This is a genomic window from Flavobacterium sp. (assembly GCF_041392005.1).
GTDB lineage: Bacteria > Bacteroidota > Bacteroidia > Flavobacteriales > Flavobacteriaceae > Flavobacterium.
In genome coordinates this window covers 1-57,671 of record NZ_JAWKMX010000007.1, presented here as the reverse complement: position 1 = coordinate 57,671, position 57,671 = coordinate 1, and the positions used below count along the sequence as shown (strand labels likewise).

Annotated in this window: 59 protein-coding genes, 1 other RNA gene and 1 pseudogene (1 of these 61 running past the window's edge); 27 read left to right on the top strand and 34 right to left on the bottom strand. The window is 31.4% G+C overall.

The window, feature by feature from the left end; translation table 11 throughout:
* From guaA to R2808_RS05435, 9 genes are all read right to left on the bottom strand, one after another.
* Positions 1 to 497 carry the beginning of a glutamine-hydrolyzing GMP synthase gene (gene guaA / locus R2808_RS05475; protein ID WP_371269954.1) on the bottom strand. Its footprint begins 1,036 nt before the window's first position, so 497 of the gene's 1,533 nt are visible here — the first part of the coding sequence; it begins with the start codon at positions 495 to 497; the stop codon falls past the left edge of the window.
* Positions 498 to 589: 92 nt separating this feature from the next.
* Entirely contained in the window at positions 590 to 1,768 is a 1,179-nt protein-coding gene (locus R2808_RS05470; protein ID WP_371269953.1) for an AIR synthase related protein, read from the bottom strand.
* Positions 1,769 to 1,851: 83 nt separating this feature from the next.
* Positions 1,852 to 2,301, bottom strand: a complete 450-nt coding sequence (locus tag R2808_RS05465) for a hypothetical protein (RefSeq protein WP_371269952.1) — start codon at positions 2,299 to 2,301, stop codon at positions 1,852 to 1,854.
* Between the two features lie 34 nt (positions 2,302 to 2,335).
* Entirely contained in the window at positions 2,336 to 2,788 is a 453-nt protein-coding gene (locus R2808_RS05460) for a hypothetical protein (RefSeq protein ID WP_371269951.1), read from the bottom strand.
* A 46-nt stretch (positions 2,789 to 2,834) separates the two neighbouring features.
* On the bottom strand, positions 2,835 to 3,659 hold the full coding sequence (locus R2808_RS05455) for an OmpA family protein (RefSeq protein WP_371269950.1): 825 nt from the start codon (positions 3,657 to 3,659) through the stop codon (positions 2,835 to 2,837).
* A 49-nt stretch (positions 3,660 to 3,708) separates the two neighbouring features.
* A complete protein-coding gene (locus tag R2808_RS05450; RefSeq protein WP_371269949.1) occupies positions 3,709 to 4,359 on the bottom strand; it encodes an OmpA family protein in 651 nt (216 codons plus the stop codon).
* A gap of 235 nt (positions 4,360 to 4,594) precedes the next feature.
* A complete protein-coding gene (locus R2808_RS05445; protein ID WP_371269948.1) occupies positions 4,595 to 6,781 on the bottom strand; it encodes a glutamine synthetase III in 2,187 nt (728 codons plus the stop codon).
* Positions 6,782 to 6,977: 196 nt separating this feature from the next.
* On the bottom strand, positions 6,978 to 7,502 hold the full coding sequence (locus R2808_RS05440) for a hypothetical protein (protein WP_371269947.1): 525 nt from the start codon (positions 7,500 to 7,502) through the stop codon (positions 6,978 to 6,980).
* Between the two features lie 109 nt (positions 7,503 to 7,611).
* Complete coding sequence (locus R2808_RS05435; protein WP_371269946.1) at positions 7,612 to 11,058, bottom strand: methylmalonyl-CoA mutase family protein; 3,447 nt, start codon at positions 11,056 to 11,058, stop codon at positions 7,612 to 7,614.
* 284 nt (positions 11,059 to 11,342) lie between these two features.
* On the opposite strand from R2808_RS05435, the gene R2808_RS05430 reads away from it, so the two are divergent.
* Positions 11,343 to 12,443 carry an OmpA family protein gene (locus R2808_RS05430; protein ID WP_371269945.1) on the top strand — a complete coding sequence of 367 codons (1,101 nt, stop codon included), beginning with the start codon at positions 11,343 to 11,345 and terminating at the stop codon, positions 12,441 to 12,443.
* 65 nt (positions 12,444 to 12,508) lie between these two features.
* On the opposite strand, the gene R2808_RS05425 is transcribed toward R2808_RS05430, so the two are convergent.
* The gene (locus tag R2808_RS05425) at positions 12,509 to 13,615 is read right to left on the bottom strand and encodes a TlpA family protein disulfide reductase (RefSeq protein ID WP_371269944.1); all 1,107 of its coding nucleotides are present in this window, start codon (positions 13,613 to 13,615) and stop codon (positions 12,509 to 12,511) included.
* Between the two features lie 48 nt (positions 13,616 to 13,663).
* On the opposite strand from R2808_RS05425, the gene R2808_RS05420 reads away from it, so the two are divergent.
* The gene (locus R2808_RS05420; RefSeq protein WP_371269943.1) at positions 13,664 to 14,371 is read left to right on the top strand and encodes a DUF4197 domain-containing protein; all 708 of its coding nucleotides are present in this window, start codon (positions 13,664 to 13,666) and stop codon (positions 14,369 to 14,371) included.
* 173 nt (positions 14,372 to 14,544) lie between these two features.
* On the opposite strand, the gene R2808_RS05415 is transcribed toward R2808_RS05420, so the two are convergent.
* The 4 genes from R2808_RS05415 to prfA all read right to left on the bottom strand — a co-directional run bounded on the left by R2808_RS05415 (position 14,545) and on the right by prfA (position 17,889).
* Entirely contained in the window at positions 14,545 to 15,348 is an 804-nt protein-coding gene (locus tag R2808_RS05415) for an ABC transporter substrate-binding protein (protein WP_371269942.1), read from the bottom strand.
* Between the two features lie 8 nt (positions 15,349 to 15,356).
* Positions 15,357 to 15,860: a hypothetical protein gene (locus tag R2808_RS05410; protein ID WP_371269941.1), complete on the bottom strand. Its 504-nt coding sequence runs from the start codon at positions 15,858 to 15,860 to the stop codon at positions 15,357 to 15,359.
* A complete protein-coding gene (gene pyrF / locus R2808_RS05405) occupies positions 15,857 to 16,678 on the bottom strand; it encodes an orotidine-5'-phosphate decarboxylase (RefSeq protein WP_371269940.1) in 822 nt (273 codons plus the stop codon). The genes R2808_RS05410 and pyrF overlap by 4 nt, the downstream gene beginning before the upstream one ends.
* A gap of 137 nt (positions 16,679 to 16,815) precedes the next feature.
* On the bottom strand, positions 16,816 to 17,889 hold the full coding sequence (gene prfA / locus R2808_RS05400) for a peptide chain release factor 1 (protein WP_371269939.1): 1,074 nt from the start codon (positions 17,887 to 17,889) through the stop codon (positions 16,816 to 16,818).
* 188 nt (positions 17,890 to 18,077) lie between these two features.
* Between prfA and R2808_RS05395 the strand changes: the two genes are divergently transcribed.
* Both R2808_RS05395 and R2808_RS05390 read left to right on the top strand, forming a co-directional pair.
* Complete coding sequence (locus tag R2808_RS05395; RefSeq protein WP_371269938.1) at positions 18,078 to 20,246, top strand: TonB-dependent siderophore receptor; 2,169 nt, start codon at positions 18,078 to 18,080, stop codon at positions 20,244 to 20,246.
* A gap of 3 nt (positions 20,247 to 20,249) precedes the next feature.
* Entirely contained in the window at positions 20,250 to 20,795 is a 546-nt protein-coding gene (locus R2808_RS05390; protein WP_371269937.1) for a PepSY-associated TM helix domain-containing protein, read from the top strand.
* Between the two features lie 42 nt (positions 20,796 to 20,837).
* On the opposite strand, the gene R2808_RS05385 is transcribed toward R2808_RS05390, so the two are convergent.
* Positions 20,838 to 21,248, bottom strand: a complete 411-nt coding sequence (locus R2808_RS05385) for a hypothetical protein (protein ID WP_371269936.1) — start codon at positions 21,246 to 21,248, stop codon at positions 20,838 to 20,840.
* Between the two features lie 102 nt (positions 21,249 to 21,350).
* On the opposite strand from R2808_RS05385, the gene R2808_RS05380 reads away from it, so the two are divergent.
* The 4 genes from R2808_RS05380 (at position 21,351) to R2808_RS05365 (ending at position 24,064) form a co-directional block, all read left to right on the top strand.
* Positions 21,351 to 21,911 carry a MarR family winged helix-turn-helix transcriptional regulator gene (locus tag R2808_RS05380; RefSeq protein WP_371269935.1) on the top strand — a complete coding sequence of 187 codons (561 nt, stop codon included), beginning with the start codon at positions 21,351 to 21,353 and terminating at the stop codon, positions 21,909 to 21,911.
* A 152-nt stretch (positions 21,912 to 22,063) separates the two neighbouring features.
* Positions 22,064 to 22,900 carry a ParA family protein gene (locus R2808_RS05375; RefSeq protein ID WP_371269934.1) on the top strand — a complete coding sequence of 279 codons (837 nt, stop codon included), beginning with the start codon at positions 22,064 to 22,066 and terminating at the stop codon, positions 22,898 to 22,900.
* Entirely contained in the window at positions 22,893 to 23,372 is a 480-nt protein-coding gene (locus tag R2808_RS05370) for a hypothetical protein (RefSeq protein WP_371269933.1), read from the top strand. Before R2808_RS05375 ends, R2808_RS05370 begins: the two co-directional genes overlap by 8 nt.
* 2 nt (positions 23,373 to 23,374) lie before the next feature.
* The gene (locus R2808_RS05365) at positions 23,375 to 24,064 is read left to right on the top strand and encodes a hypothetical protein (RefSeq protein WP_371269932.1); all 690 of its coding nucleotides are present in this window, start codon (positions 23,375 to 23,377) and stop codon (positions 24,062 to 24,064) included.
* A 53-nt stretch (positions 24,065 to 24,117) separates the two neighbouring features.
* On the opposite strand, the gene R2808_RS05360 is transcribed toward R2808_RS05365, so the two are convergent.
* From R2808_RS05360 to R2808_RS05350, 3 genes are read right to left on the bottom strand one after another with little or no spacing between them, the layout of a single operon-like run.
* Positions 24,118 to 25,581, bottom strand: coding sequence for an aminoacyl-histidine dipeptidase (locus R2808_RS05360; RefSeq protein ID WP_371269931.1), 1,464 nt, complete (start codon positions 25,579 to 25,581; stop codon positions 24,118 to 24,120).
* Between the two features lie 2 nt (positions 25,582 to 25,583).
* Positions 25,584 to 25,937 (bottom strand): DUF86 domain-containing protein, encoded by a 354-nt coding sequence (locus tag R2808_RS05355; protein WP_371269930.1) that lies wholly within the window; start codon positions 25,935 to 25,937, stop codon positions 25,584 to 25,586.
* Complete coding sequence (locus tag R2808_RS05350) at positions 25,927 to 26,214, bottom strand: nucleotidyltransferase family protein (protein WP_371269929.1); 288 nt, start codon at positions 26,212 to 26,214, stop codon at positions 25,927 to 25,929. The genes R2808_RS05355 and R2808_RS05350 overlap by 11 nt, the downstream gene beginning before the upstream one ends.
* A 73-nt stretch (positions 26,215 to 26,287) precedes the next feature.
* Between R2808_RS05350 and R2808_RS05345 the strand changes: the two genes are divergently transcribed.
* Positions 26,288 to 27,355: a DUF3810 domain-containing protein gene (locus tag R2808_RS05345; protein WP_371269928.1), complete on the top strand. Its 1,068-nt coding sequence runs from the start codon at positions 26,288 to 26,290 to the stop codon at positions 27,353 to 27,355.
* Between the two features lie 58 nt (positions 27,356 to 27,413).
* Here the strand turns inward: R2808_RS05345 and R2808_RS05340 are convergent, their stop codons facing one another.
* From R2808_RS05340 to R2808_RS05315, 6 genes are read right to left on the bottom strand one after another with little or no spacing between them, the layout of a single operon-like run.
* On the bottom strand, positions 27,414 to 28,718 hold the full coding sequence (locus R2808_RS05340; protein ID WP_371269927.1) for an NAD(P)/FAD-dependent oxidoreductase: 1,305 nt from the start codon (positions 28,716 to 28,718) through the stop codon (positions 27,414 to 27,416).
* A gap of 52 nt (positions 28,719 to 28,770) precedes the next feature.
* Positions 28,771 to 29,526 (bottom strand): LytR/AlgR family response regulator transcription factor, encoded by a 756-nt coding sequence (locus R2808_RS05335; RefSeq protein WP_371269926.1) that lies wholly within the window; start codon positions 29,524 to 29,526, stop codon positions 28,771 to 28,773.
* Between the two features lie 15 nt (positions 29,527 to 29,541).
* Positions 29,542 to 29,844: a 2TM domain-containing protein gene (locus tag R2808_RS05330; RefSeq protein ID WP_371269925.1), complete on the bottom strand. Its 303-nt coding sequence runs from the start codon at positions 29,842 to 29,844 to the stop codon at positions 29,542 to 29,544.
* 11 nt (positions 29,845 to 29,855) lie between these two features.
* Positions 29,856 to 30,155 carry a 2TM domain-containing protein gene (locus R2808_RS05325; RefSeq protein ID WP_371269924.1) on the bottom strand — a complete coding sequence of 100 codons (300 nt, stop codon included), beginning with the start codon at positions 30,153 to 30,155 and terminating at the stop codon, positions 29,856 to 29,858.
* Between the two features lie 11 nt (positions 30,156 to 30,166).
* Positions 30,167 to 31,504: a 2TM domain-containing protein gene (locus R2808_RS05320; RefSeq protein WP_371269923.1), complete on the bottom strand. Its 1,338-nt coding sequence runs from the start codon at positions 31,502 to 31,504 to the stop codon at positions 30,167 to 30,169.
* A gap of 6 nt (positions 31,505 to 31,510) precedes the next feature.
* Entirely contained in the window at positions 31,511 to 32,134 is a 624-nt protein-coding gene (locus tag R2808_RS05315; RefSeq protein ID WP_371269922.1) for a tetratricopeptide repeat protein, read from the bottom strand.
* 228 nt (positions 32,135 to 32,362) lie between these two features.
* Here R2808_RS05315 and R2808_RS05310 point away from each other — a divergent pair, with 228 nt between their 5' ends.
* The 5 genes from R2808_RS05310 (at position 32,363) to R2808_RS05290 (ending at position 38,551) form a co-directional block, all read left to right on the top strand.
* Positions 32,363 to 32,884 carry a hypothetical protein gene (locus R2808_RS05310; RefSeq protein ID WP_371269921.1) on the top strand — a complete coding sequence of 174 codons (522 nt, stop codon included), beginning with the start codon at positions 32,363 to 32,365 and terminating at the stop codon, positions 32,882 to 32,884.
* A 116-nt stretch (positions 32,885 to 33,000) separates the two neighbouring features.
* A complete protein-coding gene (locus R2808_RS05305) occupies positions 33,001 to 34,059 on the top strand; it encodes a nucleoid-associated protein (protein ID WP_371269920.1) in 1,059 nt (352 codons plus the stop codon).
* Between the two features lie 233 nt (positions 34,060 to 34,292).
* On the top strand, positions 34,293 to 36,230 hold the full coding sequence (locus R2808_RS05300; protein ID WP_371269919.1) for a DUF262 domain-containing protein: 1,938 nt from the start codon (positions 34,293 to 34,295) through the stop codon (positions 36,228 to 36,230).
* A 492-nt stretch (positions 36,231 to 36,722) separates the two neighbouring features.
* A complete protein-coding gene (locus R2808_RS05295; protein WP_371269918.1) occupies positions 36,723 to 37,352 on the top strand; it encodes a hypothetical protein in 630 nt (209 codons plus the stop codon).
* Between the two features lie 284 nt (positions 37,353 to 37,636).
* Entirely contained in the window at positions 37,637 to 38,551 is a 915-nt protein-coding gene (locus tag R2808_RS05290) for a hypothetical protein (RefSeq protein WP_371269917.1), read from the top strand.
* 59 nt (positions 38,552 to 38,610) lie between these two features.
* Here R2808_RS05290 and R2808_RS05285 read toward each other — a convergent pair whose 3' ends face one another.
* Positions 38,611 to 39,285 (bottom strand): uracil-DNA glycosylase, encoded by a 675-nt coding sequence (locus R2808_RS05285; RefSeq protein ID WP_371269916.1) that lies wholly within the window; start codon positions 39,283 to 39,285, stop codon positions 38,611 to 38,613.
* A gap of 80 nt (positions 39,286 to 39,365) precedes the next feature.
* On the opposite strand from R2808_RS05285, the gene R2808_RS05280 reads away from it, so the two are divergent.
* From R2808_RS05280 to R2808_RS05270, 3 genes are all read left to right on the top strand, one after another.
* A complete protein-coding gene (locus tag R2808_RS05280) occupies positions 39,366 to 41,534 on the top strand; it encodes a DNA mismatch repair protein MutS (protein ID WP_371269915.1) in 2,169 nt (722 codons plus the stop codon).
* Between the two features lie 43 nt (positions 41,535 to 41,577).
* On the top strand, positions 41,578 to 41,994 hold the full coding sequence (locus tag R2808_RS05275; protein WP_371269914.1) for a thiol-disulfide oxidoreductase DCC family protein: 417 nt from the start codon (positions 41,578 to 41,580) through the stop codon (positions 41,992 to 41,994).
* A 64-nt stretch (positions 41,995 to 42,058) separates the two neighbouring features.
* On the top strand, positions 42,059 to 42,187 hold the full coding sequence (locus R2808_RS05270) for a hypothetical protein (RefSeq protein WP_371269913.1): 129 nt from the start codon (positions 42,059 to 42,061) through the stop codon (positions 42,185 to 42,187).
* A gap of 40 nt (positions 42,188 to 42,227) precedes the next feature.
* On the opposite strand, the gene R2808_RS05265 is transcribed toward R2808_RS05270, so the two are convergent.
* Together R2808_RS05265 and aroC are read right to left on the bottom strand one after the other, a co-directional pair.
* Positions 42,228 to 43,490 carry a choice-of-anchor J domain-containing protein gene (locus R2808_RS05265; RefSeq protein WP_371269912.1) on the bottom strand — a complete coding sequence of 421 codons (1,263 nt, stop codon included), beginning with the start codon at positions 43,488 to 43,490 and terminating at the stop codon, positions 42,228 to 42,230.
* Positions 43,491 to 43,546: 56 nt separating this feature from the next.
* Positions 43,547 to 44,599, bottom strand: coding sequence for a chorismate synthase (gene aroC / locus R2808_RS05260; RefSeq protein WP_371269911.1), 1,053 nt, complete (start codon positions 44,597 to 44,599; stop codon positions 43,547 to 43,549).
* A 148-nt stretch (positions 44,600 to 44,747) separates the two neighbouring features.
* Between aroC and R2808_RS05255 the strand changes: the two genes are divergently transcribed.
* Both R2808_RS05255 and R2808_RS05250 read left to right on the top strand, forming a co-directional pair.
* The gene (locus R2808_RS05255; RefSeq protein ID WP_371269910.1) at positions 44,748 to 45,527 is read left to right on the top strand and encodes a hypothetical protein; all 780 of its coding nucleotides are present in this window, start codon (positions 44,748 to 44,750) and stop codon (positions 45,525 to 45,527) included.
* A gap of 53 nt (positions 45,528 to 45,580) precedes the next feature.
* Positions 45,581 to 46,069 (top strand): hypothetical protein, encoded by a 489-nt coding sequence (locus tag R2808_RS05250; RefSeq protein ID WP_371269909.1) that lies wholly within the window; start codon positions 45,581 to 45,583, stop codon positions 46,067 to 46,069.
* Positions 46,070 to 46,100: 31 nt separating this feature from the next.
* On the opposite strand, the gene fsa is transcribed toward R2808_RS05250, so the two are convergent.
* From fsa to ffs, 4 genes are all read right to left on the bottom strand, one after another.
* The gene (fsa, locus tag R2808_RS05245) at positions 46,101 to 46,757 is read right to left on the bottom strand and encodes a fructose-6-phosphate aldolase (protein ID WP_371269908.1); all 657 of its coding nucleotides are present in this window, start codon (positions 46,755 to 46,757) and stop codon (positions 46,101 to 46,103) included.
* A gap of 44 nt (positions 46,758 to 46,801) precedes the next feature.
* Complete coding sequence (locus tag R2808_RS05240) at positions 46,802 to 47,488, bottom strand: hypothetical protein (protein WP_371269907.1); 687 nt, start codon at positions 47,486 to 47,488, stop codon at positions 46,802 to 46,804.
* Position 47,489: 1 nt separating this feature from the next.
* The gene (locus tag R2808_RS05235; protein ID WP_371269906.1) at positions 47,490 to 48,293 is read right to left on the bottom strand and encodes an SDR family oxidoreductase; all 804 of its coding nucleotides are present in this window, start codon (positions 48,291 to 48,293) and stop codon (positions 47,490 to 47,492) included.
* Positions 48,294 to 48,352: 59 nt separating this feature from the next.
* Positions 48,353 to 48,451: signal recognition particle sRNA small type (ffs, locus tag R2808_RS05230), an RNA gene on the bottom strand.
* 88 nt (positions 48,452 to 48,539) lie between these two features.
* Between ffs and R2808_RS05225 the strand changes: the two genes are divergently transcribed.
* Positions 48,540 to 49,613 (top strand): glutaminyl-peptide cyclotransferase, encoded by a 1,074-nt coding sequence (locus tag R2808_RS05225; RefSeq protein ID WP_371269905.1) that lies wholly within the window; start codon positions 48,540 to 48,542, stop codon positions 49,611 to 49,613.
* 1 nt (position 49,614) lies between these two features.
* The gene (locus tag R2808_RS05220) at positions 49,615 to 50,136 is read left to right on the top strand and encodes a hypothetical protein (RefSeq protein WP_371269904.1); all 522 of its coding nucleotides are present in this window, start codon (positions 49,615 to 49,617) and stop codon (positions 50,134 to 50,136) included.
* Position 50,137: 1 nt separating this feature from the next.
* Here R2808_RS05220 and R2808_RS05215 read toward each other — a convergent pair whose 3' ends face one another.
* From R2808_RS05215 to R2808_RS05205, 3 genes are all read right to left on the bottom strand, one after another.
* Positions 50,138 to 51,046 (bottom strand): patatin family protein, encoded by a 909-nt coding sequence (locus R2808_RS05215; RefSeq protein ID WP_371269902.1) that lies wholly within the window; start codon positions 51,044 to 51,046, stop codon positions 50,138 to 50,140.
* The gene (locus R2808_RS05210; RefSeq protein WP_371269901.1) at positions 51,047 to 52,582 is read right to left on the bottom strand and encodes a M1 family aminopeptidase; all 1,536 of its coding nucleotides are present in this window, start codon (positions 52,580 to 52,582) and stop codon (positions 51,047 to 51,049) included.
* Between the two features lie 269 nt (positions 52,583 to 52,851).
* On the bottom strand, positions 52,852 to 52,986 hold the full coding sequence (locus R2808_RS05205; RefSeq protein WP_371269900.1) for a hypothetical protein: 135 nt from the start codon (positions 52,984 to 52,986) through the stop codon (positions 52,852 to 52,854).
* A 708-nt stretch (positions 52,987 to 53,694) separates the two neighbouring features.
* Between R2808_RS05205 and R2808_RS05200 the strand changes: the two genes are divergently transcribed.
* The 6 genes and pseudogenes from R2808_RS05200 to ytpR form a co-directional block, all read left to right on the top strand.
* Entirely contained in the window at positions 53,695 to 54,009 is a 315-nt protein-coding gene (locus R2808_RS05200; protein ID WP_371269899.1) for a hypothetical protein, read from the top strand.
* Positions 54,010 to 54,397: 388 nt separating this feature from the next.
* The gene (locus R2808_RS05195) at positions 54,398 to 54,571 is read left to right on the top strand and encodes a DEAD/DEAH box helicase (RefSeq protein ID WP_371269898.1); all 174 of its coding nucleotides are present in this window, start codon (positions 54,398 to 54,400) and stop codon (positions 54,569 to 54,571) included.
* A gap of 100 nt (positions 54,572 to 54,671) precedes the next feature.
* Positions 54,672 to 54,893 (top strand): endonuclease domain-containing protein, encoded by a 222-nt coding sequence (locus R2808_RS05190; RefSeq protein ID WP_371269980.1) that lies wholly within the window; start codon positions 54,672 to 54,674, stop codon positions 54,891 to 54,893.
* A gap of 73 nt (positions 54,894 to 54,966) precedes the next feature.
* Positions 54,967 to 55,828 (top strand): annotated as a pseudogene (locus tag R2808_RS05185) (helicase-related protein); the annotation flags it as partial.
* Between the two features lie 132 nt (positions 55,829 to 55,960).
* Entirely contained in the window at positions 55,961 to 56,824 is an 864-nt protein-coding gene (locus R2808_RS05180) for a bestrophin family protein (RefSeq protein WP_371269897.1), read from the top strand.
* A 174-nt stretch (positions 56,825 to 56,998) separates the two neighbouring features.
* Positions 56,999 to 57,671 (top strand): YtpR family tRNA-binding protein (ytpR, locus tag R2808_RS05175; RefSeq protein ID WP_371269896.1); only part of this gene is annotated, 673 nt, incomplete at its 3' end.

Here is a 57,671-nt window from a genome sequence, read left to right as displayed (position 1 = left end):
AATTGAATAGCATAAGTTGTTTCGCCATCAATTCGATAGGCTGCATTTTCAACATCTTTGGTGCTTGCCAATCGAATTCCATTTGTTGGTAATGTTTTTATTGTATCGGAATGGCTCATCCAAACCTGACTTCCAGCTGAAATTTTTTCGAAGAAAATATCATCATTTTTAATAAATGACAAATTGGCTCTTCCGTATTCACGTATATTTGATGGAGCAACTTCGCCACCAGAAAAATGGGCTAAATATTGCGCACCATAACATACAGCAAGTAAAGGCAATTTACCTCTAATTTGTGATAAATCGGGATGAGGAGCATCTTGAGCTCTTACTGAAAAAGGACTACCCGATAAGATTACTGCCTTGAAAGTTGATAAATCTGATGGTGGATTGTTGTAGGGATAAATTTCGCAGAAAATATTTAGTTCTCTTACTCTACGGGCAATTAATTGCGTGTATTGCGAACCAAAATCTAAAATTAATACGTTGTGTTGCATTGTTGTTGTTTGTTGTTGTTTTTATTTGTTTCAAGTTTCAAGTTTATAAATTTTTTATTCAAAATAAAATACTTGAATCTAGAAACACTGTTTTAATATTCAAATTTTCCGTATTCTGAAGAAATAGTTAGTTTTTTTGTAGAAGCAGCTTCTACTCTACCTACAATTTGAGCTTCAATATTAAATGATTTCGAAATAGAAATAATATCTTGAGTAATAGCCTCATTAACATACAATTCCATTCGATGTCCACAATTAAAAACCTGATACATTTCTTTCCAATCGGTTTTAGATTGTTGTTGAATTAACTTAAATAACGGTGGAACAGAAAACATATTATTTTTGATAATATGAAGATTATCAACAAAATGTAACACTTTAGTTTGTGCACCACCACTACAATGCACCATACCATGTATATCTTTAGAATTATATTTTTCTAAAACTTTTTTGATAACCGGTGCATAAGTACGAGTAGGCGAAAGCACTAATTTACCAGCATCAATAGGCGAATTTTCTACGGCATCGGTTAAATTAATTTTACCAGAGTAAACCAAATCATTTGGTACAGCTGCATCAAAACTTTCTGGATATTTTTGAGCTAAATAATTTGCAAACACATCATGACGTGCCGATGTTAATCCGTTACTGCCCATGCCACCGTTGTACTCTTTTTCATAAGTTGCTTGACCAAATGAAGCCAAACCAACAATAACATCGCCTGCTTGAATATTAGCATTATCTATCACACGGCTACGTTTCAATCGGGCAGTCACGGTAGAATCAACAATTATTGTACGCACTAAATCGCCCACATCGGCAGTTTCGCCACCTGTAGAATGAATGGTAATTCCAAATTGTTTCAATTCTTCAATAAGCTCTTCAGTACCATTAATTATAGCAGAAATAACTTCGGCAGGAATGAGATTTTTATTTCGTCCAATAGTTGACGACAACAAGATATTATCGGTAGCGCCTACACAAAGTAAGTCGTCAATATTCATAATAAGTGCATCTTGCGCAATGCCTTTCCAAACCGATAAATCACCAGTTTCTTTCCAATATAAATAGGCTAATGAAGATTTTGTACCGGCACCATCTGCGTGCATAATGATGCAATAGGCGTTGTCATTGGTTAAATAATCGGGAATAATTTTACAAAATGCTTTAGGAAAAAGTCCTTTGTCGATATTTTTTATGGCTTGATGCACATCTTCTTTAGAAGCGGAAACACCCCGTAGATTATACCTTTTACTAGTATCTGAACTCATTTTTTTGTGTTGTGTTGTTGTGTGGCGCAAAGATACTTTTAAAATTTAGAATTTAGAAGTCAGAATTCGGAAAAAATATGATTTTAAATTTTTACTTTAAAACTATAACTTTCATTTTCATATTGGTAGTTAGGAAAATCTACATTTTCTACATAATAATTAGTATAACATCTTTTTTCTACTGTTTTTACATCGAAATAAACAACAATTTCTTTTATTTCACCAGATTGTGAGTTTTTTAATAAAATTGTATAAGCTTGTCCATCAGTACTTGTATCATCTACTATAATTTCAAGATGATTTTGTTCTGTAAAAAAATGAAAACTAACTTCTTGGTTACTGTTGTTTTTTAAAATTTCTATTTCTTCTGAAAGAAATCTACCGCTTTCAAAAACATCTTCTTGAGTATTTACGTCTAAAAACTGAACGTAAAACCTAGCATAAGGAGGAATGCCTACATCGGGGCAATCTTCTATATTTTCACAACCAGCAAACTGAAATAACAATAAACAGAATAAAACAATCTTTTTCATGTTAAGGAAATGTTTATACAAATAAAAGGTGTGTTTAATCTACTTTTATTTGGTAAATATCGTTAAGCAATTCGTTTTCGTAATCAAGAACCGCAACGTTTGTTGTTTTATAAAGTGTATAACATTCTTCTTCTTTTTTTTCGGTTGCGTATAAAATTTTAATTTCTTTAGTAGTAGCCAGTTCACTATTGTTTAAAGTAACAAAAATGGTGTCATTTAATATTACTTCATTTTCTAAAACAACGTGCATTACATTTAAAGAATCTAGTATAGAGAAGGAAATATCTTTTTCGAGATAATTTTTTACAGTAGTTTCGCCTGCAAAGTAAATAGAATCGGTAAAAACATTATGGTTAGAACTTGAATCGATAAAGTTTACAAAAATTGAAGGCGACTCGGGTGCATCAACATTTTCAGAGCAATCGTTATTACAACTTACGGCAAATAAAGTAATTATTGCTAATAAATAAATGGTATATTTTTTCATTATTTTTTATTTAATTTTCAATAAAGGTAGCACAAAAATAATAAAATTACTTGCTCAAAATTTCTATTTCTACCCTACGATTTGCTGCCGCTTGTTCTTCATTTGCTTCTGGTATTGGATAAATGGGCTGGGTTGTGCCAAAACCTGTAACACTTACTCTACCTTGCGGAATGCCTTTCCATTGTAAAAAACGACGAATTTGTTTGGCTCTTTCTAACGACAAATTGCGTCTATCTTTATCGACACAACAAATATGACCTTGTATTTGTATTTTTAAATTTGGATTATTTTGCATAACAAACAACAAATCGTAAAGTGAAGCTTGCGAATCTTGTGTGGTTTGAAATGTGTTTTGATAAAAATTGATATTTTTAAGTGTAATTTTAGTACCTACTTGGGCTAATTTTATTTTCTCGTGAAACGGTAAGCTATCGGGAATAATTATAGGTTCTTTTTTTTCAATTTCAATTCCTAAAATTTCATTTTCTTTTGCTAAATCTTTTTCTTGTAAATAAAAAATAGAAGCTCTTCTGTTTTTTGCTTGCTCTTGATCTCGTTTAAAATTTTCGCCAAAACTGATGGTTTTAAAATCATTGCGAATGGCTACTTTTCCATTTATTTGATTATAAATGTAGTGTACACGATTTTTAGATAGCGTATCATTTGAAGCTGAAGTGCCTACTTCATCGGTAAAACCATGAATGGCTAATATTTTTGATGTTGAATTGGCAACAATCCATTCGTTCAATCTCAATTTTTCTTTGGCTAATAATTCATATTTTCCCGATTCAAAATAAAAGGAAATCGTATCTTGAGCATTTGCAAAAAGACACGATAAAAATACGATTAAACTGTAACTAAATTTTTTCATAATATATTACGAAGTAACAACTTTTTTGCCAAAAAGGAAATTTTATTCTTTATTTTTCTAGAATTAAAATTTCAACACGTCGGTTTGCATCGCGTTCTGTATCGTTTTTTTCAGGAATAGCATAAATTGGTTTTGAGCTACCAAAACTTTTATATTGCAAACGATTTTTGTTAATTCCGTTTTCTACCAAATAATTATAAACCGCTAAAGCTCGAACTTTTGCAATATCAAGTTTATCGACTTCTTTCATACAACAAATATGTCCTTGAATTTCGATTTTTACCGTAGGATGTTGCTTCATGGTTTGTAACAATTGCTCTAAAACAGGTTTTGACTCTGGTTTGAAATCTCCTGAATTATTATAAAAATATAGTTTTTCTAATCGTAATATTTCTCCAATTTCAGCGTCTAGAACGTTTTCATTCAATGTTTTTTTTGGTGCTACAACAGCTGTATAATCATCAATAGGATATGTATAATACACATCTACTCTACGGTTTTCGCTTTGTTTTTTGTTTTGCAAAAAACGTTTGCCATAGGAATTTAATTCAGCATTTTTATCAAATTGAATTTTATTGAGTAATATATTCTTAATGGTTTGTATTCGTCTATCCGAAAGCGTATTATTATAAGGATTATTTCCTACCCAATCGCAAAAACTTTCCATTTTTAAAACAACCGCATTAGGATATTCCGTCATCCACAATGTTATTTTTTGTTGCTCGGTTGTATTTAATTCACTTTCATTAAAATCGAAATAAAAACTTATTTTTTGTTGCGAAAAGCAAAATAATGTATTTCTAGAATTAAATCAATAATATTACTTTTCAGCTTTTCTTTAAATCTTTAATTGCATAAAAAAGCCTAACAAAATAAAATCTGTTAGGCTCAATTAATAGCAAGTAATTTATTTGTAGTCTTTTATTCGAATTAAATTAGCGAACAAATAGTAATTCTCTATATTTCACTAAAGTCCACATTTCATCGTCAACTAATAATTCAAGTTTATCGGTATGATAACGAATTTCTTCAAAATATGGTTTCACTTTATTACAATACGCTTCTGCCATTTTTTCAACATTGGTTGAATTATTAGCTTTTTTACGTTCCTCAATCATGGCTTCCACTTTTGAATTGATACCTTCAATATGTTCCGAAATTTCTTTGATTAAAGACATTTGCTCTTTGGCTAATTTTTCAAAATCTTTTCCAAAAATTTCTTTCAATCCTTTTACATTGTCAATTAATGTATTTTGGTATTTAATTGCTGTTGGAATTACGTGATTACGAGCAATATCGCCCAATACACGACTTTCAATTTGAATGCGTTTTACATATTCTTCTACTTCAATCTCATAACGCGCCTCTACTTCTACATGGTTCATAATGCCCAATTCTTCAAACAATTGAATTGCTTTTTTAGAAACTTTTGCTTTTAAGGCTTCAGGTGTAGTTTTATAATTACTTAACCCTCTTTTTTTAGCTTCTTTTTCCCAAGCATCGCTATAACCATCTCCTTCAAATAGAATATTTTTCGTTTGCTTGATGTATTCTCTTAATACATTAAAAATAGCTTCATCTTTCTTCAATCCTTTTCCGATTAAAGCATCAACTTCTACTTTAAAATCCATTAACTGTTTGGCTACAATTGCGTTTAATGTTGTCATTGGATTGGCACAGTTTGCCGTTGAACCTACTGCTCTAAACTCGAATTTATTTCCGGTAAAAGCAAATGGCGATGTACGGTTTCTATCAGTATTATCTAATAAAACATCTGGTAATTTTCCAACTACATTTAGTTTTAAATCGGTTTTTTCTTCTGGCGATAATTTTCCGTTTGAAACACCTTCTAATTCATCTAAAACAGCAGATAATTGTTGCCCAATAAAAATCGAAATAATTGCTGGAGGCGCTTCATTAGCTCCCAAACGATGATCATTACTAGCCGATGCAATTGACGCACGTAACAATTCTTCGTAAGAATAAACAGCTTTTATGGTATTGATAAAAAAGGTTAAAAACTGTAAATTGCTCATTGGCGTTTTTCCAGGACTTAACAAATTTACACCTGTATCAGTCGCCATAGACCAGTTATTGTGTTTTCCTGAACCATTTACACCCTTAAAAGGTTTTTCATGCAACAATACTTTAAAATCATGGCGTTCGGCTACTTTTTGCATCACATCCATCAACAATGAATTATGATCTACGGCTAAATTGGTTTCTTCAAAAATAGGTGCTAATTCAAATTGATTAGGTGCCACTTCATTATGACGTGTTTTTACTGGAATGCCCAACAACATACATTCATTTTCTAAATCGCGCATATAGTTTAGCACACGACTTGGAATTGAACCAAAATAATGATCTTCCAATTGTTGCCCTTTAGCAGAAGTGTGTCCTAAAAGCGTTCTTCCTGTTAAAGAAATATCTGGTCTAGCATTAGCTAAAGCTTTATCTACTAAGAAATATTCTTGTTCCCAACCTAATGTTGGTGTAACTTTTTTTACATTTTTATCGAAATATTTTGCCACTGCAGTTGCTGCTTCATCCACTGAATGTAAAGCACGTAGCAAAGGTGTTTTATAATCTAAAGCTTCACCAGTATACGATACAAATACAGTTGGAATACACAATGTAGTACCATAAATAAATGCTGGCGATGTTGGATCCCAAGCGGTATAACCACGCGCTTCAAAAGTATTGCGAATACCACCATTTGGAAATGAAGAAGCATCGGGTTCTTGTTGTACTAATTGACTACCTCCAAATTTTTCAACAGGATCTGAACCATCAAACGACGTTTCAAAAAAAGCATCGTGTTTTTCAGCAGTTGTTCCTGTTAATGGTTGAAACCAGTGTGTATAATGCGTCACTCCTTTTGATAACGCCCATTCTTTCATACCCATTGCCACATATTCGGCAATGTTTCTATCAATTTTTGTTCCGTGCTGCACAGCATTTTGTACGGCTTTGTAAGCGTCTGGTGTTAAAAACTGACGCATGGTTTTGTCGTTAAAAACGTTTGTTCCAAAAATTTGCGACTTACGATCTAATTTTTCAACTGCTGCTGGTTTGCGATTAGCAGTTTCAGCAAGTGCACGGAAGCGAATAGTTGCCATAAAGTTGTTTTTTTTGTTATACCCTATTAATTTTTACTGCAAATATATAAATTTTAAAACAAAAACAAATTAACCCCTATTTAATTTAGGGTTAAATTTAAAAAATAACAATTTTAAAAACATCAACCCCTATTAAAAATAATAAAAAAAGCCGAAAAATTAAATTTTTCGGCTTTTTAGAGTTTAATATGTAATCTTACTTTGCTATTTTAGTTATTTTTTTGTTGTTCAAATTATAATAATCAATAACAGCTTCATAATCGTTAAAATCTACTGGCGAGTTAGCCATTTTATTTCCAAAATAAGCAGGAATAACTAGAATTCTAAAAACTTGATTATTTGTCCAACTTGGATCTAATGTATTCATATCGAAATTAGCATCCATAAAAATTTGAGCATCGTAAGCGGTAAAATCAAAATTATAATCCAATTCGCCACCGCCAGAAAAATAATAGGTTTGCGGTAATAATCGCCAAATATCAGTTCCATTATCTACTCCATATAAATGATATACTAAAACCATATCGGAAGTATAAATAGAGTGCGGAAAAGTAATTAAATTACTATAACTGTTACCCGGTCCAAAGTTTAATGAATATTCCCAAACTTCACTTATGGTATCTTGGTCATTTGCATCGTCTATAATATTATTTTCTTCAACTGTACAACTATTTAACGAAATCATCCCGATAAGCGCTAAAAATAAAGTAAATTTTCTCATAACTATTCGTTTTTATATTGTGTATGTTTTTCTAATTTCAAAGGTCGTGCCAAACTAAAAAAACAGACCTTAAATAAAGTCTGTTTTTACTATATTATTTTTTATAAAATTACATATTGCGTCTATACTGACCGCCTACTTCAAATAAAGCGGAAGTAATTTGACCAAGTGAACACACTTTGGTAGCTTCCATTAAATGTTCAAAAATGTTTTGATTTTGAATAGCGGCGTTTTGAATACTGTCTATTTGTTTTTTAACTTCATTTTCTTTTGCTTGATGAAGATTTTTAAGCGTATTGATTTGATATTGCTTTTCTTCTTCAGTAGCACGAATTACTTCGGCAGGAATTACCGTAGGCGAACCTTTACTGCTTAAGAAAGTATTAACGCCAATAATCGGAAATTCGCCTGTGTGTTTCAACGTTTCATAATACAAACTTTCTTCTTGAATTTTACTGCGTTGGTACATGGTTTCCATAGCGCCCAACACACCGCCGCGTTCTGTAATTCTATCAAATTCGGCTAAAACAGCTTCTTCAACTAAATCGGTTAATTCTTCAATAATAAACGAACCTTGAATAGGATTTTCGTTTTTAGCCAAACCTAATTCTTTATTAATAATCAACTGAATTGCCATGGCACGACGTACCGATTCTTCTGTTGGCGTCGTAATGGCTTCGTCATAGGCATTGGTATGCAGCGAGTTACAGTTATCATAAATAGCGTACAAAGCTTGCAAAGTGGTACGAATATCATTAAAGTCTATTTCTTGTGCGTGTAACGAACGACCAGAAGTTTGAATATGATATTTCAACATTTGCGCTCTTTCGTTGGCACCGTATTTATTTTTTAAAGCTTTTGCCCAAATTCTACGCGCCACACGACCAATTACGGCATATTCTGGATCGATTCCATTTGAGAAAAAGAAAGATAAATTTGGCCCAAAAGCATTAATATCCATTCCACGACTCAAATAATATTCTACATAAGTGAATCCGTTTGCCAATGTAAAGGCTAATTGCGAAATGGGATTGGCTCCAGCCTCAGCAATATGATAGCCCGAAATGGAAACCGAATAAAAATTACGCACATTTTTTTGAATAAAATAGTCTTGCACATCGCCCATCAATCGCAAGGCAAATTCGGTAGAAAAGATACACGTATTTTGTGCTTGATCTTCTTTTAATATATCGGCTTGAACGGTTCCACGAACTTGCGAAAGTGTTTCTGCTTTAATTTTTGCATATACATCAGCAGGTAAAACTTGGTCGCCTGTTAAACCTAATAAAAGCAATCCTAAACCATTATTTCCTTCTGGCAAATCGCCGTTATACGCAGGTCTTGTTAGGCCTTTTGCATCGTAAAGTTCTATCTTCTTTTTCTCAACTTCAGCTTCCAAACCATTTTCAATAATGTATTTTTCACAATTTTGATCAATGGCTGCATTCATAAAAAAGCCTAACAACATAGGCGCTGGTCCATTTATTGTCATAGAAACCGATGTAGCCGAATGACTTAAATCGAATCCAGAATATAATTTTTTAGCATCGTCTAAACAACAAATTGAAACACCCGCATTTCCAATTTTTCCGTAAATATCTGGGCGCAAATCGGGATCATTACCATATAATGTAACCGAATCAAACGCTGTAGAAAGTCGTTTTGCAGGCATTCCTAATGATACGTAATGAAAACGACGATTGGTACGTTCTGGTCCGCCTTCGCCAGCAAACATACGCGTTGGATCTTCGCCCTCGCGCTTAAATGGATACAATCCTGAAGTAAAAGGAAATTCCCCTGGAACGTTTTCTTGTAAACTCCAACGTAAAATATCGCCCCAAGCTTGATACTTTGGCAAGGCAACTTTAGGAATTTGTGTATGCGAAAGCGATTCAGTATGTGTTTTTATTTCAATAATTTTATCTCGAACTTTAAAAGAATAAATTGGGTTTTTATAACGATTTACTTTTTCGTCCCAATTTTGAATTATTTCCCAATTGTACGGATCGAGGTTCATTTTAACGCGGTCGAATTCTTTAAATAATAAGTTTAAAAATTCTTTATTGTCATTTTGAACTAGTTTTAGAATCGCTTCTTGGTCTAAACCTGATTTTATGATATGCGATTTCTCACTTTCGTTCGAAATGACAGCAACTGAACAAATGGTTTTAAAAATACCATACAATTTTTGGGCTACTTCAACTTGATTTGTTGCTGTAGTATCGTAACTTCTATTATTTTCCGCAATTTCAGATAAATAGCGGGTTCTGTTTGGTGGAATTACAAATACTTTTTCACTCATTTCTTTGGTAATTTCAAATGTTGAGTGTAATTCAGTATTCGTTTTTTCAACCAATTTATCCATTATCGCTTTGTATAATGAATTCATTCCCGGATCGTTAAACTGCGAAGCAATTGTTCCAAAAACAGGCATATCCTCTGGATTTTTATCCCATAAATTATGATTGCGTTGGTATTGTTTTTTTACATCTCTTATAGCATCAAGCGCACCACGTTTGTCGAATTTATTAAGTGCAACCAAATCGGCAAAATCGAGCATGTCAATTTTTTCTAATTGCGTAGCCGCGCCAAATTCGGGTGTCATTACATATAATGAAACGTTGGAATGATCAAGAATTTCGGTATCACTTTGTCCAATTCCAGAAGTTTCAAGAATAATTAAATCGTATTGTGCCGCTTTAAGCACTTCAATTGCTTCTTGTACATATTTTGATAACGCCAAATTAGATTGTCGTGTAGCCAACGAACGCATATATACACGCGAATTGTTAATTGCATTCATTCGAATTCTATCGCCCAACAATGCACCACCCGTTTTGCGTTTTGAAGGATCAACAGAAATTAATCCAATAGTTTTAGTTGGGAAATCGATTAAAAAGCGACGCACAATTTCATCAACTAACGACGATTTTCCAGCACCACCAGTACCTGTTATTCCTAAAACAGGAATTTTTGATGTTTGATTTAAATTATGAATTTTATCTAATGTGTCTTTTGCAACATCTGGGAAATTTTCGGCAGCCGAAATAATTCGAGCAATTGCCATAGGATTTTTGTTTTCAAGTTCCGAAAGTTCATTTGACAAAACATTTCCAGTTGGGAAATCGGCTTTTTGAACCAAATCGTTTATCATTCCTTGTAATCCTAATTCACGCCCATCGTCTGGAGAATAGATTCGGGTAATACCATAATTGTGTAATTCTTCTATTTCAGAAGGTAAAATGACACCGCCACCGCCACCAAATATTTTAATATGTTCGGCACCTTTTTCTTTCAATAAATCATACATATATTTAAAATATTCATTATGACCACCTTGATAAGATGTCATTGCAATAGCATTAGCATCTTCTTGTATAGCAGTATTTACAACTTCTTCTACACTTCTATCATGACCTAAGTGAATTACTTCGCAGCCTGTTGCTTGAATAATTCTACGCATAATATTTATAGCTGCATCGTGCCCATCAAAGAGTGAAGCAGCAGTTACAATTCGTACTTTATTTTTAGGAATATAAGGTGTTTGTTCTTTCATATTAAAAATTCACTTATAATTTTGAGCGCAATTTACGAATTTAATATATTTTATTGTATTGAAAACAGAAACACCTTCTATTACAAAAATAAAACAGAATAATTTACATTAATGATTGATTGTCAGTTTGTTATAATTATTCTTAACAAGAAAATACAAATATTTCAATGCTTTTATAAATTACAAAAACATCATTTTAGAAAAATTTCTACAAATTATTCCCTAATAATTTGTTAAAAAGCAGTATGTTTGCAATATAGAAACTTATAAATTTTACATAAAAAATGAAAAGAATTTTATCTGTTTTAATGGTGCTTCCTTTTGCTACCTTGGTAAAAGGTCAAGAGTTGCCTGCAAACGCCGATCCGGGAAAATGCTACATTAAATGTATTACTCCGGATGAATTTAGAGAAGTAACTGAAACTATGGTGGTTTCTCCGAGTTACAAAAAAATTAAAACTACCCCTGCAACTTTTAAAACAGTTGAAGAAAAAGTTTTAGTAAAAGAAGCTTCAAAAAAATATGTTTATGTTCCGGCTGTTTATGAAACGATAGATGTTTCTTACGAAGGAAAAGCTGCTGCTACTACTTTAGAACCTGTTGCGGCAACTTTTAACAACGATTCTAAAACTATTGAAACCTATCCTAAAGTAGGAAGATGGGAATATAAAGTATTAGACGATTGTCCTTCTGCTAACAAAGAAGGATGTATGACAGCTTGTTTTGTAGAATATCCTGCTCAAAACACAACTGTTGCTTTTAAAACATTAGCTACTGATGCAACTACAAGACAAGTACCTGTACCTGGTAGTAGTAAAACGTACAAAAAGCAAGTAGTTAAAACACCTGCAAGAATGGACGAGATTGAAATTCCTGCTGAATATGCTACTATAAAAAGACAAGTGGTTGACCAACCGGCACAAGTAATTGAAGAAATTGTACCTGAAGTAACTGAAACTGTTACAAGAACAGAATTGGTTAAAAAAGGTGGTATGACTGTTTGGGAAGAAGTTGATTGTAAAATTGCTTCTGGTGCTAATATTTTACCAATTTTGTATGAGTTGAATAGTGCCCGTATTACACCTGAATCAAAAAGAATTATCGATGAGCATTTGTTGAAATTCATGAAAGAAAAACCAAATTTAAGCATCGAAATTATGTCGCACACTGACTCTCGTGGTGATGATGCTTACAATATGAGTTTATCGCAACAAAGAGCGCAATCGGTTGTAAACTATTTAGTAGCAAACGGAATTTCAAGAAACCGTTTAGTAGCTAAAGGTTATGGTGAAACTCGCTTAAAAAATAGATGTGCTAACGGTGTTGATTGTAGCGAAGCTGAGCACCAAGTAAACAGAAGAACTGAATTTAGAATTATTCAATAATTAGAATTCTAATAAAATTAAAAAGAGTAGCTTACCGCTACTCTTTTTTTTTATATCGTATTTTTCTAATAATTCGTTACTGTATATTTTGGTACTAAAGTTGTATTTGTTTTAATTTTTATTCCAAAATTATCTTGAAGCCCTGTTGTAAACAAATCTTCAAACTTATAAATTAAATCCCAATCGTATTTATTGGTATCATTTCCTTTGTAAATATAAAGTTCTCCTTTTACATCTGACAATAAATCGGCTAATTGTGAAATGGTTATATTATCGGCTTGAATACTTTCTTCGCCAATAATAAAATTAGAAGCCATTTTATTTTCTTCAGACCAGTTAAACGTGTCAGCTTGCCAAAGTTTAGAAGAATCTTCTATTATAATTTCATTACTATTCGCATTTTCTTCGCTACTTTTTAATTGCAATTTAAAATCGGAACAAAGTTCATTTATAACCCGCTTTTTATTGTTTTCTAAAAATTGATTATTTGCTTTAAAATCAACTATAAAATCTTCTACATTAGAAGTAATATTTAATTTTGAAGTTCCTAATAATTTTGCCAATAAATTTTTAAAACTACCTCTAAACTTTGTTGTAGTTTCATCTTGATTGTAAAAATCTTCAAAAGTCTCATTTTTAGCTAATGAGATTTCGTATTTATCTACTACATCTTCCATTTTTATAACACTAGTTTTTACCACTTCTTTAAAGCTTTTAGTTATTATTCTAGCATTTTTATTGGCAAAATAGTCTAAACTTCTTTGCGTTAAATTGCTTGGATGACCTTGCCACAAAACATCGCCATTAAGATTTAATAAAACAGCATATGGTCGTTTTGAAACATTATATTTTTTAAAAATTTGACCACCTATATCGTTTGCTACCATTAAATTAAAAGGTTTTCTTACAAGAAATTTAGTTACTTTTTCAACTTGCTCATCGGTTATAGAAAGTACAAAAACTTTATTTGTATTCTTTTTTTGTAACACTTGTAATTGTTCTGTTGCTGGAATACACGGTGCACACCAAGTTGCCCAAAAATCTAACAGTATTAATTTTTGTTTATCAAATTTTACAATTTTATTTTCTTGTATAATTTGGCTTACTTCTATAACTTGACCAAAAGAATAAAAGTTACAAAAAATAAAAAATAGGACTAAATATCGTTTCATAAAATGTATATTCGCAATTACTATTCCAAATTTAAAATTAAAATGAGTATGAAAAAAACAATTTGTTTAGTTTTAACAGTCTTTATGCTACAAAGTTGTGCCGAAATGCAACAAGTACTAGAACAATTACCGCAACAAACAGGTGGACTTAGCCAGTTAGAAATAGGAAATGGTTTAAAAGAAGCTTTAGATAAAGGCATTTCGCAACAGGTTTCTAAGTTAACCGCAACCGATGGTTTTTATAAAAATAATTTAGTAAAAATTTTACTTCCAGATGAATTACAAAAAGTAGATAAAACATTGCGAAGTGTAGGATTATCTAGCTTAGCCGATGAAGGTTTGAAGGTTTTAAACCGAGCTGCAGAAGATGCCGTAAAAGAAGCTACCCCTATTTTTGTTGATGCTGTGAAACAAATGAGTTTTAACGACGCTAAAAACATACTTTTGGGTAGCGATAATGCTGCAACTCAATATTTACAAAACACAACTTCTACGGCTTTATATGCAAAATTCAATCCTGTAATTCAAAAATCGTTTGCAAAAGTAGGTGCCGATAAAATTTGGAATCAAATTATTACAAAATACAATTCGTTGCCACTTACAACCGATGTAAACCCTAATTTAACTGATTACACAACAAACAAAGCAATGGACGGTGTTTTTAAAATGATTGCCGTTGAAGAAAAAGATATTCGAAATAATATTTCGGCACGAACTACTACGCTGTTACAGAAGGTTTTTGCCTTACAAGATTAACAAATCAATATTTTTTTAAAATATTAAGAATCAATAACATATAAATAACAAATAATTAACATAACCTTCCAAAAAAACATCGGATATTTGTACCACATAATAAAAGTGATAAAATTATCATATTTGGTTAGGGTTAGTTTAGAAAAATCTCGTTTATATAGCGAGATTTTTTTTTATTTCATTTTTTCTCGAACAAATTTAAAGTACTCAAAAGCCTTTAATAACCTGCTACCGTACCACGAAAACATTTCTCCATCAACAAAAATAAAAGGAATTGTTTCTGTGTAGTTGCTCATTTCTAAAACGTGTTCTTCTTTAAACGGAAAAGGTTCTGACGATAGTAAAATATAGTCGGGGTTATACTTTATCTTTATTTTTTCTAATTCAATTTCTGGATATCGAGAACTTTCGTCTTCGTAAACATTTTTAAATTTTGCAAGTTTTAAAAGTGAATTAATAAAAGTATGCTTACCTGCTACCATATAAGGGTTTGCCCAAATAAAGTAAGCAACTTTATGGTGCTGTTTCTCTTTTATAAAGCGTTCAAAATTATGGTATGCAAAATTAATCTTATCTATCCATTTTTGGGCTTCTACTCTTTTGTTAAAAATGTTGCCAAAATCGAGAATCATTTTAGCATTGTCTTCAATTGTATAAATATTGGTAACCCAAACAGGGCAAATTTTTTGTAATTCTTCGACTATTTCTTTTGTATTTTCCTCTTTATTACAAATAATAATATCGGGCTGAAGTGTTTTTATTTTGTCAAATTTTATGTTTTTAGTTCCGCCTACAATAGTTTTAGTCGATTTTAAATGAAAAGGGTGTACACAAAACTTGGTAATACCTACTATGCTATCTTCTAAACCTAAATCGTACAACAATTCGGTTTGCGAAGGAACTAAAGAAACTATTCGTTTTGGAACAGCATCAAAAGTGTGATTGTTGCCTACTTGATCAATGAAAACTTGTTTCATGGTTTAGGTTATTTTTTATTTATATATTCAGCTATTTTAGTACTATTAAAAAGCAATATAAAACCCATTGAAACAGAAATTAAACGAACATAAAACCAATAATATTGAGGCTTTTCATCTAAAATAAAATCGCCATAAGCATTGTATTTAAAAATATTGATTAGTTCAACAAATATGTAAGCTAAATTATCTATTATTAAAGTTCCTGAAATAAAAATAATTAACAATTTAATAATTTGGGTAAAGGAAATTGTGTTTATTTCAATTTTATCGGAATCATAACCTTTATCTAATTTAAAAAAGTCGATGATTTTATCGATATTATTTATTAGAGTATAAATTAAAGCAACCATTACAGTTATTCCTATAAGTGCAATTCCTATAATTTGTAAAATTTGATCTGATGCTAAATGAAGATTAAAAAATTGTGTAGGCAGAACCAAAATAGTTGTAATTAAAGCATTAAAAGCAATTAATTTAATTACTAATCTAAAAAAATCTCGTTTTGTCATAGTTTTTTATCTAAAATTTCACACATTTCAGTTTGCAGTTTTAATGCTTCTTCTTTTGCCTTTTCGGAAAAATCTTTTCCATTTGAAGCATAAATGATGCCGCGAGAAGAATTTATTAATAATCCAACGTTTTCGGCTAAACCATATTTGCAAACTTCAGCTAAACTTCCACCTTGTGCGCCAACACCTGGAACAAGTAAAAAACTATTAGGAATAATTTTGCGAATTTCAGCAAAATATTCTGCTTTTGTAGCACCTACTACATACATTAGGTTTTCAGAATTTTTCCAAGTTTTTGATGTTTCTAAAACTTGCTTGTACAATTCTTTATCATCAACTTTCTTGGTTTGAAAATCGAAAGCACCTTCATTTGAAGTTAAAGCTAATAGAATTGTATGTTTGTTTTCAAAAGCTAAAAATGGTTCTACCGAATCTTTACCCATATAAGGCGCAACGGTAACACTATCGAATTGTAAATCGCTAAAAAATGCTTTGGCGTACATAGATGACGTGTTGCCTATATCGCCACGTTTTGCATCGGCAATAGTAAAAATTTCGGGATAATTATCGTTAATATATTGAATTGTTTTGTGTAGCGATTGCCAACCTTTTATGCCATAGGCTTCGTAAAAAGCAGTATTGGGTTTATACGACACACATAAATTGTGAGTAGCATCGATAATTGCTTTATTAAATTCGAAAATAGGATCTTCTTTTTCTAATAAATGCTGTGGAATTTTGTTTAAATCGACATCTAAACCTATACAGAGAAACGATTTTTTTTGGTGAATTTGATTAACGAGTTGTTGTGTTGTCATTGTTGTTATAAAGTTGAAATGTTGTAAAGTTAAACCTTATTTTATAAAAAAAACTAACAAGTTCTTAAAAAAAAATGTCGAACTTTTAATGCTCGACATTTATCTATTATCTGTTTTCTATATTCTATTTTCTTAAATTAATATACTTCGGTTTCTTTTAATTTTTCAGTATTAGCTACTAATTGTAATTCGTCAATTACTTTTTGAAGGTTTCCGTTCATTACGCCATCTAAATCGTATAAAGTTAAACCAATTCTATGATCGGTAACACGCCCTTGCGGATAATTATAGGTTCTAATTTTTGCCGAACGATCGCCGCTGCTAACTTGCGAATTACGTTTTTTAGCATCTTCTTCTTGTTTCTTGGCTAATTCCATTTCGTATAAACGCGAACGCAGAACTTGTAAGGCTTTATCCTTATTTTTATGTTGCGATTTTTCATCTTGACATTGCGCTACTAATCCTGTAGGAATATGCGTCATACGAACGGCTGACTTAGTTGTATTTACCGACTGACCACCCGGACCCGATGAACAGAATAAATCGATACGAACATCGTTCATATCTATTTGTACATCAAATTCTTCGGCTTCGGGCAAAACCATTACTGTTGCTGCCGATGTATGCACACGTCCTTGTGTTTCAGTTTGAGGAACACGTTGTACGCGATGCACGCCTGCTTCAAATTTTAATGTGCCGTAAACGTCTTCGCCTGTTACTTCAAAAATAACCTCTTTATAGCCACCCGATGTTCCTTCGTTCAAATCGACAACTGATGTGCGCCAACCTTTACTTTCGCAATATTTGGTGTACATTCTAAATAAATCGCCTGCAAAAATAGACGCTTCATCGCCACCTGTACCTGCACGAATTTCTACCATTACGTTTTTCGCATCTTCTGGATCTTTAGGAATTAACATAAATTTAATTTCCTCTTCGAGCTGTGGCAAACGTTCTTGCGCTTCATCTAACTGCATTTTTGCCATTTCCACCATTTCGGCATCAGAACCATCGGCAATAATTTCTTTAGCTTCGGCAATATTACCTGTTACATTTATATATTCTTCGCGTTTCTCTACTAAAGCTTTTAAGTCTTTATATTCTTTATTCAATTGCACATAACGCTTTTGATCGGCAATAATATCAGGCTGAATAATTAAATCTGATATTTCGTCGAAGCGTTGTTTTACATACTGTAATCTTTCTAACATTTGTCTGTTTTATTTTTCGAATTGCAAATTTACAGAAAATTTTGCTTCATTTCACACAACATTACATCCAATAATAACATTGCAAATCAAGATAATAAAAATTTTATTTAAAATTAATCTAAATAAATTTTGCTGATTCGATTTAGGATTTTATTTTTGCATCGTTATTTTAATTAAATCTAAATAAAATGAAGTTATACGTAACCACAATTGTCTTTTTAGTTCTATTTCAACTTAGTTTTTGCCAAGAAAGTTATAAGCAAGAAGAACATTTAAATACTAATTTTACAACAATAAACGACAACGATACGGTAAAAAAATACCAATTAGACGAACTCGTTTTAGAAGTAAAAAATAAAAAATTATTAAGTGCAAAAGCAACCATTAAAGAAATGGATTTGCCACAAGCAAGTGCTGTTATTACAGAAGAAAATTTAAAAAAGCAACAAGTAAATAATTTAACCGAAATACTTAAAAACGCAAATGGCGTTTACATTATGGGAACTACTGGCGGTTATCAGGAAGAAATTGCTTCGCGCGGATTTAACTTGGGTAGTAACAATACGTTTAAAAACGGTATTCGTTACTTTAACGGTATGCTTATAGAAACTTCTGGTTTAGAAAAAGTAGAGTTTTTAAAAGGTAGTACTGCTATGTTATATGGCAATGTGGCGCCTGGTGGTATTATGAATTTAATTACTAAAAAACCAAAATACACCTTTGGTGGCGAAGTTGGTTTTGCACAGAGTAGTTTTGCAACCTACAAACCTACTTTTGATGTGTACAACAGCATTGGAAAAAACCAAAAAGCAGCTTTTAGAATTAACGGAAGTTATACAAATGGCGAAAGTTTTAGAAATTATGTTACTGCCGAACGCTATTATTTTAATCCTTCATTTGAAATAAAACTATCCGAAAACACTGAATTATTAGTAGAAACAGATTATATAAACGATACCCGAACACCCGATTTTGGTGCTGGTGTAATTAATTATGAAGTAATCGATTTACCTCGTAACCGTTTTCTTGGCGTAACATGGGGTTATTACGATAGTGAGCAGTTTTCGAATACAATAACACTAACGCATAAAATTAATACCAATTGGAGAGTTAATTTTAGTAATGGTATTCGGTATTATAAAACCGATTTGTTTTCGAATACACGACCTAATACTGGTGGCTTAATAAACGAAGATGGCACTTGGAACAGAAGAATTCAAAAAGCCGAAAGCAAAGACAATTATTTTACACAACAAGCTAATTTAAATGGAATTTTTGCCACAGGAAATGTTAGCCATAACTTTTTAGTAGGTGCCGATGTAGAAAATTTTAAAAATAGTGCTACCCGTTATAACAATGTAAATTATGACACTATAAATATTTTTGAAGAATATGAGCCTTTAAAGGAAGCCGAAATACCAACTATGACAAAAACAAGTGTAACCACTGCGCCCGTAAGTCGTTTTGGAATTTATGTTCAAGATTTAGTAACATTAACCGAAAAATGGAAAGTTTTAGCAGGTATTCGCTATAGTTATCAAGACACCGAAAGTAATGTGTTTACCTATAGCACTTCTACCACCGAAACTTCTAACCAATATGATGACGCCTTTTCGCCCCGAATTGGATTAATTTATCAACCTACCGAAAATCATACTTTATTTACTACTTACTCTAATTCATTTGAAACAAATTCAGGGTTAGATTTAAATGGAAAGGCATTAGAACCTTCTATTATCGATCAATATGAAATTGGTATTAAAAATAAATTTTTCAACCAAAAACTAGGTTTAAACGTTATTGCCTATCAAATTACAAATCATAAAAATTACCAACAATCATTGGCTAATGGAAACACCTATTCGTATATAAAAGTTTTAGCTGGAACAGTGCAAAGCAAAGGTGTAGAAATTGATATTAATTATGAAGCATTTGATGGTTTTTCAATAATAGCTGGATATAGTTTTAACGAAACTAAATTTCTAGATAGCGATTATTATGTAGAAGGAAGTTTATTGCGCTACAACCCAAAAAATACTGCTAATTTAAGTTTCAACTACGAGTTTTTAGAGGGTTCTTTAAAAGGATTAAACTTCGGGTTAATTAATACTTATTTTGGTACACGCTACGCTGGTCGTTCTACACGAGTTCAAATTACAAACGATGAACGCCAACTCATTTATTTAAGCGATTATTTACAAACAGATGCAACCTTAAGCTATGCGTACAAAAACTTTACTTTACGAACCAAGTTGAGTAATTTGTTTAACGAATTGAACTACAATGCTCACGATGACAATAGTTTAAACCCAATTGCGCCTCGTAATTATTCGGTTGCATTAACCTATAATTTCTAATAAATGAAAGCTCAAAAAATCAGAAATTTACATCGCGATTTAGGCTATTTTTATTTAGGATTGATTATAACGTTTGCTTTTTCAGGAATATTAATGAATCATCGCGAGCATTGGCATCCCGAAAAATTTACCATCGAAGCCAAAGAAATTACAGTAAATTTACCGAAACCCAATGAAATTACAGATGAATTTGCTGAAAATTTAGCCAAAGAATTACAAATTAAAGATAATGTAAAACGTCACATGATTCGCAAAGGAAAATTCAAAATGATGTTTGAAAACACTGAAGTTGAAGTTGATGTAAAAACGGGTAAAGGCGAAATAATAACGTTTGTAAAAACTCCTGTAATTAGTCAAGCCATGAAATTGCACAAAAACACTTCAAATTGGTGGATTTATTTTTCTGATATTTTTGGTATCTCATTAATCATAATAGCCATTACAGGTGCCATGATGGTAAAACATGGAAAACACACCTTTAAGCGCTACGGTTGGAAATTAACGCTAATCGGAATGCTTTTCCCTATCATTTTCTTGTTAGTTTTTTAAAGTTAAAAATCCCAACTTCTAGAAGTTGGGATTTTTGTTTGCTTATTGTTTTGGAGCAAATCGCTGCGATTTTGGTTCTAAATCATACATCACGAATGTATCGATAATAGCATCCATTTCTTCTTGATCGCCATGATCATTTTTACCTTCATCGGTTTTTAAATAGTTGTACAACGTTTCTTTAGAATCGAAAGCAACCCAAACCACAACCGAATTTCTTTCTCTATCTACACTAACTTGTCGGGCGATTAGTCCCTCTATTTTTTCGTCCATCAGTTCGCTTGGCTTACTTGCAATTCTAATTAAATCGTCTAATTTTCCCTCTTTTGCTGTAGAAATAGACATAAAAGTGTACTGCGGTTCTTGAAATGTTGTTTCCATTTTGTTTTCTTCTTTTTTGGTTGTACATGAAACTAAAACAGTGATTACTGCTAAAACTAAAAATTTATTCATTTTAATTGTATTTTATATTTATTACTATGTTTACATTGCAAATGTATTAATTTATTTCAATAAAACAATTATTTTATTATTTTTGTTCAAAAACACAATTAAATGAACTATTCGTTACTTACATCTTTAATACAGTATGTTGAAGAATTTGAAGAAAAGAATAACTCTGGCGAACTAAATGATTTTGTTATTTGGTTAAACAATCAGCTTTTTAGTAATACTACAAATACAAACGAAGCAATCAATCAGCATGAAGAATTAGCGATTTCTTTTAAATTAATGCACTTAAACAAAGAGCTAAAAAAACAAACCAAACCCATTTTGGCTAACTCTTTACTTTCCTCTATAGATGAGTATAGTTTTTTATTGCATCTTAATTTTCAATCTACGTTTAGAAAAATGGAAATTATTGAACTGCATAATCTTGAAGCTCCAACAGGAATTGAAATTATAAAGCGTTTGATTAAAAATAAATTGGTAAGCGAATTTATAGATGATGAAGACAAAAGGGCAAAACGCATAAAGATTACGGAGTTAGGCGAAAAAGTTATTGCCGAAATAAAACCACAAATCGATAAAGTTTTCTTAGATTTTAGTCAACCACTTAGTTTAAATGAAAAAATACAAATAAGCGGAATTTTTGATAAGCTTATAAAGAAGTAAATAATGAAGTCTTCACTATAAAACTAAACGCTGGCTACAAAAAGCCATTACGATACAATATGATTATAAAAATATTGTAAAACGAAAAGGTATCTTGGTGAAGTTGTATGTTTTTTTTCTATTTTTACATAGAAAGTTATAAATAGTTACGTATGCATACAATATGTTTAATCAACATGAAAGGTGGAGTTGGTAAAACAACACTCACTGTTAATTTAGCTGATTTTCTATCTAGAAGAGAAAAAAACAAAGTACTTTTAATTGATATTGATCCACAATTTAATACAACGCAATGTTTTTTTACAGGTGAAGAATATGTCGAATATTTATCAAAAGAACATGATACAATATTGAAAATTTTTGATGATAATGTTAAAAGAAAAATTAGTACTGTCAGTGGACCATCTTGTGTTGAAACAGAACTAAAAGACATTACACCACATAAAATTTCTGATTATCTTCATATACTCCCTGGAAATTTAGAATTATTTAAACTTGAAATGGCTTCAGGTTCTGGTAAAGAAAATAAGCTTAAACAATATATAGAAGAAATTTCAAAAATAGAAAAATACGACTATGTTTTAATTGATACTCCTCCAACACCTTCAGTTTGGATGACTAGTGCTTTAATTGCCTGTAATTATTATTTAATTCCAGTAAAACCTGACCCAATTTCATTTGTAGGTATTGATTTGTTAGAAAATATAGTAGAACAAAAGAAAGATGCTTACAATTTAAACATCAAATGTATTGGTTTAATTTTCACTATGGTTGAAAGAAGCGATTCCATTATTTATCAAAATGCTCTACAAAATGTACTTCAAGACAAAAAATGGAAAAAATTATTATATAATAAATACTTACCTAAAAGGACAGAAATTGCTAAATTGCAACTTGAAAAAAGATTTATATTAGATAGTGATGATACTATAACAAAATCTGCTTTATCAAGTATAATAAAAGAATTAAAAGATAGATTAAATGGATAAAAATAAATTAATTCAAACGGCAAATTTTATTGAGGAACTATCTTGGCTTCTTGAAAGTGGAAAAAATATTTCCTTAAAAGAGATTTCTATACTTATTCGTAATTTATCAAACGAAAGAAATATTGTTTTTCATAACAAACTTGACTTTGCAATTAATAATGAAGGTAAAACATATTTAGTAGGGGTACTCCCAAAAATTCTGCAAGATACAGAACTTTTTAAGAGTAATTCTGAAATGTTAGATTTTGCAGAAGAAGTACTTTTATTAAAACCAAGTAGAGCTGCAAAAAGATCAAGAATTGAATATATAGGTTGGATAGTTTGTGAAGTTTCAAATACTAATAATGAGAATTTGGACACACTTTATAAATATTTAAAAGAAATTTTCTCTGATGATGTTAGAATTGCTAAAATCAAAAAAGCTAAAAAAGAAGTTGGTTTTACTTGGAATAAAATAATTAGAAATTTGTAAAAATGTCAAGAGTTATAAAAAAGGATTTTGATGAAATTTTAAAATACATAGAAAATTTTAATTTAAAATCGCTTTTAAAGGAAGATGGTTTTACAATTTTTATTTCTATTTATCATAAGAAATATTATAGCTATTTCGCTTTAATTACAGAATTAGAAAATTCAATTCCTAAAAATGAGTATTTGTATCTTAAAGAATCAAATTCAGATTTAATTACTTGTTTGTTTCATTTAACAACTGGAAATTATAAATCAAGTAAGTTAATATTAAGAAGTTCTATTGAATGTTTTTTAAAAGGTTTTTCTTTAAGCTTTTTACCAAATATAGATAAAGAAAAGAGTGTATATGAACTGTTTGATAAAATTAAAACTATAGATTTTTTCAAAAATGAACCAAATAAATCTGAATTTAGAAATTTACATAATATTTATAAAATTTTATGCAAAGATGTCCATACTGCTGAAGAAGTAAATATGGCAAACATCAATTCTTTGGATTTCTTTCCTAAATATTCTAAAGTAAAAGTTAATGAAATAATTAAAATAGTATTAAAATTAATTCCTTCTTATTGTTTTTTAATTTCGAAAAAATATAATTCTAATTTTCATAAAATCCATCATAGTTTTAAAGATCTAATTTTAAAAACAATTGAAAAAGATTTGAGACCAGAAATTATGAATACAAATGATTAAAACTCCCAAGCTTCGCTTGGGAGTTTTACTATCAACTAATTTCGAATCTCTAATTACTTAGCTGGTATATTCGCTAAAATTTCCAACACAAATTTCCAATATTTTTGTGCAGAAGAAATGCTTGCTCTTTCATCTGGGCTGTGTGCGCCTTTAATCGTTGGTCCAAACGAAATCATATCCATTCCTGGGTAGTTTTGGCCTAATATACCACATTCTAACCCAGCATGGCAAGCTACAACATTGGCTTTGCTTCCGTTTTGTTTTTCGTAAATTGCGGTTAACACATCTAAAATTTCAGAGTTAGGATTGGGCGTCCAACCCGGATAACTTCCTGAAAAAGTTACTTTGCAACCCATCAATTCAAATGCAGAACGTAAGGCATTAGCCAAATCAAATTTTGAACTTTCTACTGAAGAACGGGTTAAACATTCAATTTTTACTTGTCCGTTACCAACCGTTACTTTGGCAATATTGTTGGAAGTTTCTACCAAATTATCAAAATCGGCACTCATGCGATACACACCATTATGTGCGGTGTATAAAGCTCGAACCAAATAAAACTGCGCCATTGAAGGCAACACTTTTGCAGGAACTGTATCTAATTTTTCAATTACAATTTGTAAGTTTGGTTCTGTCGTTTTGAATTCGGCCTTAATCTCATTGATAATTTCTTGCATATCGAACTCAAACGCTTCGTCATACATTTCGGCAATAATTACTTCGGCAACACTCTCACGAGGAATAGCATTGCGCAAACTTCCGCCATTTATAGTAGTAATTTGTAAACCAAAATCTTCGTAACCGCTATACAACAAACGATTCATTATTTTGTTGGCATTACCCAAACCTTCATGTATTTGCATACCCGAGTGACCACCATTCAAGCCTTTTACGGTAATTTTATACCCAACCGAACCTTCAGGTGCGTCTTCTTCGTCATATTCGGCAACTGCCGTTACATCTACACCACCAGCACATCCTATGTCGATTTCATCGTCTTCTTCAGTATCTAAATTTAAAAGTATTTTTCCTTCCAACAATCCGCCTTTTAAACCCATGGCGCCTGTCATTCCAGTTTCTTCATCAATGGTAAATAAAGCTTCAATGGCAGGATGCGGAATATCAGTACTTTCCAAAATTGCCATTATAGTTGCTACACCAATTCCGTTATCGGCACCCAAAGTTGTTCCTTTTGCACGTACCCAGTCGCCATCAACATACATTTCAATGCCTTGCGTGTTAAAATCGAAATTGGTATCGTTATTTTTTTGGTGCACCATATCCAAATGCGATTGCATCACAATGGTTTTACGGTTTTCCATTCCTGCTGTAGCTGGTTTTTTGATGATAACATTGCCAACTTCATCTTTGATGGTTTCTAAACCTAATTTTTTTCCAAAATCCATCATAAATGCAATTACTCTTTCTTCTTTTTTAGATGGACGTGGTACTGCATTTAAATCGGCAAATTTATTCCAAAGCGCTTTTGGCTCTAAGTTTCTTACTTCTTGACTCATTATTATTTTATTTCTAAATCTTCAATTATTAATTGTATTTGATTTTTAAAATCGGGTAATTCATACCGAATAATATTCCATACAATATGTAAATCAACTCCAAAGTATTCATGAATTAAGAAATTTCGTAATCCAATAATTTGCGCCCACTCAATCGTATTGTATTTTTCTATAATTTCTTTTGAAAGATGATTTGAAGCTTCGCCAATAACTTCTAACAAACGAATTGAAGCATTTTGAAGCATAGAATCTTCAGTAAAATCATCAAAATTTTTAGATAAATTATAGGTTTCTATTTCAGAAATAGCATCAAAAATGTGTTGCAATCTAATTTTGTCTTTAAAATTATTTTGCATAAATCTCTATTTTTTCGCTTTCAATATGAGGTTTAATGTATTTAGAAACTGCATTTGAAGAAACCAAATCCACTTTCTTACCTAACAGTTTTTCTAAATCTAATTTCATCTGAACAAATTGAAAACCTATTCGTTGCGAATAATCTAACTCAACCAAAACATCAATATCGCTATTTTCATTTGCTGTATTTGTTACATACGAACCAAATAAATAGGCTTTTAAAACAGGTTTTGTTTTAAAATAATCTATAATTTTAGCTATTTGAGATTTTTTCAATTTCATACTACAAATATAAGAAGACTTTTTATATTTATAGAATCAAACGCTACCGGAGTTTAAATCAAAGTTAATGAATAAAATAAAATCAAAATACCTGCTTTCTTCATTTCTTATTATTCAAATTGTTGTTGTAAAAATACTTGGACAATTTCCATCATTTATTGAAAAAAATTACAGCCATGGTTTATATAAAAAAATAGCTTGGTGCAACCGAACGGTTTTTGGTAACATTCCGTTTTCGTTTGGCGACGTTATTTACAGCCTTTTGATTATTTTATTGATTCGTTGGATTTGGAAAACTAGAAAAGGATTTTTCAAGAATTGGAAAAGTAACGGATTAACTATTTTAAGTTGGTTTTCGGTTTTTTATTTTTTGTTTCATATTTTATGGGGAATGAATTATTATCGTGTTCCATTACATGAAAAACTAAACATTGAAAAAGAATATACCGAAGAAGAATTACTAGTTTTTACTGAGAAAATGATTGCTAAAACCAATGCTTTGCAATTACAAATTACTGGAAATGATTCTACAGCTGTGAAAGTGCCGTATTCGGATGAAGAAGTATTTGCCATGGCACAAAACGGTTATGCTAAACTTCCCAAATCGTTACAAGAGTTTCACTACGCGAATGAAAGTATTAAGCCTTCACTACTTCGTTATCTTTTAAGTTATATGGGATTTGGTGGCTATATAAATCCGTTTACGAATGAAGCGCAAGTCAATACCTTAAAACCAAATTTCACTTTACCGATGACCACTTGCCACGAAATGGGTCATCAAGTAGGCATTGGTAGCGAAAGTGAATGTAATTTTATTGGATTTATAGCTGCTTCGAATCATGATGATTTGTATTTTCAATATTCAGCCTACAGTTTTATAACCAACTATTGTTTAGGTAATTTAGAACGCATTGAAGAAGGAAAAGGGAAAGCATTTTTATCAAAATTGAATGTAGGTGTTATTAAAAATTTTAAAGAAAATGAAGCATTTTGGAATAGTTACCATACGCCTATTGATACTTTTTTTGAGTTTTTTTACGACAACTTTTTAAAAGCCAACCAACAAGAAGGAATTATTAGTTATAGTCGTTTTGTGGGATTAGCGATTGGGTTTGAGAAAATTAGTAAAAAGTAAAAAGTAATTAGTAAAGAGCTTTTCACTTTTCACTTTTCACTTTTCACTTTTCACTAAACTAAACTTCATCAGAAACAAAACTTTCAATTTGTTTTTTCTTATACGGACGAATAATTAATCGGGCTTCTCTATCGAAACGAACATAATTATATACCCAATTTAAGAAAACAACCGCTTTGTTTTTAAACCCAATAAGTGAAAACAAATGTACAAACATCCAAACAAACCAAGCAAAAACACCACTAAACTGAAATTTTGGTAAATCAACAACAGCTTTATTTCTTCCAATGGTTGCCATAGAACCTTTATCTTTATAAACAAAAGGTTTCATTTCTTTTTTATTTATTAATCGAATAATATTATCTGCTAAATGACGCCCTTGTTGCATTGCCGGTTGCGCCATCATAGGATGACCTTGTAGATAATCTTCTGAAGTCATTACTGCAATATCACCAATAGCAAAAATAGTGTCATAACCAATAACTTGATTATAAGCGTTTACTTTAATTCTGTCGGCACGTTCTACCAATGAATTTGCATCTAACCCGTTGATTAATGCGCCTTGCACGCCTGCAGTCCATACAACGGTAGCAGCTTCAAAACTTAAATCGGAATTTGTGGTAACTATTTTACCATCGTAACTGGTTACACGAACATTTTTCCATACCTCAACTCCTAAATCAATTAAGAATTTTTCTGCTTTTTCAGAAGCATTTTCACTCATTGTATTCAATATTCGATCACTACTTTGAATGAGATTGATTTCCATTTTACGAATATCCAAATCGGGATAATCTTTTGGTAAAATGGCTTTTTTCATTTCGGCTAATGCGCCAGCGAGTTCAACACCTGTTGGTCCTCCGCCAACTAAAACGAAATTCATTAAACTATGACGTTCGTTAATATCGTTCGTCAATAAAGCTTGTTCAAAATTTTCTAAAATTAAACTACGAATATTTAAAGATTGCGGAATGGTTTTCATTGCCATCGCATTGCGTTCCATTTCTTTATTGCCAAAAAAATTGGTTTTTGAGCCCGTTGCTATAACTAAATAATCATATTTTAGTTCGCCAATATCGGCAATAACTTTTTTATTTTTTGTATCTACTTCAGTTACATCGGCTAAACGAAAATAAAAATCTTCAAAATTTTGCACCACTTTACGAATGGGATACGCAATAGAATCGGGTTCTAAACCGCCAGTTGCCACTTGATACATCAACGGTTGAAAATTGTGATAATTGTGTTTATCAAGTAAAACAACTTGAAGGTTTTTATTTTTAAGTTTTTTGGCTAACGAAATTCCGGCAAATCCACCACCAATAATCACTAAACGAGGAAAACTACATTGCGGTATATTCATTTACTTTTTAAAATTTGAATAGCAAAATTACGAAATGAAAACAACAAAATACTTAACTAATCCAATTTTTAAAATCGTTTACGCGTTCACGGGCAACAATTAAATCATCTTTTGTATAGGACTGTAAATGTAATTTTAAACGAGAATTGGTATGTACTTGAATTTCTGAAATTGCCTTAAAAGCTACGATTACTTGACGATTAATTCTAAAAAAATCGGTTGGATTAAGCTCAACTACTACTTCATCGAGTGTTTCATCTATTAAATAATCGCGATTGTCGTATGTATGAATATAAGTGCCTTTATTTTCACTGTAAAAACAAGCAATTTGATCGATTGAAATTATCTTTATTTGATTGCCAATTTTAAATGAATATCGGGTTTTATATGTTTTTTCAATCGGGTTGGTTAACATTTGTTTTATAGCGTCGAAATTTATACCCGAAATTGAGTTTTTTTGAAATTGATTTTGAAATTTTGAAATTGCCGATTCCAATTCTTCGTCATCAATTGGTTTTAACAAATAATCCACACTATTTAGTTTAAAAGCTTTTAGTGCATATTCATCATAAGCCGTTGTAAAAATAATTGCACTTTGCAAGTTTATATTATCAAATATTTCAAACGATAAGCCATCAGAAAGTTGAATATCGAGAAAAAGTAAATCGGGATGTGGATTATTTTTTAGCCAATGAATTGATTCTTCAACAGAATGTAATAATTGATTGACTTGAAATCCTAATTTTTCAATTTTTCGTTGCAACATTCGCGCAGCTGGTTTTTCGTCTTCTATAATTAAAATCGTCATTATTTAACTAAATTATTATTGAAATTTACGTTTTTCTTCATCCATAAATTCTTTAATTTTTCGTTCTTCCCAATTTTTACCTAAAATAAAATTAGGTAAAAAAACCGATAAGCCATGCGCTAAAAGTCCGATTCCCCAAAAAAATGGAGTTGATAGTGTACGCCATTGAAATAGCGATTCGCCTGCTGGAATTTCACGAGCATTTACTATAAATACCATAATGTTTACCAATACAAATATGGTTGCATGAGTATAAAAACCTTTAATTCGTTTTACGCGTTTTTTTGCTTCTAAATATTTTATTTCGTCTACGTTCATTGTGTTGTGATTTATTCCCATTTTGATTTATTTTCTTTATTCATTAATTCATCAATTTTATTTTCTTCCCATTTTTTACCAAAAAAAGGTAACAAGTCAAATACACCCATAGCATGAAAAAACACGCCTATTCCCCAGCCAATTGTACACCAAAAAAACCATAAATGTTGTGGTGTAAAGTATAAATTAATGCCCAGTAAAAAACAATTTACTGCAATATAAATGGCAAAGTGAACATAAAATCCTTTTATTTCTTTTACTCGTTTTCTTGCAGCTTCGTAGCGTTCGTATTCTGATTTGTAATTTTCCATTGTTTTGTTTTTTATTGATATTTTCTTTCGTTGTTATCTTTATTCAAAATTTCATTTATTTTGCGTTCTTCCCAGTTTTTCGTTAATCCGAAAACTTGTATGGCTTGCATAACAATACCAAAACCCCAACCAAAAAGTGGAAACCAAAACCATTGGAAATTTGAAGTTTTATAATTTACTAGTATTAAAAAAGGAATTACAACAATGTAAGTAATTAAGTTGTTATAAAATTCGCGTATTTCTTTTACTCTATTTTTAGCCTTTGTGTAAGCTAATTCTTCATTATATGTTGCTGTATTCATATTATTTTCAATTTGTTTGGTTAATATAGGAAGTGTTACTTTAAAGATTGCATCTGATTCTAAAATCCGAATTTTTCTATCGGTTAAAATTGCATAGCGACTAACAATATTTTGCAAGCCTACACCTTTTCTTTCGTTAAAAACTTCCTTTTTTTGTAAATTATTTTCGATTATTAATTCGTTGTTTTCTACATAAATTTTAATATGAAGTGGTTTTTGCTGACTTACGCTATTATGCTTAATACAATTTTCTAAAAGTAATTGCAACGATAACGGAACAACTTTACCATCAGCAATTTCAGTGTTTTCAATATTTGGTAATTCAAAAGAAATACTGTTTTCGAATCGCATTAGTATTAAATTCATGTAAATTCGAGCAAAGTTGAGTTCTTCTTCAATGGTTACCAATTCTTTATCGCGTTGCTCTAAAACATAACGATAAACTTTTGACAACGAAGTGGTAAATTTTTGTGCATTATCTGGGTTTTCTTCAATTAATGCACGCAACACATTTAAACTATTAAATAAAAAATGAGGATCGAGTTGATTTTTTAAACTTTCAAATTGTGCCGAAGCATTTCCTGCAATAATTTTCTCTTTTTTTACTCTATTTTCTTGGTAATTTTTATAAAAATAAATTAAATGAATAACCAACGAAACAATTAGTGTGATTACCAATGATATAACATAATTTCCAATTTTTTCTTGTTTAAAAAAATCAGCTATTGAAACATTTTCTACTATAACTTCTTCAAAAACTCGTAAAATAAAAATAGATATAGTACTAATAAAAAAGGAAGCAACAAACCCTAGTAACAAACGTTTTACCGAAACACCACTCGATTTAAAATTTTTATAAACCCAAATAAACACAAAAGCATTGGCAAAATACAATACCACACTATACAACAACGTAAATATAAAATTCCATTGTAACGTAGTTACACTAGGCAAAACTTGATTATAACTGAAGTTGATTAATTGAATACTAAAAAAAATCACAACTCCAATTATTGTTGCCTTTGCTAATTCTTTTGTATAATTCATTTGATTTTAATTACAAGTAAGTAAATCGTTTTCTAATTTTTCTGTTCCCCAGTTTGGGTGCAAATCGCTTTCTGGTTTAAAGGTACTAAAAAGTTCTTTTGCCTTTAAAAACTGATTGCAAAACGGTTTTACATCGCCACCCATATAACGTGTCATTCCTACTTCAAATTCGGTTTTACAAAGCAATACACGCGGGTTTTCGGGCGCTAACAACAAAGCTCTTTTATACAGTTTTTGTACAAATTCTGAATACGTTCTACCATTTTGCATAGGATTATAAATAATATAACCCGTATTTATTAAAGCTTGCACCACTAAAACTTCGGCATTATTAGGTTCAAGTAAATTTACCTTATCTTGAGCCGTTTGTGCTTTGTCTAAATAAACTTTTAATGTTTCGGGTTGTTCTTTATATGAAAAAGCGGTAACAACATTAGCATAAGCAACGTAATAGTTCGCTAACCAATTGTCGGCATATTTTTCAGCCACTTCATCAAATAATGGCAATGCTTTTTCTTTATCATTTGAATTCCAAGTTAAAAGTGCATCTTTTAATTGCGTTTCAACTGTGTTTTGTGCCGATAATTGTCCTAGTATCATCAGTACTAAAAAGGTAATAATTCGTGTCATAATAAATAGTTTTAATTGTTTTACACCACAAAGATGCTATGGATTTATTTCATTTAAAAAAAGAAACTACCGAACTGTCGATTTTACTACCTGAACTGTAAATTAGTATCAAATATCATATTTTTAACACCTAACCGCAATAAAAATCTTTTTATCAACAATCGAAAATTTTATACCTACTGTTTTTTAATTAATGTTTACTTTTGTCTTTCCAAAAAAATACTGATTATGATTTATAAATTTCGGGTTATTTTAGATGCCGATGACGATATTTTTAGAGATATTGCCATAGAAAAAGAAACTACTTTAGAAGATTTACACAACGCTATTGTAAACGCTTTTGGGTTCGATGGTAGCGAAATGGCTTCTTTTTACACTTGCGACGATGAGTGGAATCAGGAAGATGAAATTCCATTGTTCGATACCGGCGACGTGCCAGGCGAAATGCGCATAATGACCGATTTTGTTTTAGAAGATATTTTGTACGAAGAGCAAACTAAAATTATTTATGTGTACGACTTTTTTAATATGTGGACATTTTTAGTAGAGCTTGGCGCTATCGAAGAAAAAGAAGAAGGACAAAGCTATCCGGCTTTATTATTTTCGCACGGACAATTGCCTAGCGAAGCACCCGAAAAAGAATTTGAATCTGAAAATTTTGATGCCGATTTTAATGATGGTGACGATTTCGATATGTTTGATGGCGATGACAGCTTCGAAGACTTTGGCTTCGATGAAAATTGGAACTAATTTAAGAAGCAAGATACAAGAACCAAGAGCCAAAACAAAAAAATAAAAGATTCATTTATAAAGAGTAACTGAAGAAATCTTTTTTCTTTCTTCTTTTATCTATTATCTAAATAAACATGATAAACTTATACAACACCCATATAGAAAACCTATCGCTACACAGTGTAGGAAATAAAAGTAAAGCCGAACCATTGTTTTTATCGGAAAAACCTTATAATTTAACCGATGAAATAATGCCGCTTTTAAAAGAATTTTTCTTTAAACCCTTTCGCGATAAAGAAGAAAATTACTACCAATTTGCTCACGAAGTAGATTTAGAATACAACGAAATGTACAACTTGGCAAACGAAGCTTTTAACAATCCAAGTGAAATTCATAACGTTTCAAAAAAAATTACACAGCATTTATACGAGCAGTCTAATCATCCGCATATAAAAAGTGGCGAAGTATATGTTACCTATTTAAGCCACGTAGGTATCGATAACCAAACGGTTGACGCCATTGGCATATTTAAAAGCGAAATTAAAACCGATTTCCTTCAATTTGAAGAAAACAACCAAAACCTAGAACTACTATTACAACAAGGCATCAACTTAAATAAACTTGATAAAGGTTGCATCATTTTTAACTATAAAAAAGAAGAAGGCTACAAAATACTTTCGGTTGATAGTAACCGCTACGATGCACGTTATTGGTTAGAAAACTTTTTGTCGGTTGATGTGTTTCAAGATGAAAATTTTATGACTAAAAAATACCTTCAATTTTGTAAAGATTTTGCCAAAGATGTGGTTTTACCAGCCGAAGACAAACAGCAAGAAGTACTGTTTATGAATCGTGCCATAAACCATTTTGCTAAAAACGACGATTTTGAAGAAACCAATTTTTTAAATGAAGTAATGGAAAACCCCGAGTTTATTCCAGAATTTAAAAACTATAAAGTAGATAAAGGCGCAAAATACAGTATTGAAGACGTTTCGTCTTTCCCTATTTCGAACCCAGCAGTAACCGATGCGCGTAAAAAAATTAAAAACATCATTAATTTAGACACCAACATACAAATTAAACTCGATTTTGTAAACACCGAAAGTGCCGAAAAATTTGTAGAAAAAGGTTGGGACGAAGAAAAACAAATGTATTACTACTTGGTCTATTTTAATAAGGAACAAAAAAGCTAATACAAAACACAATTATACCTAAAAATCCTTCTTGCAAATAGAGGGATTTTTTTGTTTACCTGTTAATAACTTCTTTTTCAACTAAAAAACAAATTTAGTAGCTTTGATAAAAGAAACCTTTTACAGTGAATTCTTTAAAATAATTCTCTATGCTGAATAAAGGTTAGGATATAAGTAAGTTATCGCTCAGTGTAAAAAAACCGACAGACAAGAACAAAATTAAAAGAATATAAATGAACGCAACAGACCCGTCTTTAGCTAACATCCTTCAAACACAAGGGAATTTAGAACATTATCACGTACCGAAATATCAAAGAGAGTACACTTGGGGAAAAACTGAATGGGAACAACTTTTAGAAGACATAGAAGAGAATGACGCGGGCTACTTTATGGGTAGCATTATTTGTATTGACGACAATCACGAGTTAGGTCCAGGAGAGTCTAGAGTATATGAAGTTGTTGACGGTCAACAAAGATTGACAACCTTATCACTATTGTTAATGGCTATTTATCGAGCCTATCTTGAATGGGAAGAAGAATTAACCGAAGAAGATGACGAAGAAGAAATTGAAGATTACAAACTCACGTTAAGCAACATAAGGAAACAATTAATTCATAAAAAGAATAGTATAAACAAAGCTGAAACAGGATACTTCAAAGAGAAAGACAAATTCTGTTTTTTGAGAGTTCAACCTTCAACGCAAAGAGCAAATTATAATGACTATCTGCATATATTGGCTGAATTGGGCTTAATCAAAGGTAATTTTAACTCTAAATTTTGCGGCATACGTAGAATCTATAAAGCTTTTAATTTCTTTTATGACCATTTGCCCGAAACCTTAGAAGGACTGAACGAATTACTGCATAAAATTAACAGTTTAAAGTTTATACATATCGCTGTTTCTTCATCTTCAGATGCATTCACATTGTTTGAATCTTTAAACAATCGTGGCGTTCCACTTTCAGTAATGGATATAATCAAAAATAAAATGCTTGCCAATTTGGAAAAGCAACATAAAATGAATATTGATGATGCTTATGACGAATGGCAAAGTTTACTTGAATTTTTACCTGAATACCAAGAACAAGAAAGATTTTTAAGACATTATTACAATGCATTTAAAGTGTATCCAGACATAAAAATTGAAAAATATACTAGAGCCACAAAAAGTAATCTTATAAAGATATTTGAACTGTTCATTAAAAAGAACGCTAAACAACTTTTTGATGATTTAATTGAAAAAGCCGAAACATACAATTACTTCATTCAACCTGAAAATTATGATGAAGACAACCAAACAAAATCTTTAATTGACCTAAAAAGGATTGGGTCAGCCCCATCATATTTACTACTGTTGTATTTATTCAGTTTGGAAAACAAAGCTTTTAATGACAAAGAAAAAAGTTTAGACGATGTGCTTTCCTTTCTTGTAAAGTACTACATCCGAAGAAATATAACAGACTTTCCAAATACACGAGACCTTGATGCTATCAATATCGAAGTGATTGAAAATTGCCAAAAACAACTAGATGACAATAAAAAGCTAAGTGGCAAAACGATTATTGACTTCTTAATCAAAGGAAAGGGAAAACCTGCCTCTATAGAAAAATTAAAAGAAGGTTTGGAAGACAACTTATTTTATTATAATTCAGGTATGGCTAGATATGTATTAGCAAAACTTGATGAAGTAACTCATTCAAGAGAATACAAGCCTGACTTATGGGCGAGAAACGAAAAAGGGCTTTTAGTTTGGACTGTTGAGCACATTTTTCCACAAGGCAACAACATTCCCAAACATTGGATTGATATGATAGCAGATGGTGATAAAAACAAAGCACAAGAAATTCAAGAAAATTGGGTTCATTGTTTAGGCAATTTGACACTTAGTGGTTATAATTCTCAATTATCAAATGCCAGTTTTGACACTAAACAAGACCTACATCAAAACAAAAAATTCCTAGGTTATAAAATCAATATCGGGTATAAAAATGGTTTATCTCTGAATAATATTGAATTTGTGTACAAAGGCAAAACAACGAACTTAAGTAAGATAAAAGAGTGGACAGAAGAATCTATTGAATCAAGAAATTATGTAATGGTTGACTCTCTTTTAAGACTTTTTGCATTTGAAGAAAGAGAACTTAATGAAATCAAATCAAACGATGAATAGAACACCGAAGCGATAACAGCACCTACCCAAAAGTGGCGGTTCAGTGGTTAAATCAAGCTTTGTGAATCTATCAAAGTTTGTGCTTGGTTGACAGTAAAGTGCTTCGAAATCGCCACCTTTGGGTAGCTGTAAAACGTTAGAACACATTCAGCTAAAGCTGACCAAAGTTGCTACGTGCTTCGCACTCCCGCCCCTTTGGAAATGTGTTCTAACGAACTGCTAAACCAAATTACTTTTTTACATACCTGTAAACGACAGCTTTAGCTGCCCATCGAGGGAAAACGTGTACTAACATAAGCTAAAAGTAATTTGGCTCTGCTTTTTTTGTTCCCAATAAGCGAAATTTGTACAAATTACGTAAACTACGTTTACTATTTGACAACCAATTGACAAATTGAAAGCGGAAGCTGTTTATTTGTCAATTGTTTTAACAAATTTCTTATATTTACTCAAAAAAAGCAGAACTACGTTTAGCAGTTCGTTGTAAAACATATGAAAAAAATCTTACAAATAACAATAATCGGAATTTTAATTTACTCTTGTTCAGCTACAAAAACTGGAAAAGACACGACAAGATACTTCGATGAAAATAATGTGGAAATTAGTAAATCAAAGTTCGACAGAATCCGTTCAACAAATAAATTATTAGATATTCAGGGAGATTCTACAAATCATAAAAAATTGACTTTAAGAGAAAAACGTGGAAAAATAACAAACAGAGCCTTATTAGAAGCTTTACTTGAGAAAGAAATAAATCAAGAATTAGATTCTACTAAACCAATAGTTATAATTTACTATCCAGGAAAAGACCCTTGTAATTCAAGTGGTTCAGCTACAAAGGAATCAAGAAGAAATTGGTTCGGACAATTAGAAGATGGAATCAATCAAATAGCACAAACTAAACCAATTTATATTTATAAAGATAATGATGGCTTAAAAAAATACGATGGAATTTTGACTTGGCATAAAGACCCCGAAGGAACCATTGAAAGGCTATTTTTTGAATATCATTATCCTTGTAGCAGTTTTGTTGTGATTTCAAAAGAAGGAAACTATATTAGTTATTTTGGAGAATTTGGAAAAGAATATGTTTGGGAAGCAACTCAACTTATGAATAAATAAATACGTTTTACAACAATGGCTATAAGTAATTGCTTGTTCTCGCCTACTTCTGAAAATCCTCAGGGATTTTCAGTTTGGTGTGTACTTGCAAAATCAAGTGCTAACCCACGCAAATACTCATAGCCGAGACCGTTAGAACACATTCAGCTAAAGCTGACCAAAGTTGCTACGTGCTTCGCACTCCCGCACCTTTGGAAATGTGTTCTAACGAACTGCTAAACCAAATTATTTTTCTAACCAAAATACTTTATTTATATTTGCTTTAATTACCCAAAAAAACGGCTATGAAAAATACTAAAACTTTTCTATTAATTACAATAATGTGCTTTTTAAACATCAATATTTTATTAAGCCAAGGTTGTAGCGATGCGGGCTTTTGTACGGTAAATAGTTTTAAACCCAATACCGAAAATAGTACCGGTGTTTTAAACAATCAATTTAAAATTGGTGCTTTTTATGGTAGTGCCGATAGAAACATAAGCGTTTATGGCAATTATTTAGAGTATAACCGACAATTAAATGAAAAATGGGCTTTTGATGCTAAACTAACAACACTTGCTCAAAATGGAAACGGAATAACAACATTTGGTCTTTCCGATATTTTTTTAAACGCTACTTACAAAGCTACTGAAAAAGTAAATTTTACATTAGGCACAAAACTACCTTTAGCTAACGCAAATAAAAAAGAAAACAATCTTCCACTTCCTATGGATTATCAATCTAGTTTAGGAACTTTCGATTTAATAATTGGCGTTGGATACACTATAAAAAACATTCAACTTGTAGCGGCAATACAACAACCTTTAACACAAAATGAAAATGAATTTTTTGCTTCAAGTTACCCTATAAATTCTAAATTAAGAAACTTTCAATCTACCAATAAATTTGAAAGGAGTGGCGACTTTTTATTACGAGTATCCTACCCTATTACTATAGCAGCAAAATTTAAAATAACGCCAAGCGTTTTACCCATTTATCACTTAACTAATGATAAATATACAAATGAATTGAACAACAAAATAGAAATTAAAGGTTCACAAGGGCTTACCTTAAACGGAAATGCGTATTTAGACTACGAACTCAATACTAAAAATAGTATTCAATTAAACATCGGAATGCCATTTATTACTAGAGATGCCAGACCAGATGGTTTAACAAGAAGTTTTATTGCCAATTTACAATACAATATAAAGTTTTGATGCGTTATTTTGAAACGAAATTGTTAACACAAGTTTAAAATCTGTACTATTTTCTAAATTTACCAGTCAATTTTCTTTTTACCTACACTTTCCAAAAAAGCATTTGTTCTGGTAAAATGATGGTTATTAAACCACTTTTTATGAACACCAGCAAAAGACGGATGTCCAGAGGTTAGCACATAATGTTTTGTAGTATCAATCAAGTTTGCTTTTTTTTGCGCAAAACTGCCCCATAATAAAAACACTACATTTTCTTTTTCGTTAGAAATGGTTTCTATTACCGCATCGGTAAAATGTTGCCAATGTAAATGTTTATGGCTATTTGGCAAATCTTTTCTCACAGTTAATGTAGCGTTTAATAACAAAATACCTTGTTTTGCCCAGCGTTCTAAATTTCCAGATGTTTGTTCAGATTGGTCTAAAATGCGTTCAAAATCAAGATTAATTTCTTTATAAATATTCTGTAAAGAAGGTGGAATTTTCACAGCATCATTTACCGAAAATGCTAAACCATTTGCTTCGCCTTCGCCATGATACGGATCTTGACCTAAAATAACCACTTTTACAGCATCAAAAGAACATAAATTAAACGCATTAAAAATTAATTCTTTTGGCGGAAAACAAGTATGTAGTGCATATTCTTCTTCTAGCCTTTGTTGCAAGTCGTAAAAATACGGTTTTTCAAACTCTGGTTGTAAGTGTTTTTGCCAAGACAAATTAATTTTTGCGAACATACTTTAAAATTTTCTCAAAAATACTATTTTTAAAAGTAAAACCTTTCAAACTTCGTAACTTTGCACTTTAAACTTTGAAAATGATTTCAATTACTAAAAAAACAGTACAAGATTTAGAATTCGACACTATTTTACAAACTATTTCTGCCTATTGCAATACCGAAATGGGTAAAGAAAAAGTATTGGCTATTTTACCCTTTAAAAACAAAAACGAATTATTAGCTAATTTACAGCAAACGTCAGAATACCAAGCTTCTTTTACCAATAATAATGCTATTCCAAATCACGGATTTGAAACTATTTTTAGTGAATTACAATTTTTAGGAATCGAAAATAGTTTTTTAGAAGCTAATAGTTTTAAAAAAATTGGACATATTACAGAAACCACGACTGTTTTAGTAAAATACTTTAAAAAATTTAGCGATTATTATCCTGAATTGCATAAAAAAGCAACCGAAATTGCACTAGAAAAAAGTATTACACTTGCAATAGAAACTGTTTTTGATAAATACGGCGAAATTAAAAACAATGCTTCGCCAGATTTGGTTCATATCCGTAAAAGTATACAAATCGTTCGCGGAAAAATCAATCAGAGTTTTGGTCTTGCACTTTCACAATACAATTCGGCTGGATATTTAGACGATATTAAAGAAACGATTGTAGAAAATCGAAGAGTTTTAGCAGTTTTAGCGATGTATCGAAAAAAAGTAAAAGGTTCGGTTATGGGCAGTTCTAAAACCGGAAGCATTGTGTATATCGAACCCGAAACAACGCTTCGTTTTTCTCGTGAATTAGCCGATTTATTACAAGACGAACGCGAAGAAATTGTACGTATTTTAAAACAATTAACGAATGAAATTCGTCCGTTTAAGGAACTTTTAGCCGAATATCAACTATTTCTTAGCGATATTGATGTTATTGCTGCAAAAGCGAAATATGCCGTTAAAATAAACGGAATTTTACCCAATATAACTACCGAAAAGCGCTTGTTTTTTCGCGATGCCTTTCACCCTATTTTATGGTTAACTAACAAAGCCAAGAAAGAAGTAATTTATCCGCAAACTATTGAACTTACTCAAGACAACCGTATAATTGTAATTTCTGGACCCAATGCTGGTGGAAAAAGTATTACGTTAAAAACCATAGGTTTATTACAGTTGATGCTGCAAAGTGGTATTTTAATTCCAGTTCACGAACGAAGCGAAACCTTTTTATTCGATAGAATTTTAACCGATATTGGCGACAATCAATCTATTGAAAATCATTTAAGTACGTATAGTTATCGCTTAAAAAATATGAATTATTTCTTAAAGAAATGCAATGCTAAAACGCTGTTTTTAATTGATGAATTTGGTACAGGTTCTGACCCCGAATTGGGTGGCGCATTAGCCGAAACATTTTTGGAAGAATTTTATCATCGTGAAGCTTTTGGTATTATTACTACGCATTATACCAATTTAAAAATATTGGCGAATGAATTACCATTTGCAACCAATGCCAATATGCTTTTCGATGAGAAATCGTTAGAACCGATGTATAAACTGCATTTAGGACAAGCTGGAAGTTCGTTTACCTTCGAAGTAGCGCAAAAAAATGGTATTCCGTTTGGATTAATTAATCGAGCTAAAAAGAAAATTGAAAAAGGTAAAGTTCGTTTCGATAAAACCATTGCAACACTACAAAAAGAACGTTCTAAGCTCGAAAAAACATCGCAAACTTTAAAAGAAGAAGAAAGCAAAGCGCGAGAAGAAAGTATGAAAATGGAGCAGATTAATGCTAAAATTCAAGAAAAATTAGAACGCTATCAAGAATTGTACGATGCTAACCAACGGCTGATTTATATGGGACAAAAAATTGATGATATTTCGGAAAGTTATTTCAATACTAAAGATAAAAAGAAACTAATTGGTGAATTTTTAAAAATGGTTGAAATCGAAAATTCGAAACGTAAAAAAATAACCAAAAAAGAAAAGCAAGAAAAAGAAAAAGTAGAACGCCAAGTAAAAGCCGAAGTAAAAGTTAAAGTAGAAGAAATTCGCGAACAAAAGAAAGAAGCGAGAATAAAGAAAAAAGAAATTGAGGACACAAAACCTAAAGTTGTTCTGAAAGTTGGCGACAGAGTGCGTATGATTGATGGAAAAGCTATAGGAACTATTGATAAAATTGAAAAAACAAAAGCAACCGTAAATTATGGCATTTTTACTTCTAAAGTAAGTTTAGATCAATTGGAGTATATTCAACCTATCTAATTTGAAAATGGAATTCGTAATTTAAAATTCGTAATTGTTAATTATGATTAATTTACCAGAAAATAAAAAAATTATACTGTTTGATGGTGTTTGCAATTTGTGCGATGCTTCGGTGCAGTTTATTATAAAAAATGACAAGAACGACGTGTTTCGATTTGTAGCAATACAATCAGAATTAGGCCAACAAATTATAAATTATCTCAAAATTGATATCTCAAAAACCGATTCTATTATTTTATATGAACCCAAAGTTGCTTATTATTTTAAAGCCGAAGCTGCTTTACGCATTGCCAAAGAGCTTAAAAGTTGGCATACTGTTTTGTATTATTTTAATTTTATTCCGAATTGGTTAAAAAATAGTATTTACGATTTTATTGCCAAAAATCGGTACAAATGGTATGGCAAAAAAGAAGCTTGTATGATTCCTACACCAGAATTAAAAGCAAAATTTTTACAGTAACGTGATAAATATCAGAAAAAATCAAAATAGTTTATTCTAATTTTGAAAAATAAAACATAAAATTATGACAAGTTTAGCTTTTACAAATGGAACCTTTATTATAACTGTAGTTTTTGCTTTGGTTTGTTTAGGTTTAGTTGGTGCTATTTTCTTTTTAATGAATACCGACAAAAAGAAAAAAGAAAACGACTAAACTTTGTTTAGTCGTTTACATAGTATGCTATAAAAAGATATTAATTTTTTATGAATTTAAAACTTTTAAAATTATTTGTAGCATCTAAAACATTTACAACATAAACACCATCATTTAAATTTGATAAATTAATTGCTTTACTATTTTCCGAAGTTGCTGTTGTAGTAATAACTTTTTGTCCAACTAAATTATAGATTTCTATAGATTTTAAATTTTCTTTTTCAGAAGAAATCGTTAAATTTTTAGTTGCTTTATCGTAACTATAATTAAAATTGTTTAAACTAAAATTAGTAGCACTTAATGTTGCTGTTACGGCAACATCATCAATATTTAATTGAAATTCATCTGAAGAATTATAGTGTCTAAAAGCCACGTAAATAGTTTGTCCGTAGAACGATGAAATGTCTAAACTTCTTGATACAAACACTTGCCCTGCACCTCCATTTTGTCCAATTATTTCTGTAAAATTAGTTGACGATGCTAAAAAATCGGTATCTTGATTTCCTGTAGCTACATAAACCGTATAATTTTCATCAGCATAACCAGGGTCAATTCCTCTTGCTAACCACTCTAAAGTTATATCATAATTAGCATCAAATGCTGATAAATCTATTGGGTATGAAATAATCCAGTTATCAGGATTTAAAATTCCAGTATCATTATCATAAGATGCGGAAACTAAACAAGGGTTTCCATCTGGGTTATTGTCTTGATCTAAATCATAGTCTGCAATGTACCAATTATTACCATCGCCATCGCTATCGATAAAATCCCAACATACATAAATTTGATTAGCGTCTGAAAATTCTTCAACAAAAGGAGCTGTAACAGTTCCTGGGCAAGTAACTACAGTTTCTGTTAATTCAAAATCAAAGCCACTATCATTCCACTGGTCTGTCCATTCAAAATAATATGTAGAACCCGAAGCTACAATAAAAGTAACTTCTGATAAATAGTTTCCTCCAGCTACATCTACATCATCATTACTAGCCACACAAACTAAAGCGCCGCACGAACCCGAGTAAACGTTAATAAAAGTATCATCGCTGTTTGTTGTTCCATCATTTTGAGGAAGATTAGCAGAAACAGTAACTATTCCATCATTAGCGGCATAATACTCGAACCAAGTTGCAACAGTAGATGCATCTGCTGTTCCACAAACGTCTTGTAACGATCCTACTATAGTTCCTGCGGTATTAATACCTGCCACTGCAGAAACTGCCGTATTACAATCGTTTTGAGCTTTCATATCTATAAAAGAAAACAAAGCAATTGTTACAATTAAAAGTAATTTTTTCTTCATACTATAAAATTTTAAAATTAAATTGTTATAAAATTATTAATTATTTATTACTTTAACTATTTATTTAACAAAAAATAATCGGCTATAACCAAAGCAGCCATAGCTTCTACAATAGGAACAGCTCTTGGCACAACACAGGCATCGTGCCTACCTTTTCCTTGTATGGTTGTAATTGTTTCATTTTTTGTAAGAAAATCTTGTTTTTGCAACAAAGTAGCCACAGGTTTAAAGGCAACTCTAAAATAAATATCCATTCCGTTGCTTATTCCGCCTTGTATGCCACCCGAAAAATTAGTTTTTGTAGTGCCGTCTTCGTTATATAAATCGTTATGCGCACTACCTTTCATTTTGGCACCACAAAAGCCACTACCATATTCAAAACCTTTTACCGCATTTATAGAAAGCATAGCTTTGCCTAATGCTGCATGTAATTTATCGAAAACAGGTTCACCCAAACCAATTGGCACATTTTGAATAACGCATGTTATAGTTCCGCCAACGGTATCGCCCTGTTTTTTTATTGTTTTAATATAATTTTCCATTTTCATAGCAATAGCTTCATCTGGACAACGCACTAAATTAGTTTCAATTTTTGAAAAATCGAGTTCTTGATACGGTTTATCAATAAAAATATTGCCAACAGACGAAACAAATGCTGTAATTTTTACAGTTGGAATAATTTGCTTGGCAATAGCACCTGCTACTACTCTACTTGCTGTTTCTCTGGCAGAACTTCTTCCGCCGCCACGATAATCTCTAATTCCATATTTTTGTTCGTACACATAATCGGCATGGCTGGGTCTAAAAACATCTTTTATATGCGAATAGTCTTGCGATTTTTGATTCGTATTCGGAATTAGAAAACCTATAGGCGTTCCTGTTGTTTTTCCATCAAAAATACCCGATAAAAACTGAACTTCATCTTCTTCTTTTCGTTGTGTGGTTATAGCAGATTGTCCTGGTTTTCTACGTTGCATTTCATTGCGAATAGCATCAAAATTGATTTCTATACCCGCAGGGCATCCATCTAAAATTCCGCCTATAGCTTCGCCGTGCGATTCGCCAAAAGTGGTTAATTTTATTATTTTTCCAAAAGTATTACCCGACATAATATTAAATTTGAACAAATTTAACGGTTTTTAATGAAGTATTTATAGTAAATTCATTTTAAGCAACTACTTACTCGTAGCTATTTATATTTAAAAAAATTGGTTTGTAACATAAAAACAAGTAAATTGCCTATTAAAAATAAGTTTTATGAAAAATTTTAAATGGTTGTGCTCTCTTTTTGTTGTTAGTTTTATAGCAATTTCTTGCTCTTCTGATAACGATAATTCTTCTAACAATAATAATACTTCGTTTACTGTTCCTTTAAGCATTGGAAGTTATTGGACATATAACATTGAAAGTCAAAATGGTGCTGCAAGAGATTCGTTATACATTTCTAACGATACCCTTATAGGAGGAAATACTTACAAAAAATTTAAAACTAAAAATCTTCCTGTAGGTTTTTATGCTTCTAGTTTAAACAACAACGGCGTTAGAAAAGATGGAAATAAATTACTTTTAACAGGTTCGCTAGCTATAGGTACAGCACAAGGTTTACCTACAGACATTGCTATAGACCTTGTCGATTTTGTTATTTTTGATGGTAATGCTTCTAACGCTAGCACTTTAGATACTTTTAACGGTACTTTTTCACAACAATATAATGGCTTAACCCTAACTTTTAATTACACTTTAAAAACTACTTCGGGCGAAAATTTTGCTAATTATACATCTAATGGAGAAACCTATGCAGATGTAAAATCGACTGTAGTAACATTAAATTTAACTGTTTCAACAATTTTAGGAACTATTATAAACAACCAAGAAGTGTTGCGTTCTACACAATATTTAGCCAATAACATAGGAGTAATTGCTACACAAACCACTTTTAGTTATTCGATAGATCCAACTATTGCAGATGGGCTTGGCATTCCAGCTACTACAACACAAAATCAAGAAGAATTTTTAGACACTTATAATGTTGATTAAGAATTCATAAAATAAAATTCACACAAAATTTAAACCAACAAAAACAATTATTTATGAAAAAAAACATTTTTATTTTAGCTTGTGCTCTTGGATTTATTTTTAGCGGTTATGCGCAAGATATTTCTAAAAACGCTTTAGGACTGCGTTTAGGAGACAACGATGGTTTTGGAGGAGAAATCTCGTACCAAAGAGGATTACAATCAAACAACAGACTCGAATTTGACTTGGGTTGGCGTAACAGTAAACACGTAGATGCTTTTAAACTTGTAGGTTTATACCAATGGGTTTGGAATATTGAAGGTGGTTTTAATTGGTACGCTGGTGCTGGTGCGGGTTTAGGCTCTTGGAGTTACGACGAAAAAGGATATAGCGATAGCGGTATGTACTTTTTGTTTGCTGGCGATTTAGGAATTGAATATAATTTTGACTTTCCTTTGCAACTATCATTAGATTTTAGACCCGAAATATATTTAAATTCTGATGATTGGCGCGATGATAATTTTGGTCCAGATATTGCGTTAGGAATACGCTACAAATGGTAATAAAAAAAGGAAGCTTAAAAGCTTCCTTTTTTTATTTATTGCCTTTAGCATAATCGGCTAAAAATTGTTCTAAACCAATATCGGTTAGTGGATGTTTTAACAATCCTAAAATAGATGATAGTGGACCTGTCATAACATCGGCGCCAATTTTAGCACAATTTACCACATGCATAGTATGGCGAACCGAAGCTGCTAAAATTTGAGTTTCGAAAGCATAATTATCATAAATTAATCGAATTTCATCAATTAAATTTAAACCATCAGTAGAAATGTCATCTAATCGTCCTAAAAATGGTGACACGTAGGTTGCTCCTGCTTTTGCTGCTAAAAGTGCTTGCCCTGCCGAAAAAACTAAAGTAACATTGGTTTTTATACCTTTATCTGAAAAGTATTTACAAGCTTTAATTCCGTCTTTTGTCATAGGAATTTTTACAACAATTTGCTCGTGTAAATCGGCTAATTCTTCGCCTTCTTTAATCATTCCCTCGTAGTCGGTAGCAATAACTTCGGCAGAAACATCGCCATCTACAATAGTACAAATGTCGACATAGTGTTTTAAAATATTGTTTTTTCCAGTTATGCCTTCTTTAGCCATTAACGATGGATTTGTAGTAACGCCATCTAACACGCCAAGTGCTTGGGCTTCTCTAATTTGTTCTAAATTTGCAGTATCAATAAAAAACTTCATACTTATTTATTTTGTGTTGTTAAATTTGAATTGCAAAAATACCATTAAAGTTTTATTCTTAATAATAATCCTAAATCTATTTTTGATAAACTCTCTGACTCATCATCTAAATCTACTTTTTCATAATAATTACCAGGTCCATCTACTGTAACTTTATTTAAAGTTCCGACTTGTAAACCTAGTTTGGGTCCAATATAAAAACCATTACCTAAAGATATTAAATAACTTATACTTGTATTTAAACCAACACTTCCTCCTGTAATAATATATTGATCCAAATAATCAGCTTTATCTTTATAATGAATATACCCTAAACCAGCTTCAACACTAAGAGCATCATTATTTATGTGTTTTGAATACATATACATCAACCCATAAAATGATATTCTAATTTTATCTTCAACACCTCCTTGTCCACTTGAGCCATTTGGTGCGTCTATGTATACTCCATTTATTCCACTATTTTTTAAAAACGAATTATATTTAAACCCTATATAATGATTAGATTCTTTTTTAAACTGAACATAAATAGAAGCATCTAAACCTACTCCTTTCTTTAAATTCTTTATATAATTATCCATTAAGTAATTACCTGTATCTTCTGTTTTTCCTAGTCTATAAGAGAAACCTCCCGATAAATCAATTAACATATTATTCTTTTTTGTTTCTATTTTTTCCTGTGAAAATGTTGCTATATTTGATAGCAAAAACAATAATAAAAGCTTTTTCATATTATAATTTATAATGATTCATTAGTAATTTTTCGTACACGTTATCGGGTAAAATTCGTTTTAAAATAATAGAAAATTTTTGCATAAAAGCACCTACTTTATAATGAATTTTAGGTTTTGAAGTTTTTATAATTTTATAAATAGCTTGTGCCATTTCATTTGGGTTGCTACCACTATCTACATGCTGATTCATTGTTTCCAATGTTTTTCCGTAAGTATTTTCATAAGCAGAATTTTTTACTAACGGTGCATGATAACGCCCCGCAGCAATATTAGTAGCGAAATCTCCCGGAGCTACATTTGTAACGGAAATTCCAAATTGTTTTACTTCCATTCTTATGGCTTCGGTAATAAGCTCTAATGCACCTTTTGATGCCGAATAGACACTGCGAAAAGGCAAACCCATATAACCTGCTATTGATGTAATGTTAATAATTAAACCCGATTTTTGCTTGCGCATTGAAGGTAAAACGGTTTTCATTACTTCAATTGGACCAAATAAATTGGTTTCAAAATTATTTTTTATTTCTTCTAGTGGAATTTCTTCTAGTGGACCCGTTATTCCTACTCCAGCGTTATTTATTAAAACATCTATTTTACCAGCTTTTTGTAAAACTTCAGTAATTGCGTTCTTTATACTATCCGAATTTCGCACATCTAATGCCACCAAATTAATTTTCGATTCGGTATAATTTTCAGGATTTCGACTTGTACCATAAACTACAAATCCTTTTTGAAGCAAAAATTCTCCAATAGATTTTCCTATTCCCGAAGAAGCACCTGTAATAAAAACAACTTGAGACATACCATTAATTTTTACGAAGGTAACAAAAAGACATAAAAAAAGCCCAAAAAGGGCATAAAAAATGGCAAGCTACCTACATCGCACCGCTACAACCGCTTACCCTTGCTGCGTTCCCACCCTGGGGGATTCTGCAGGAGCTGGTCGTGTAGGACTTGCCGCTGCAAATATACAAACATTTTGTATTTTTGCAAGGCAATTGTTCCTTTAAAAAAACATTGTATATTGTACTCGTAAAATTTAAAACATATGTTAAAACATAAAATATTAGCAATCATATCGTTAGGTATTAGCATTAATGCTTGCAATAATGATAAAAAAAATATTTCTGATAATTTTTCTATTGATACCTCATCAATTAAACAAGTTTATACAACTCCCGAAACACTACAATTGCAACTAAAAAACGAAAAAAACAATACTATTGATTCGGTTGTGTATCGTATAAATGATAAAAGAATTGGAACGGCTCTACAAAACAATGTTGTTTCTTTTACTATGAATGGCTTAAAATTAGGCTATCAGAAACTAACAGCTACTGTGTATTCGGAAGGTAATAACGGCGAAGTAGAAACTCATTTTACTATGGCTTCTACAATAGAACCAAAATTGAGAAAATACAAAATAGTAAACACCTATCCGCACGATATAAAAGCCTACACACAAGGTTTTGAATTTTATCGCGATACGCTTTTTGAAGGAACTGGAAACGGCGCTGGTGCAGGAACAGGAACACGCGATATATCGAGTTTGCGAAAGACCAATTACAAAACAGGAGAAATTTACAAAAAAACAACATTAGCATCCGAATATTTTGGCGAAGGAATTACTATTTTAAACAATAAATTATACCAATTAACTTGGCAAAATAATGAAGGTTATGTTTATAATGCCGATACTTTTGAAAAACTAAAAACCTTTAAATATTTTAAAAATATGGAAGGTTGGGGCTTAACCAATGATGGTAAAAATTTATATATGAGTGATGGTACCGAAAAAATTTATATTCTTGATCCAGAAACATTAAGAGAAGTTGATTATATAAATGTTTACACACAACACGCTAAAATTGAAGCATTAAACGAATTAGAATGGATTGATGGTAAAATTTGGGCAAATGTTTACGGTAGAGATGCTATTGCCATTATTAATACAAAAGGCGAAGTAGAAAGTATTATCGATTTTAGCGATTTGCGCAAACACGTAACCCAGCACCCCGATATTGATGTGTTAAACGGAATTGCCTATAACCCAAAAACAAAAACCGTTTTTCTTACAGGGAAAAATTGGGATAAAACCTTTGAAATTATTTTAGAAGATTAATATGAATAGTACACAAATATTTGAAATAGCTGCTTATACGCTTCCAGCCATTATAACAGGCGGTGTTGCCTATATAGTAATTAATCGTTTTTTTATTAATGAAGATAAAAGACGTCGTTACGAATTAATTAAAGAAAATCAAAAACAAGCACTACCTATTCGCTTACAAGCCTACGAAAGAATTGTTTTGTTTTTAGAACGCATAAATCCGGTGCAGCTACTATTGCGAGTGCAACCAAATGGACTCGATCCGCAGAGCTATGCTACGCTTTTAGCACACACTATACAAACCGAATACGAACACAATATTACCCAGCAAATTTATATATCTAATGAAGGCTGGGAAGCTGTTTTAAAGGCGCGAAATAGCATTATTACCTTAATTCGAAACAAATCGATTACCGAAGGTATTACTACTGCCGAAGAAATGCGTAAAGCAATTTTAGAAGAGGTTTCAACCGAAGAAGTCGCGTCGGATATTGCTATTGCTTTTTTAAAACAAGAATTAAAACAGGTTTTTTAAATTATTCTTCGGGAAGAATTTCTTGGCTATCAACATCTTTTGTTTTAGCATATTCGTAACCACTTTGCCACCATTTTTTCATTTGTTCTTTTTTAAAAATAAGCGAATTAGTAGTTAAAAGCGTGGGCGTATAATAAAAATTGATGGTTGCATTTTTTAACGTTGCCTCATATTTACCTATTTTAATATTCTGATATTCAATTCGATCCATCATAAAAGCAAATAAATTAGTTAATGCCGAAAAAGCACCTCTTGCAGGTAAACGGTTGTACAAATTATTTTCGGTTTCTAAAATAATGGCATCTACATGTGTTGCACCACGCTTTATGGCTTCTTCTATAGGAACTTGAGCTGCAAAACCGCCATCGGCATAGTCGCAGCCGTTTTTACGCACTAACGACATAAACGGGATATAATTACACGAAATCCAAATCCAATCGCAAAAATCGTCGTATTCAAAATCGTTAATCGACTTATATTCAACTGTATTAAGCGATAAATTTGAAACAGTTACCACTATATCTTTTGGACTTTCTTTTAATTTTTCAAATTCTTCTTTTGAAAAAAAATCGCGAATCAATTTTCGTAAATTATGACTTTCGCCAAAAGTATTTTTTCCTCTAATAAAATTTTTAACAATATTAAAATGATGAAAACCAATAATTTCTTCGCCAAAACGCTTTTTTATTTTAAAGGGGCAATTGCTAAAAATACTTTTTGGAGTAACCGAAGTATAAGCTTCTTTTATTTTAGCTACTTTATTTAACGCCAAATGCGAAACCAATAAACTACCTGTTGAAGTACCTAGAAACAAATCGTATTGTTTGTGTAAATCTTCAATAAGATATTGTGCTACGCCGCCTGCAAAAGCACCTTTGCTTCCGCCACCCGATATTATTAATGCTCTCATTTATTTCGTTTCATCTAAAAAAGTTTGCAATCGGTTTTGTAATTTTTCCGATAATTGTGGTTGTAAACGTAAATACGCTTTTCTCGTTTCATCATCAGAAAGTAACATTCTAATTTTTTCTTTGCCAAATTTTACAAACTGCCAACGATGGTGCAACGTTGCTTCTAAAACGCTAATTAACAATTGTTCTGATGGTAAACCTAGTGAAAATAACGTTTCCATTGCTGCTTGCCTAACACCCGATTCATATGGTAATTGTGTCATTTTTTCTAGCTCATCAATAGCATTTTTCTTTTCTAAAGCTGTAATTTGTTTGGTAACCAATTTAAGTGTTAAGTTAGCAATTTTTAAGTTATAATTCAAGCCTTTCCAATTATTACTTAGTTGCACATACGTGAGCTGGCTGCTTTTAAAATTATTCCACAATTTAAATAAAGCAATTTCTTGTGTTATGTATGATTTATCGCTAAGCAAACTTTCAAATTGCGTTTTAAAATCTTCTGGAATTTCATGTATTGTTTGTGCTACAGCTTGCCGAACTTCAAGATTATTTGTAGCCAAAGCTAATTCTATTAACTCTTTCTTTTCTTCAAAAGGAACAACTTCACATTGGTACAAAATTTCCTTTTTTACAGGAAAATAAACGTTAGACTGCATAATAGCTTCAAAACGTTGTTTTTTGCTTTCATAAGGAATTTCGGCATTACTAATTACTTCGTAAAGTAGCGGCAAGAAAGAAGCTTTTGATAAATATTTTTGTACGCTTTGAAAATCAAACGCTGGAGTTTCTAACCAATTCTTTTTGTAAGATTTAATATCAAAATCTTTTGAAACACATTTTATTTCGGCTAAAAATTCATCAGTATCAACATTTTTATACTGGTATTTTTTTAAATAATTTTTTACTGCTTTTTTAAAGTTTGAAGCACCAATTTCTTCTCGCAAAATATGTAAAGCCCAAGCTCCTTTTTTGTAAAAGGTTAACGAACTTGCTTTTTCACTTAAAATAGGTTCCGTATCGTATGCTTGAGCTTCGTTAAGTTGATTAGCCATTTGCCATAACTGATGGTAAAAATAATCGTCTCCAAAAACGGATTGTTCTGCTAATAAAGCATAATAAGTTGCAAAACCTTCTTGTAACCAATGGTGTTTACTTTCTTTTGCGGTAACCAAATCGCCAAACCATTGATGTGCCAATTCGTGTGCATTTACATTTTCATAGTTTTTATCATTGTATCCAACTGCATCAACTACAAAATCTTGAGAAAAAATTGTAGCTGTTGTATTTTCCATTCCTGCATACAAAAAATCGCGAACCGGCACTTGGCGATACACTTCCCAAGGATATTCTATTCCGATTTCTTGTTCTAAAAACTCAAATATTTGTTTTGAATGTCGATAGGTTGGTTCAAATTTTAAGCTGTCTTTTCGGTCTAAATAGTACTCTAATATGGTTCCAGATGTAGTGGTTTCTGTTTTCTTTACAAAATCACCAATAGCCAACATAACTAAATAAGAAGACATTGGTTTTTGCATTTTGAATGACCAAACATCAGAAAATGCTGACAACGGAGGAAAACTTCAATATTATCTAATTTACCATTAGAAATAATTGAATTTAATCCAAAAACATCATAATCAAACTCAATATTGGGATTAAAATAACTTTCTCATTTACATCATCAAACTGGGTAACCAATGGCTGGTATTTTTTCCTTGCCCCTGTGTCCAAATTTGAAATTTTTCATCACCAACAAAAATACATAGTCTGCTTTGGTTTAGCAGAATATGTAAAAGATAAATGGTTATTTTTTCTTAAATCCTTTATAAATTTTCAAATGCTTTCCATCATTTACAAAGGGAACTTTTTTATTATTTATTAAAACATTTGAAATCTCCATTGCAACCGCATCAATAGTAATTGTATCTATATCTTTCAATACAAAAAATTCATAATTAAGTTTTCCAGAAATTGATTTTTCTTCAAAATTTGATTAGAATATAGGCATAACATCTAATAAAATCAACACTTTTAAGTATTGTTGGGAAAAAAGCTAAAAAAACTAAAAAACAGAAAGAAATATCGTAACATTGAAATGATTTTTTGAATTTTACACGAATATAATCATTTTCAAATTAGCATAAATTTTCGTAAATTTTTTTAAATTAAAAACTATCTTCGCTTTACAAATTTAGTAATTAGCGATTAGCTTTTTTATTACTTGGTTTTTGAAATTGTAATTGACTTTTGAACTTGTAATTGCCATTAAAATTGAACCTACTCGAAACACCCATAGAATATCTCAAAGGCGTTGGTCCACAACGAGGCGAGTTTGTTAGCGCAAAGAATTGAATATTCACAAATATGGTGATTTATTGAATTTATACCGAACCGATATATCGATAGGAACGCGTTATTACAAAAATAAATCAATTAATAAATAGTAATTCGAAGTTCAAATTGTTGGCAAAATCATACATATAAAAACGGCTGAACAAAACGAGGCAAGCGATTAGTTGCCACTTTTGTTGATGATACCGCGAAATGGAACTGGTTTGGTTTCAAGGACATAAAATGGATAAAAGAAGGTTTAAAAATAACATATCTTTACATTTGTAAAGTAACCGCTTTTAACAGTATGTTCAATATGGCACATCCCGAAATGGAGCTATTAGATGATCACAAAGCAAGTTTGCGAAGTGCCATGAACCCGTTTATCCGAGTACTGAAAAAATTAGCTAAAAACATTAATAATAAAGTCATCAATAAAATGATGCAACAACTTTTTGTTGAAACTCAAGCTTTATTTACAGAAACTTTGCCCCAAAGTATTATTCAAGAATTACAATTAGTACCTAAAACACTGCATTATTCAATATTCATTCGTGCAAATCAAGAATTACTCGCCAAAGCTCAATTTCGATTAAAATTTGAAGAATTATTTTTATACAATTACAATTAATTACCAAAAATTTAATTCGAAAACATAAATAAGGGCATCCATTTGAAATAATTGAGAAAATTTTAATAACTTTACAATAATCATTTACCTTTTGAATTGACTAATGCCCAAAAAAAGGTAATAAAAAGAAATACGAAATGATTTGGGAAGCAATGCCCAAATGAATCGTTTATTGCAAGGCGACGTGGGTTCGGGTAAAACAATTGTAAGCCTATTATCTATGTTAATTGCTAAAGATAATGGGTTTCTCAAAGTTGTTTAATGGCAAGCCAACAGAAATATTAGTTATCTAACATTTCAACGGATTGACTGAATTAGCTAAAAGCCTAAAATGTCAACATAAAACTACTCACTGGTTCAACTAAAACTTCCGAACGTAAAGTTATTCATGATAATAGAAAATGGTAGTTTAGATATTTTGATTGGTACGCATGCTGTTTTAGAAGATAAAGCACAATTTCAAAATTTAGGTTTAGCTATTATAGACGAACAACATCGTTTTGGCGTAGAACAAAGAAGTAAACTGAAAAAGAAGCCTTCCTCAATCTTTCCAAAGGAATAGTGACTAAAATTGTGCACATGACGGCTCGACCATCAATTTACACACCTACAAAAGAACTTAAAGCCCAAAATAAAAACAAACAAACAAAAGTCGTGAAGAAATACGGCAAGAATTACGTAATAAAAAACTAGGCTATAAATTTAGACGACAACACATAATCGATGTATTTATTGCTGATTTTATTTGTATTGAAAAAAAATTAATTATTGAAGTTGATGGCGACTATCATAACATTCCCAATCAACAAGAATTAGACATATTAAGAACTCAAAATATTAAAATGAAATTGGCTTTCATGTGTCTGTTTGACAATGAAGCATAAATGAAACAGAAAAAACTTTTACAAAAATAAGTCAAACTTGGAAATCCTCCTCTCTGGGGAGGTTGGTGGGGCTCTTCCGCCCCATATTTTAGTCATGACGGCAACACCACCTAATGACAATTGGCAATGAGCTTTTGTATGGCGATTTAGATATTTCAGTTATTGATGAATTACCTCTGGAAGAAAACCTATTCAAACAGTGCATCGTTATGTGACAACAATCGATTAAAAGTTTGGAAATTTTTAAAAGATGAAATTGCAAAAAGGAAGACAACATATATTGTATATCCACTCATTCAAGAATCGGAAGCCATTAGATTATAAAGATTTAATGGATGGCGTTATGAAAGTATTTCTCGTGATTTTCCGCTACCACAGTATTCACCTCAATTGTACATGGCAAAATTGAAACTCAAGCCGATAAGGAAGAAGAATGCGCCGTTTTGTAGCTGGAAAAACCAATATTATGGTAGCAACTACAGTAATAGAAGTAGGTGTAATGTACCCAACGCATCGGTAATGATTATTGAAAGTGCCGAGCGGATTTGGACTTTCGCAATTGCATCAATTACGAGGACGTGTTGGGCGTGGTGCCGAACAAAGTTATTGTATTTAATGACCGATGCACAAATTGAGTAACGACAGTAAGAGATACGAACGTTCCATGTGTGCTACCAACGATATTTTCTGAAATTGCCGAAGTCGATTTAAAATTACGTGGTCCTGGCGATATTATGGGAACACAACAAAGTGGTGTACTCAACCTTCAAATTGCCGATTTGGTTAAAGATCGTGATATTTTGCAATTGGCGCGTCATATAGCCATTCGTATATTAAAAGAAGATCCTAACATGACGCAACCCGATAACCAAAAAATGAAAGAAGTTTTTTTAGAAATCAGCAAAAAAAAGAACATCTGGAATTATATTAGTTAATTTGAAAATGAGGCAATTTGAAAATTTGAAAATGAATTTCGATTAGCTGAAACTTGAAACAAAAAAATAATTATAAAATATTAATTATCTTTTGACTTTAGACTTTAGACTTTAGACTTTAAAACTTAAAAAATGATACAATACAACCCAAAAGACTGGATTCAATTTATTTTTATTTTTCATAAATCCGATACCTTTCGTAAGCTCATTCCCATTATGCTTTTTATTGGTTTTTATACATATGGCGTAGCTTATCTCGAAATTGAACATTGGAAACTTAGCGACAATCATTTTTTAAAAAACTTACCCATTATGCACGGTACCTTAAGTTTTGTTATTTCATTACTTTTAGTTTTTCGTACTAACACGGCTTATGACCGCTGGTGGGAAGGCCGAAAACATTGGGGTGCATTGGTTAATAATAGTCGAAACTTAGCTCTAAAACTCGCAGCTTATCTAAAAGATGAACACGATAGAAAATATTTTGAAATACTCATTCCTAGTTATGCTCATTTTCTTCAAAAACATTTAGCCGACGAAGAAACAGCCTTAATGCTCATCGAAGGGTTAGATTTAGAACTCGACCACCACAAACACAAGCCCAACCAAATTGCAAAAATGCTCTTTCAAAAAGCAAACGATTTATACGTTTCAAATAAAATTACAGGTGATCAACTCATCGTAATCAATGCCGAATTACAATCGTTTACCGATATTTGTGGCGCTTGCGAACGCATCAAAAACACACCAATTCCCTACTCGTACAGCTCATTTATCAAAAAATTTATTTTCTTTTACATCATGACTTTACCCTTTGGTTACGTGTTCAGTTTAGGCTATTACACCATTCCAGTTGTCATATTAATTTTGTATGTATTGGCTAGTTTAGAACTCATTGCCGAAGAAATCGAAGATCCATTTGGTAACGATGCCAACGATTTACCCACAGCAAAATTAGCTGCTAATATCAAAAAACACGTCGAAGAAATTTTATAAAAAACGAATCATCAAGCTTCTATGCTAACCTTATTCCCGCTGTTCGTGCTACACGGTAGCTTACTACCATCGGGGTTATACGGTAAATCATAGCTTTTTTGCAAAATTTCAAATTTTCAAATTTTCAAATCATGAATTAAAGCGTATCTTTACGGCTTTAAAATTCAATACAAAATGCGTATATCATACAATTGGTTACAAAAATTTATAAAATCTGATTTAGCAGCAACTGAAATAGCTGAAATATTAACCGATTTAGGTCTTGAAGTAGAAGGAATTGACAATTTCGAAAGCTTAAAAGGTGGTTTAAAAGGTGTAGTTGTGGGTCATGTACTTACTTGTGTACCACACCCTAATGCCGATAAACTAAAAATCACTACAGTCGATTTGGGTAATGGCGAAAAACCTGTTCAAATTGTATGCGGTGCACCCAATGTAGCTGCCGGACAAAAAGTACCCGTTGCCACCATAGGAACACAATTATTTGATAAAGATGGAAATTCATTCGAAATAAAAAAAGGAAAAATTCGTGGCGAAGAAAGTCACGGTATGATCTGTGCTGAAGACGAATTAGGTTTAGGGCAAAGTCATGATGGCATTATGATTCTTGATGCTGAATTAATTCCTGGCACACCAGCGGCTCAAATTTTTAATATAGAAACCGATGAAGTTTTCGAAATTGGTTTAACGCCAAATCGTGCCGATGCCATGAGTCATTTTGGTGTAGCACGAGATATAAGAGCAGCAAAATTACTTCAAAATAAACAAATTGAATTAATTACACCATCAGTAAGTAATTTTAAGGTTGACAAACGCACATTAAAAATTGATATCGCTGTTGAAAACG

Excerpts from the sequence above, each read along its gene's own strand:
- R2808_RS05470 (WP_371269953.1), bottom strand. The coding sequence starts at position 1,768 with ATGAGTTCAGATACTAGTAAAAGGTATAATCTACGGGGTGTTTCCGCT.
- R2808_RS05465 (WP_371269952.1), bottom strand. The coding sequence starts at position 2,301 with ATGAAAAAGATTGTTTTATTCTGTTTATTGTTATTTCAGTTTGCTGGT.
- R2808_RS05460 (WP_371269951.1), bottom strand. The coding sequence starts at position 2,788 with ATGAAAAAATATACCATTTATTTATTAGCAATAATTACTTTATTTGCC.
- R2808_RS05455 (WP_371269950.1), bottom strand. The coding sequence starts at position 3,659 with ATGAAAAAATTTAGTTACAGTTTAATCGTATTTTTATCGTGTCTTTTT.
- R2808_RS05450 (WP_371269949.1), bottom strand. The coding sequence starts at position 4,359 with ATGACGGAATATCCTAATGCGGTTGTTTTAAAAATGGAAAGTTTTTGC.
- R2808_RS05445 (WP_371269948.1), bottom strand. The coding sequence starts at position 6,781 with ATGGCAACTATTCGCTTCCGTGCACTTGCTGAAACTGCTAATCGCAAA.
- R2808_RS05440 (WP_371269947.1), bottom strand. The coding sequence starts at position 7,502 with ATGAGAAAATTTACTTTATTTTTAGCGCTTATCGGGATGATTTCGTTA.
- R2808_RS05435 (WP_371269946.1), bottom strand. The coding sequence starts at position 11,058 with ATGAAAGAACAAACACCTTATATTCCTAAAAATAAAGTACGAATTGTA.
- R2808_RS05430 (WP_371269945.1), top strand. The coding sequence starts at position 11,343 with ATGAAAAGAATTTTATCTGTTTTAATGGTGCTTCCTTTTGCTACCTTG.
- R2808_RS05425 (WP_371269944.1), bottom strand. The coding sequence starts at position 13,615 with ATGAAACGATATTTAGTCCTATTTTTTATTTTTTGTAACTTTTATTCT.
- R2808_RS05420 (WP_371269943.1), top strand. The coding sequence starts at position 13,664 with ATGAAAAAAACAATTTGTTTAGTTTTAACAGTCTTTATGCTACAAAGT.
- R2808_RS05415 (WP_371269942.1), bottom strand. The coding sequence starts at position 15,348 with ATGAAACAAGTTTTCATTGATCAAGTAGGCAACAATCACACTTTTGAT.
- R2808_RS05410 (WP_371269941.1), bottom strand. The coding sequence starts at position 15,860 with ATGACAAAACGAGATTTTTTTAGATTAGTAATTAAATTAATTGCTTTT.
- pyrF (WP_371269940.1), bottom strand. The coding sequence starts at position 16,678 with ATGACAACACAACAACTCGTTAATCAAATTCACCAAAAAAAATCGTTT.
- prfA (WP_371269939.1), bottom strand. The coding sequence starts at position 17,889 with ATGTTAGAAAGATTACAGTATGTAAAACAACGCTTCGACGAAATATCA.
- R2808_RS05395 (WP_371269938.1), top strand. The coding sequence starts at position 18,078 with ATGAAGTTATACGTAACCACAATTGTCTTTTTAGTTCTATTTCAACTT.
- R2808_RS05390 (WP_371269937.1), top strand. The coding sequence starts at position 20,250 with ATGAAAGCTCAAAAAATCAGAAATTTACATCGCGATTTAGGCTATTTT.
- R2808_RS05385 (WP_371269936.1), bottom strand. The coding sequence starts at position 21,248 with ATGAATAAATTTTTAGTTTTAGCAGTAATCACTGTTTTAGTTTCATGT.
- R2808_RS05380 (WP_371269935.1), top strand. The coding sequence starts at position 21,351 with ATGAACTATTCGTTACTTACATCTTTAATACAGTATGTTGAAGAATTT.
- R2808_RS05375 (WP_371269934.1), top strand. The coding sequence starts at position 22,064 with ATGCATACAATATGTTTAATCAACATGAAAGGTGGAGTTGGTAAAACA.
- R2808_RS05370 (WP_371269933.1), top strand. The coding sequence starts at position 22,893 with ATGGATAAAAATAAATTAATTCAAACGGCAAATTTTATTGAGGAACTA.
- R2808_RS05365 (WP_371269932.1), top strand. The coding sequence starts at position 23,375 with ATGTCAAGAGTTATAAAAAAGGATTTTGATGAAATTTTAAAATACATA.
- R2808_RS05360 (WP_371269931.1), bottom strand. The coding sequence starts at position 25,581 with ATGAGTCAAGAAGTAAGAAACTTAGAGCCAAAAGCGCTTTGGAATAAA.
- R2808_RS05355 (WP_371269930.1), bottom strand. The coding sequence starts at position 25,937 with ATGCAAAATAATTTTAAAGACAAAATTAGATTGCAACACATTTTTGAT.
- R2808_RS05345 (WP_371269928.1), top strand. The coding sequence starts at position 26,288 with ATGAATAAAATAAAATCAAAATACCTGCTTTCTTCATTTCTTATTATT.
- R2808_RS05340 (WP_371269927.1), bottom strand. The coding sequence starts at position 28,718 with ATGAATATACCGCAATGTAGTTTTCCTCGTTTAGTGATTATTGGTGGT.
- R2808_RS05335 (WP_371269926.1), bottom strand. The coding sequence starts at position 29,526 with ATGACGATTTTAATTATAGAAGACGAAAAACCAGCTGCGCGAATGTTG.
- R2808_RS05330 (WP_371269925.1), bottom strand. The coding sequence starts at position 29,844 with ATGAACGTAGACGAAATAAAATATTTAGAAGCAAAAAAACGCGTAAAA.
- R2808_RS05325 (WP_371269924.1), bottom strand. The coding sequence starts at position 30,155 with ATGGAAAATTACAAATCAGAATACGAACGCTACGAAGCTGCAAGAAAA.
- R2808_RS05320 (WP_371269923.1), bottom strand. The coding sequence starts at position 31,504 with ATGAATTATACAAAAGAATTAGCAAAGGCAACAATAATTGGAGTTGTG.
- R2808_RS05315 (WP_371269922.1), bottom strand. The coding sequence starts at position 32,134 with ATGACACGAATTATTACCTTTTTAGTACTGATGATACTAGGACAATTA.
- R2808_RS05310 (WP_371269921.1), top strand. The coding sequence starts at position 32,363 with ATGATTTATAAATTTCGGGTTATTTTAGATGCCGATGACGATATTTTT.
- R2808_RS05305 (WP_371269920.1), top strand. The coding sequence starts at position 33,001 with ATGATAAACTTATACAACACCCATATAGAAAACCTATCGCTACACAGT.
- R2808_RS05300 (WP_371269919.1), top strand. The coding sequence starts at position 34,293 with ATGAACGCAACAGACCCGTCTTTAGCTAACATCCTTCAAACACAAGGG.
- R2808_RS05295 (WP_371269918.1), top strand. The coding sequence starts at position 36,723 with ATGAAAAAAATCTTACAAATAACAATAATCGGAATTTTAATTTACTCT.
- R2808_RS05290 (WP_371269917.1), top strand. The coding sequence starts at position 37,637 with ATGAAAAATACTAAAACTTTTCTATTAATTACAATAATGTGCTTTTTA.
- R2808_RS05285 (WP_371269916.1), bottom strand. The coding sequence starts at position 39,285 with ATGTTCGCAAAAATTAATTTGTCTTGGCAAAAACACTTACAACCAGAG.
- R2808_RS05280 (WP_371269915.1), top strand. The coding sequence starts at position 39,366 with ATGATTTCAATTACTAAAAAAACAGTACAAGATTTAGAATTCGACACT.
- R2808_RS05275 (WP_371269914.1), top strand. The coding sequence starts at position 41,578 with ATGATTAATTTACCAGAAAATAAAAAAATTATACTGTTTGATGGTGTT.
- R2808_RS05270 (WP_371269913.1), top strand. The coding sequence starts at position 42,059 with ATGACAAGTTTAGCTTTTACAAATGGAACCTTTATTATAACTGTAGTT.
- R2808_RS05265 (WP_371269912.1), bottom strand. The coding sequence starts at position 43,490 with ATGAAGAAAAAATTACTTTTAATTGTAACAATTGCTTTGTTTTCTTTT.
- aroC (WP_371269911.1), bottom strand. The coding sequence starts at position 44,599 with ATGTCGGGTAATACTTTTGGAAAAATAATAAAATTAACCACTTTTGGC.
- R2808_RS05255 (WP_371269910.1), top strand. The coding sequence starts at position 44,748 with ATGAAAAATTTTAAATGGTTGTGCTCTCTTTTTGTTGTTAGTTTTATA.
- R2808_RS05250 (WP_371269909.1), top strand. The coding sequence starts at position 45,581 with ATGAAAAAAAACATTTTTATTTTAGCTTGTGCTCTTGGATTTATTTTT.
- fsa (WP_371269908.1), bottom strand. The coding sequence starts at position 46,757 with ATGAAGTTTTTTATTGATACTGCAAATTTAGAACAAATTAGAGAAGCC.
- R2808_RS05240 (WP_371269907.1), bottom strand. The coding sequence starts at position 47,488 with ATGAAAAAGCTTTTATTATTGTTTTTGCTATCAAATATAGCAACATTT.
- R2808_RS05235 (WP_371269906.1), bottom strand. The coding sequence starts at position 48,293 with ATGTCTCAAGTTGTTTTTATTACAGGTGCTTCTTCGGGAATAGGAAAA.
- R2808_RS05225 (WP_371269905.1), top strand. The coding sequence starts at position 48,540 with ATGTTAAAACATAAAATATTAGCAATCATATCGTTAGGTATTAGCATT.
- R2808_RS05220 (WP_371269904.1), top strand. The coding sequence starts at position 49,615 with ATGAATAGTACACAAATATTTGAAATAGCTGCTTATACGCTTCCAGCC.
- R2808_RS05215 (WP_371269902.1), bottom strand. The coding sequence starts at position 51,046 with ATGAGAGCATTAATAATATCGGGTGGCGGAAGCAAAGGTGCTTTTGCA.
- R2808_RS05210 (WP_371269901.1), bottom strand. The coding sequence starts at position 52,582 with ATGCAAAAACCAATGTCTTCTTATTTAGTTATGTTGGCTATTGGTGAT.
- R2808_RS05200 (WP_371269899.1), top strand. The coding sequence starts at position 53,695 with ATGGCACATCCCGAAATGGAGCTATTAGATGATCACAAAGCAAGTTTG.
- R2808_RS05195 (WP_371269898.1), top strand. The coding sequence starts at position 54,398 with ATGATAATAGAAAATGGTAGTTTAGATATTTTGATTGGTACGCATGCT.
- R2808_RS05180 (WP_371269897.1), top strand. The coding sequence starts at position 55,961 with ATGATACAATACAACCCAAAAGACTGGATTCAATTTATTTTTATTTTT.